Raw genomic sequence first — 54,784 nt, forward strand, 5'->3', positions numbered from 1 at the left:
CGCCCCAGAAGCAAGCGCGCGCGGCCACATGGCGTGGAGCTTCCCTTCCTCTTGGAGTCCCGCTTGCAAACAGGGACACGCCGTGCCCGAGTTCGACCAGTTCGTCCACCAGCCAGGCGATCACGCGCTCGGTGCCGGCCGTAAAGCTTTTGAGGTCCGCTCTCGATCCAACGGCGCAAGCTGGGCAATCCGCATTGGTTAGGCCCCGAACACGAACCGCAGGACTGTCACGACAGCCGCGGAAATGAGGAATGAAACCGCCAGCAGCGTCCAGGCCGGTCTTATGCTTTCGCGAGCCACTCGCGCCGCAAGCATTTTCAGGGCCGTCAACATTCGTCTCGCGGAAGCCGTTGCAAGTAGGCTATCCCGAAGCCAGCGAGTTCTTCGGTGTCGCTCTCGCGCGCCTCCGACCTGCTGTGGAGGTGGCGCTCCAGCAGGCACCGCCGGCTGTCGTGCGCATCGACCTCCGGGTGCCGCGCCCGATACACCGTCCAGGCGGTCTCCGTGGCGTTCTTCAAGACGACTTCGTCGACCATACTCACTCTCTCCGCAGACCAAATCCAGTCGCTGCCAACTCAAGGCGTTCTGGAAAGTTTCCGGTTTTTCCCGATAGTAGGTCTTCAAGCGACATGGGCGCGGGCACCGGTTTCGAAATGCAAAACCTGCTCGTCGCCGGGTGCAGCTGCAACCATTGCCGGATTTTCCCGTTGTCCGTGGGGCGCGAGCAATGTGAAAGGAATCTCGATGAAGAAGATCGCGATGTCGGCGCTGCTGGTCGGCGCTCTTGGTCTGTCCTCGGTGGCCGCCACGTCTCCTGCCGAAGCTCACTGGCGAGGTGGCTGGGGTCCCGGCATCGCCGGCGGACTGCTGGCCGGCGCCGTAATCGGCGGGCTTGCCTCGTCGGCGTATGGATGGGGGCCTGGTTACGGCTACTACGGTGGCCCCCGCTATTATGGAGCGGGCTATTACGGCGGACCCTACGCCTACGACTACGGCTACGACGAGCCCTATCGCTGGGGTGGTGGTTACGCCACCACGACCTACTACACGGCGCCGGTGTCCTATGGCTACCGGTACCGTCGAGCCGTGCGGCCCGCTTACGCCTATTACCGCGGATCGTATCCCCTCGTGCGGCACCGCTGGCACCGTCACCACTGGTGAGACGTCCAATAGCAGAAAAGCCGCGCTCACCGAAGGCGCGGCTTTTTCCCCCGGTCGAGCCACTCACCACAAGCGCCTGAAAAGGGGCGGTGTCGATCGAAGGCCAGCCCCAGCCGTCGCTCGGGCGCGCTCCTCAACGGCCACTATTCTCGCCAAGCAGGCGGCTGAGCCCAAAGCAACGGATGAGGCCCTGATCCTGCGGCCAACAGGCTGCTCTGCCGATCGTGGAACGAGCGTGGGCCGCCGGCAAGCCGATTGACCCCTCCCCCAGGATTACTCGGCTCAAGATCGAGTGCTTGCGGCGGCGTGGCGACCATCGGGAGATCAGGCCGTCAATTCAGTCGCGGTAACGACAAAATTCGTCGCCGTTTTCATATTCAAAGCAGATCTTGACACGTCGGCGCGGCCGATCCTCATCGCGGTATCGCGAGCGACGATCCATATCTTCATCATCGCGCTGCATCCGCCAATTGCCGCCTGTGGTGCGATGATCCATATCTTCCATCATGCGCCTCATATGCTCCGGACGCATTCGGTCCATACCCGCGCGATCCTCATCGCGCTGTGCTGTCCAGTCTCGCTTCACACGAGTGTCTTCAGCACTCTTACGCTCCCTCTCGCGTGCCTGATCGGACTGCTGCGGCGTACGGTCTGGCTGAACAGGAGTGGTTTGAACTTCGTTCGATCCGGGCCCAGTCTGTGGTTCTTGAGCAAAGGCGAAGCCGGAGACGAGAAAAGAGGAGAGGAACAGAACGGTCGCTGATGCTGACTTATGCATGGCATATCCTCCTGGCCAATTCTCTACAAGCGTGGGGGCCGAGGGATTGTTTCTGGTGAGACCGCACCTTTTTTAAGGTGCGCTGAAGGCGAAGAAAAAATTCTACTCACTCTCGGGGCGACAGGGGCCAGAAAACACAATCCGGCCCTTTCGACTTGGAAAAATCGCGTTCACGGCGGGTCGGATACTGCCGCCACCGCGGCCTTATAGATCGGGCATTCCTTACCCCGACGGATAAGGGTCTCTTGAACGTCCTCGGACGCCGACAGCGGCGAGAATCGATTTCCGAGGCAATCACCTCAGAGCTTTCCGAGCGACGGTTACACTCAACTCGAGCAGCGGGTGCTTCTCGTTCCTCACTGTAATGAGGACCTGCGCCCCCTTTGCCGACGCGACGTCTCTGGCAATCGAGGTCGCCATTGCGATCGCCTCTCGTTCGGCGGCTTCGGGGCCGGGCAAATCCACCCCATCCTCGTCAACCGCAGCGAAAAAGTCGTCCTTGATATCGAAGTAGAACTTCATGGCTCAGAGCGACGGATTGAGATGAAGGTAAAGCACGTCGAAATCTGCTATTTCGCGCAGCCTCGCTTCATCAAGGATCGATATTCTTCCCCGCTCCAGGTCCAACACGCGCTGAGCACGCAGCTGCTGAACGACGCGATTCATGTGAACCACGCTGGTGCCGACGGCGTCGGCGAGGAGTGCCTGAGAGGCCGGAAAATCGAAGGACAGGCCGTCCGCTCGGCCGATCGCCTTTAATCTGGTGTAAAGCTCAAGCACGAGATGCGCCACGCGGCTTGTGGCTTCGCGTTGACCAACATTGCAAATCCACTCCCGGAAGATCGCGGCGTCGGTCAGTGTATCGCGCCAAAGCGCTTCGGCCACGTTGGGCCGCTTTCTTATCAGTGAGCGCACCGCTGCATGCGGAATGAAGCCGAGAACGCTATCGCCAAGCGTGCTGACGTCATGGTCCATCACATGCAGAAAGAGGCCCTGCAGATCGGGAATGTCGCCGGGTTGGTGAAAGGCCATGATTTGGCGGTGGCCATTGCCGACGATCTTCGATCGCAGGATAAAGCCATCAACAACAAGGCAGCATGCCGAAGGTCGATCTCCGAGAGAAACGACCGGCTGACCGCCAGCCATCCGTTTCGCCGTGATCGGCAGATCACGGATAGCGGCCTCGTCCTCTTCATCAATTTCGGTACTGACCCGCAACCGCTTCAAGAAAGGTTCAAAGATTTCCGCGTTATTCATCGTTAGCTCCGGTCGGCAAACGAGTTTTTGTCACGTTCGTTCCAATCCGGACCGCCAGCTATTGTCTCACCCGCAGCAGAGGGACTGCCGCAAATTCCAACCTCTCGGCGGAACCACACGGGAGCGGCGTGAATTCATTTCGCCGCGAAGCCTTGACACGAAATTTCGCGCGCAACTCTCACTTCGAATGCTTCGGCGCGCTGCTTTGCTGGAAGTGCTCGGCGCCTGATATTTCCACCCAGGCATGCTTCGACTGTTCGAAAACCGAGCGGATGGGCGCCGGGTAGTCCGGAACCGCGATCGCGCCCACGGCAACGCCGATCATCGCAGGCAGATTGTCCGCCTTCCAATAGACCGTCGAACCGCACTCGCGGCAAAAATAGCTGCGGACCTTGCCGCCGCTCGCGGCTGTCCGGACGTACTCCTTCGACGTCCCTGAGATCGTGACGCCCTCCGCCGGATAGAACGCGCCGACGCCGAACGGCGCGCCCGTTCGACGCTGGCAATCAATGCAATGACAGGCGACGACGAGGCTGGACGGTCCCGGAAGCGACAGCGCCAGAGCGCCGCAACGACATCTCGCGCCGATCATCGAAACTCCTTCCTCCTCAGTTGGCTGATAGGTTCTGTCGCTCGGCTGGAGCACGGGCAATCCAGGACGGTGCCTCACTCCTTCGCAACCTCGAACGCCAGCAGTGCGTTGCCGGCGACGCCGCCCCACTGGCCGTAGCCGGAATTGGTGTAGAGCATTCCGCCGGCGATGATCGGCCCGGGGCCGTCGATCGCGCCGCCATGAGCAGGGGCGCCGTTCACCGTCGTATAGTCTCGCGCAGTGTCGTATTCCCACAACAGCTTTCCGTCGGCTGTCGCGTAGGCGCGCAGAAAGCCGCTGACGCCGCCGGAAAACACGACGCCTGGGATCACGCTCACGGCAGCCGATAGCGCAGGGGCTGCATTGGAGGCGATCGCCACAGGCGACAGGAGATACTTCCATCGCAATTTTCCCACTGGCGAGGTCGAGGCCGAACAGACCGCCGCCTTGGGTGGAATCGAGCCGCCGCGTACCATCGCGCAGGAACCGCACGTCGGAGTTCGCGACATAGATGCGATCCTGGTCGGCGGCCGAGCCCCACTCGCTGCCGCCGAGCGCACCGCCCTTCCCGATCCGCGTCTGCCACAGGATCTTGCCGCCATCATCAGGATCGAGCGCGTGCACGACGCCGGACTTCTGCGCGATGGCAAGAACGCGCCTGCCGTCACGCAAGGTCACGAGGATCGGCGACTGGCCAAAATCGTGGTCGGGCCCGTGATCTTCAGGACAATTGGTCTTGTCCGCGCCGAAGCACGCGACGATGAAGGCGTCGCTCGGGGTCGCCTGCTGCTTCCAGAGCAGCTTACCGGTCGCAAGCTCGAAAGCGAGGACCGCATCGGCGGTTGCGGCCGGTGGATTCGAATAGGAATTGCTGGTCGCGACGTAGACGGCATTGCGTTTCGGATCAATCGTCGGTGCCGACCACACCGCCGCGCCGGACGGGCCGAACAGCTGCGTGCCTCTTGCATTCTTGCCGGTCGGATGCGGCACCTCGGGGATCGTGTAGGCCTGCCACACCGGCTTGCCGGTCACGGCCTCGAGCGCGACCACGCTGCCGCGGAAAGTACAGCATCCATAACTGGCCTGCGAACCGGAGGCCTCCTCGAGGGAGGAGACCGGGACGTAGAGCACGCCGGAATGCAGCGTCGGCGCTCCGGTGATGCGCGCTGCCGGATGCTCCTCGATCTTCGTCTTCCAGATCAGCGCGCCCGTCAGTGCGTTCACCGCATAGACATTTGCGCGCAGGTCACCGAAGAAGATCGCGAACTGATCGGTGCCTGGAAGCGGCCCGAAGCTGATCGCCGCGCGCACGGCGGCATCGGTCGGCAGCGTCCACAGCGTGCAGCCGCTTCGCGCGTCGAGCGCGTGCACCTTGCGGTCAGTGCCGCCGATAAACAGCAGACCGCCCACGATGGTCGGCGGCGCAAACGACACCGATGCGCCGGGAAAGGCATAAGCCCATTTCAGCCGCAGGCGCGGCACCTCTTCCGCGGTCAGGCCGGCCATGTCGGCCGGCTGGAAGCGGCTGTTGCCAGTGTCGACGCCCCACCCATTCCAGCGCGGACCATCGAGCGGTTGCGGAAAGAAATTGACCTGCTGCGTGCAGCGTCCCTCCGCATCGACTGCATTATCGCCCACCGCGGCCTTGCCGGTGACGAAGGCGGCAATCGCGCGCCGTTCCGAGTCGCTGCGGTCCTTCGCCATCGCCGCCATGCTTCCAGAATTCAGCGTTCCCAGCACATGATCGAACGACATCGCCTGCATGGCACCGCGGCCTGGCACACGGCTCTGACCATCACCGCCATCGTGACATTGCGCGCAGTGGCTTGCGTAGAGCACAGCACCGTCCTGCTGCGCCAGCGCGGGCGCGCAGCACCAGACCAGCATGGCGACGGCGACGACACTCGGTCTCATGGCGTGCTCCAACATCGTCACCGCAATGCGAGACGGCATCATGCAACCCAAAGTATAGCGCGACGGCAATCACTGACGCAACGGACGTTCCGCCCGCGTCCGTCATATCCTCCGGGCCGTGAGGACACGATCGGGCAGTTCATCCATCGCCCACAGCCCGAGGCTCTTGTCGCGCCAGCCGCCACCGCCCTCTTCGCAACGCTCGTTGATCAGCGCGCGCGGCGCCGGCCAGTCGAACGGCGCCTTCTCCATGTTCAGCGCCCGCCAGTCGCCGTCCTCGCAATCGCGATTGTCGTCCCATTCAGGGAACGTCGTGACCAGCAGAAAATGCGCGCCGCTGGCGCGAAAGTTCGCGACGGCGCGGACGATGTTTTGGAAACTCAGATGCACCAGACAGTCCCGGCACAGAACGACATCCGTGCGCGGCAGCGCATCGCGCGTGATATCGGCAACGAGAAACTGGCCGGACAACTCGCCGGCCGCGACGCGCTGGCGATTGGCTTCGATCAACGACGGCACGATGTCGATGCCGGTGTAGTCGAGATCCAGCTTGATGCGGCCGATCCAGCCCGCGTCCCCACAGGGCGCATCGAGCAGCGAGTGCGCGCCGAGCCGTTGCAGCAGGGGAGAAAGCACCTCCCGGATCGCGGCGGTCGCGGGGTCCTCCGAGCCGAGGCCGGACACCGAACTGGCCGCACCCCACAGGTTCGTCTTTTCGATGTGCTCGAACCGCGCGGCCAGGTCGAGGCCAGCAAAATTCGCGCGGTCGGCGACGAAGCGTTCGTGAGCGAGCACGGGTGGACGTTTGACGATCACCGGGCAGACCTCAGACCATGATTCCGTCGTCAACACGCTAGCAGGTAGAACTTTGCGTCCAAAGACCGTCTCAAGCCGGTTTCTGCCACTCCATGACGTGGAAGAAGGGCACCCGTCGATGACGCGCATTCCTGTCGGGGTCGCCGCCCGTGGGCTGCGGCTCGACGAACAGGCGCAACTGGAGCCCACGATCGAGCAACAGCGTCATGTAGGTCGAGAGCGGACGATGCCAGTTCTGGACGCGAATGCCGCGCCATGTCACCCAGGTCGGCCGCTCTTCCATGTAATGATCGATGACGAAGCGCAAGACGCCCTCGCCGTCACGCGTCCAGCCCTCGGGCGGACCGGCGGTGTTGAAGCTGGTCAGGTTGGCAATCAAGAGCGTACCGCTCGGCCGCAGCGCCGCCACAATCCTCGCGATAGATCCAGCGAGATCGGGCATGTCTATCAAACTGAGATAGCTGACGACCAGATCGAACTCCGCGCCGAAATCCATTGTCTCGGCTCGGCCGAGCCGATAGTCGCCCCGCGGGTCCAACTCAATGGCACGCGCGAGCAGCGCTTCGGTTGGATCGACACCAGTGGTGCGGATACCGGCGCGCTGCATGATGCGACAGAAGCGCCCCTCCCCGCAGCCGACGTCGAGCGCATTGCGGAAGCCTCGCCCTTCGATCCGCGCCCGCATCGGCGCGTCCAGCACGAAGCGGCGGCCATAGTCGCCGTCCTCGCCCTGCTCGACGATCCAGGCCATCGCGGATGCGGCCCAGCCATCGCTGACATCGTCGCTCATGGTCGACCTTCGGCAACACATCTTGGCCGCGCGCGTCGCGGGCGCGGCTACTGATCACAGATTGGATCAGAGTTCAACATGAGGTAGATTGCAGCCCCCATGCGCCCCACCACAGCCAAAGAGAAGGCCAGGATCGCCGCCGGCGCGGCGGCGGCCGTCGTCATGACAGCCGTGCTGTTCGCGATCGCAATGGGATTTCTGCTGGCGCGATGAGTGCGCAGCGCGGCGGATGGATGCCGCCGCGCAGACCTACGCGGCGCGCACCGTCTGCAAGAACTTCCCGACTTCGTCCTTCAGCCGGTTGCTGTCGGTCGCCAGCGTCTTGGCGGTCGAAAGCACCTGCGAGGAGGCCGAGCCGGTCTCGGCCGCACCGCGCTGCACGTCGGCGATGTTAGTGGAGACCTGCTGGGTGCCGTGGGCGGCCTGCTGCACGTTGCGCGAGATCTCCTGGGTCGCGGCGCCCTGCTCCTCGACGGCCGCGGCAATGGTCGACGACACTTCCGAGAGCCGCTCGATGGTCGTGGAGATGTCGCGGATCGCGTTGACGGATTCCTGGGTCGCGGTCTGGATGCCGGAAATCTGCTGGCTGATCTCGCCGGTTGCCTTGGCCGTCTGCTCGGCCAGCGTCTTCACCTCGGCGGCGACCACCGCGAAGCCGCGGCCGGCCTCGCCGGCACGTGCCGCCTCGATCGTGGCGTTGAGCGCCAGGAGGTTGGTCTGGCCGGCAATGGTGTTGATCAGCTCGACGACGTCGCCAATGCGCGTCGCCGCAACGGAGAGCTCGCTGACGCGCACCGTCGTGGTGCGCGCCTGGGTGACGGCCTCGCCAGCCATCCGTGCGGATTCCTGCACCTGGCGGCTGATCTCGTTGACCGAGGAGGACAGCTCCTCCGTGGCCGTCGCAACCGACTGCACGTTGCTGGTGGCTTCACCCGAGGCGACCGCGACGACCGAGGTGAGCTCCTGCGCACGCTGCGCGGTGGTGGCCAGCGTCGAGGACGACGCTTCGAGCTCGGTGGACGCCGAGCCTACCGTCTCGATGATCTCGCCGACCGCGCGCTCGAAGCCGTCGGCAAGGTTGATCATGTCGCGCTTACGCTGATCGGCGGCCTGCTTCTCCACTTCGGCCTGCGAAGCCTTGAGGCGCTCGACCTCGATCCCGTTGGTCTTGAAGATTTCGACCGTCTTCGCCATGTCGCCGATCTCGTCGCGGCGGTCCTTCTCGGGCACCTCGGTCGTGAGATCGTTGCGGGCAAGGCCCTCCATGGCGAGCTTGAGGCGGGCAATCGGCCGTGACATCGCATTGAGGCCGATGAACAGCGCGATCGCGATACCTAGGATCAGGCCGCCGGCGCTGACGCCGATCACGGTCCAGGTCGCGGATCTGGCATCGCGGTTGATGGCGTCCTTGCGCTTGGCGACCGCCTGTGCGGTCTCGCCGACGAACTGGGCAATGCGCCCCAAGGCCGCATCCATCACCGGGTCGCACTCCTTGTGCGCGCGTTCGGATGCCTTGGCGTTCTCTTCCGGGCTGCTTGCGAGCGAGCCTGCCTTCAGCACCGGATCGCAGCCGGCGAACACGGCTTTCAACTGGTCGCCGATGCTCTTGATCTGGCTCGCGCGCGCTGGATCGTCCTGCTCGGCTGCCTCGAGGTATTGGCGGATCTCGTCGCGGTTCTGGGTCGCGGTCTTGAGACGGTTGGCGTTGCCGGCCTCCGTCGCCTCGGTGAAGACCGCATAGAGCGCGGCATGATAGGTCTCTGCGCGGCGCTGGGCCCGCGTCAGGTTGAGCGCTGAGGATTGTGCTGCGGAAAGCTCGGCGAAGCCGTCGACCGTTGCCGAGAGCTCGCGCGTGCCGAAGCCCGCGACGGCGACCATGGCAAAGCCCATCACGGCGACGATGAGCGCGACCTTCCACACGATTTTCAGATTGTTCAAAACGCTCATTGCAGCCGCCCCCGTAATTTTCTGCCGATGCATATTCCCAGCACCGTGCATTGGAACCGGCTGATGTTAAGATTTGATGCCAAATGTTCCGGGTAGTCTTACGAAAAACTAACTATTTGGGCTTCCGCCGTAAGCTTCGCGTAAGCTTCAGTCTATTCCGGGGTATGAGCCGGGCTTGGAAAACCGGAACCGGTCGCCGACGTCGTCCGTTGTCGGCCCATGCGGATCAGGGAAGAAAACCGAAACATGTTTCTGCTGGCGGCGGTAACGCTGTGCTGTAGCGCCTTGGCCGCGGCAATTGCGCTCCTCGAACCGGCTCCGGCAAAGCGGCAGGCTCAAACGGCAGTGATCGACCTGACCGCTCCGACGCCGGTTCGGGTAGTCGGAGCTCCGTTCGAGCCCAACCTCAATCCGCGGGAGCGCTAGCCCTCACCCCGGCGAGACGTCGGCGCCCTCCTCGGGACCGCGTTTGGCGCGGGCCAACTCCTCAACGAACACGATCACCTCCGCCCGTTTGTCGGGCGGCAGCGACAGGAACGCGCGGACGAGCCTCAAGCCCTCGGCTTCGGCTGAATGGTCTGCTTTGGCATCCATTCCCCACTGTCGGGCGGCCGGGAAAAATATGCAATCCCCCACCTAACACCTTCTTGATTCGGCCGGCCAGCTTTGCTGGAATGACCCCGACAGGGGTGCACCATGAAGTGGATCAAGGAACGCGACGCGCTGATCGCGCAGACAATGGCCTTCGTCCAATCGGTAACCGGCAAAAAGGATGACTTGCATCCACCGGAGATCCCGATGGCGACAGTGGCCGCGTCGGTGCAGATCGTCCCCGTCAACACCGTCGTCGAGAGCAAGCCGCTTCCGCCCCAACCCTTGCCTCTCCCGCCGCAGCGCGCGGCGAGCCACGACGTGCGCACCGAGATGCAGGCCCGCATCGCCAATTTCCGCAAGCATCAGGAGCGGTTCGAGCGCGAGCGCGAGGAGTATTGCGCGGCCACCCTGACCAAACTGCGCGCCGCCATTCGCGACGCCTCCCCCCGGCCACCGGCTGAAACGTAAAGCCGGGGCCTCCCGTCGCGGGCTACAGCCAGGACCACACTAGCCAGAGATTGGCCGCGCAGGCGCCGAACAGGGCCAGCGTGAGGGGCAGCAACATGTGCCCGCAAGAGGTTTTAAGGTCCGTCGTCATGGCCGAAAACATCCCCTGATTCCGCCAAATGAGTCCCGCGGATTCTTTTTTTCGGGATTCAGGACTCGTTAAGGACTCAGGCCCCGGCGACCCCGATCACGGCCGCGTGATCGACCGGCAATCGGAACCCCTCCCCCGCAAAGTCGTTAACGCGCTTTCCGGGAGCGGGAAGAATGCCCTACGCCCTGTTCTGCAACGACGCCCAGATCAGCAAGGCCTATCCTGATGAGTCCGACGTCTGGAGGCTCGCGCAGCGCAGCGGCCTCGTCGTGGACGTATCCGCGGATGACAACCGCCCCGGGCCACGCCGGGTGCTCGACAACGATTACGAGATCAAGCCCTGCCGGCCCGCACAGGGCGAGGACCCGGCCCGAAACAAGGCCGAGGCCGATCGCCAGGCCAGGATGGAGCTTGAGCTGAATTCCTGAAGACGGATCAAAGGTGGGAAGCCAGAGTTCAGGAAAAGTTCAGGGCGTCGCGGCCGCGAGCGAGGCCTGCTCGCCCGCCAGAGCCACGCAGGCCTTCCGGCGATGCAGCCCACGGATTGCGCCGGTGACCTTCAGCACCTTGCCGGAGGAGCACGAGGCGTCCTTGACGAAGGCCACCTCATAGGGCGCCAGCATCAGAGGCTCGGATTTGAGGATTGTTTGGGCAGCGCACGGCAAACTGACGAAGCACGAGAGCACCACAGCCGACACCAAGATACGCATGTCCGTCGTCCCACCAGCCCGGTAATTCTCATATAACGCGTTCCGGCGCGCGAGTTCCCTAAGCTGCAAAAATTATTTTTGCTTTACCCGAGCTCCATGACGCGCGTGAGAAGGCGCGCGCCAAAACGTTTGCTTGCAAATGACGCGCCAGATGGTTGACGCAATGCAAACAAAAGGCCGGCAAACCAGAGCCGACAAACGAAAGGCCGGCGGAAGCCGGCCTTTGTCAGATCGTGGTCGTTGGTAGCGCGTCAGTAGCGCGAGGCTGCCGGACCGCCCCAGCCGAAGCGGTAGTTCACGCCGACCTTGACGGTATGCTCGTCCTCCCGGCCGCGGACGCCGACGACGTCAGCCGGACCGGAGGTGATCGTCGTGCTGCCGAAATTATAGTACTGGTACTCGGCCTTGGCCGACCAGTTCGGTGCGAACATGTATTCCAGGCCAGCGCCAACGGTATAGCCGTCCTTGCTGTTGCCGGTCGCGGTGAAGGGCTGCGGGACGCCGGCGATATTGACGCCAAGGCCGCCATTACGCCAGGCATAACCGCCCTTGGCGTAAAGCAGCGCCGGACCCCAGGTGTAGCCGATGCGACCGGTCACCGAGCCGAGCTGATCGGTATTGGAGGTCACCTGCGTGCCCAGCGGGAACGTGGCACCGCCGTTGTTGTTGGTCGGCAGCCAGGAATACTGCGCCTCGACACCCATGACCCAATTGGGCGCGAACTGGTAGTCGAAGCCGCCCTGGACACCGCCGAGGAAGCGCGCATCGCTCGACTGGAAGCTGCTGTCGCCGGCAAAGGCGCCGCCGACATGGCCGCCGATGTAGAAGCCGGTCCAGTTGTAGATCACCTGCGGCGGCGTGTAGGCCGGAGCCTTGGTGTAGGTCCGCGCCTGCATGTCGGCTGCGGCAGCGGGCGCGGCCAGCGCAAGCAGGGCAACCGCACCCAGCAAAATCGTTCTCATGATCATCCCCGTTCTTTCAAATTCGACACTCAGGAAACAACGTGGCGTGAATTGGGTTGCTTCGCGGCGATGCCGGAACGTTGATCGTTCGTTACTGTGACGGAGCGGCAACAGCGCGATTTTGTTCCGTCCCGCAGGCTCGTGCCGACGGTTTTTTTTCGCCGGAGACAGAACCTGCCGTAACGATTAGTCGCAACGCAAAACCACTCGTTCAAAGCTCCCCGAAATGTGATCCGGCAGCTCCGGCGGGCTCTGTCCTATCACCAAGCCATGAAGGTGGGCTTTGCGCTACCGCGTCATCTTTTCAAGTTCCGGAAAGGGTACGTAAACCGCGCCCGCGCACAGCTCGCTGGCGCGATCGACGACGCGGTCCGCCCGGCCGTTGACGAAAATCACGGCGCGTTCCCTCATGGCCTTGTAGGTGCCGTCGGTCTCGCGTGGGGTGAAGTGCAGGCAGCTGACGTAGAACTGCCGACCGCCGACTTCGCGCTGCACCGGCTCGGCCATGCTGGCGTCACGCACGCCGACGGGGTTGTTCAGATAGCTGCGCATCAAGGCCAGCGTGTCGCCGCGGAAATTATCCGGGAACGGCTGTGGACCTCCGGCCTGGGTCCCGTCCATCAGGGTCGGACGGTCGCCGTCGCTGCCGAAGCATCCCGTGAGCACCAGCGGCAGTGCCAGCATCAACGCCAAGCTCACTGCGCGTTTCGCTCGTCGCCGCACCGCTTACGCTCTCCGCTCGATCAGTCTCGGAGACGTTCCAGCCCCAAGGTTGCAATGATGCATGTCTACAGGTGTTTTGCCCGACGAGTCAAACGGCTTCGTAAAATCCGCAGATGAGCCACCCGTCAAACCATTGATTTATCTACGACCCGCTACTGTGCATGGGGTTGTTTTCGAGGTTTTGTTTGCGGCCGTCAAACCTGGGACGTTGCTCGCGGGCTTCAGCATGGTAGTACCGGCCCGCCGCCAGCACCTCGAGCTTTCGCGCAAGGCGTGACGAACGGGCCGGGCCTGAATTCCTCACGCGGCGGCAGGGGCAATGCTAGGACGCCGCCGCGCAGGATCAGTGGTTAGCTGCGCTTCTCCATCGTCGCCGGCTTGGTCACGTCCGGCTGCGTCGTCAGCGACTTCTTCGCGGACAGATGCTTGTGGTGGTGGCGATGCGTGCGCACGGTCTTGTGCGCGTCCGGTGTGACCGCGGCGTTGGCGTTCATCGCCTTCGACTTGGCATCCACCTTGGCGTCGGCCTTGAGGCCGGCGTCGGGTTTCGCGGCGGTGGTGGACACCTTGGTCTGGGCCTGGTCCGCCTTGATCACCGGCGTGGTCGTGGTGGTCTTGCCGACCTCGGCTGCGAAGGCCGGGGCTGCGATCACGGAAGCTGCAAGCAAGGCTGCGGAAATGAGCTTCAACATGGTTGGTCTCCTCTTGGAAGGATCTTGAGGCGGGCGCCCTCTCGCCAACCCTTTGATCGGAGGTTGGAGCCTAGGGGGCACGCACTGAACCCAATCTGAAGCCCGCAGCAGGCTCCCGTTCATCTGGATGACAAGTTTGTCATCTGCCCGCAGGGCGAATAGGCCGGGATGCCGGGAATGTTTTCGCCTGATGGGTGTTCCGGTCTTTGGGCAATCGTGTAGGATCGCCACGTTCCATACCGGAGAACTTAGATGCGAAAACTCTCAACGCTTCTTGTGCCGGGACTTGTCGCCATGACATTGGCGGCCGGGCCGGCTCTGACCAGCGCCTATGCCGCAGGTGGCGACACCCCCTCGTCGCCGCCGGCCTCGGACACCTCGACCAAGAAGGGCAAGAAGAAGAGCTCCTCCATCAACGATCCCAAATTCCTTGCTGCCTATCGCACCGCCTACACCACGATCTACGACAATCACGACTACAACGGTGCGATCGGCCAGCTGAAGTCGCTCAAGCGCGACGACGTCGCCGACGTCGCCAATCTGATCGGCTACTCCTATCGCAAGCTCGGCGACTACCAGTCGTCGAAAGTTTATTACGAGCTGGCGCTGAAGGACGATCCGAACCACGTCCGCACCTGGCAGTATTATGGCCTCTGGCAGCTCGAGCAGGGCAACCGCGAGCAGGCGCAGTATCACCTCAACAAGCTCGCCTCGCTCGCCGGCACCGACAGCTCCGAATATCGTTCGCTCGCCGCCGCGCTCGACAAGCCGACCGGAGCGACTCTCGTCTATTAAGAACATCGCATCTCCGAATGGGACGAACGGGCACAACCTCAGGGTTGTGCCCGTTCTGCGTTCTCGGTTAGCTTGCCCACCAATCCTCCCCTCGCAAATCGGTGCGCAATGGACAATTGGCTGCGATCCGCAATCGACTACATCGGCTCCTGGATCGAATTCCAGCACACCACAATCCAGCAGCCGGGCGTCGTCATCGCGTTCGCCCATCGCGGCGAAATCGTTGCCGAGCATGCGTTCGGCCTCGCCAATCTCGACACCGGCGAGAAGCTCACCCCGCGCCACCGCTTCCGCATCGCCTCGCACTCGAAGAGCTTTACCGCGGCCGGCATCATGAAGCTGCGCGAGCAGCGCAAGCTCCGGCTCGACGATCCCATTGGCCAATATGTCGCCGGCCTGCATCCGCGCGTCGCCGAAACGACGATCGCGCAAGTGCTGTCGCACAGCGCAGGACTGACGCGCGACGGCGCCGATTCCGGCCAGTTCATCGACAGCCGTCCCTATCTCGACGCGAGCGAGCTGCTCGCGGAATTGAAGCTGCCGACCGTAATCGAGCCGGGCACACGCTTCAAATATTCCAATCACGGTTTTGGCTTGCTCGGTCTCGTCATCGAGGCCGTGACCAAGGAGCCTTACCGCGCCTGGATGAAGCGCGAGATCATCGAACCCACGGGCCTGCGCGAGACCGAGCCGGACGCGCCGCTTCCCAAAGGTGCGCCGTTCGCGCGCGGCCACACACGAAGGGTGCCGTACGGGGAGCGATGCGTGATCCCCGGCGACAATCCCACCCACGCGATGGCCTCCGCCACGGGCTTCGCCGCCACCGCCGCCGACACGGCGCGCTTCTTCGCGCAGCTCGCGCCCAATGCGAAAAAGAGCGTGCTATCGGCCGCAAGTCGCCGCGAAATGACGCGGCATCATTGGCGCATCCCGCAGAGTTTCGAGGGCTATTACGGCTTGGGTATCAACGCCGGCAAGCTCGACGGTTGGGACTGGTTCGGCCATGGCGGCCACTTCCAGGGCTACATCTCCCGGACCTGCTCCATCCCCGCCTGCGAGCTCGCGATCAGCATCATCAGCAACTCCATCGACGGCGCGGCGCCGTTCTGGATGGACGGCGCGATGCAGATCCTGCGCGTCTTCCAGACCCGTGGAGCACCCGACCGCCGCGTGCGCGACTGGACCGGGCGCTGGTGGACGATCTGGGGCGCGACCGATCTGGTGCCCGCGGGCAACCGCGTGCTGGTCGCCAATCCCCAGTTGAACAACCCGTTCATGGATGCCGGCGAGATCGAGGTCACCGGCCGTGACACCGGCAAGCTCGCCTGGGCCGCCGGCCATTCCAGCCACGGCGAGCCGGTGCGCCGCGTCCGCAACAAGCGCGGCAAGGTCAGCGACGTCTGGATCGCGGGCGCCAATATCAAGCCTGCGGCCGTCGTGGCCCGCGAGATCGCGCGGAGATACAAGCCGCGCAAGCGACGGTCTACTCCCGAATGAGAGTCTCGACCTCGCTCCGAAGGGCCTGGCGCGAGCCGTCGCGCGAATAGAACATGTGGCCGCCGGGATAGACCACGAACTTGACCCGCTGTGTTGCGAAGGCTGGCAACTGGTCGAGCACCCGCTTCGATCCGAAATAGGGCGTGGCGAGATCGAACAGGCCGTGCGCGACCAGCACGTTCAGCTTCGCATCCGTGGCGAGGATCTGGCGCAGCTCGGAGACCGACTGCGGCGGGTTGATGCCGCGGCCGAAATCCCAGTGGCCTTCGATGGCGCCGTTCAACACCTCGTAGGAGCCGTCTGGCCGCCAGTTGAGCTTGTGTGTCAACAGGTCAACCGCAGCACTCGTCAGCGGCGCTTGCAGCGCATCGCCGGAGGGATCACCGAACCGCGAGCTGCTCGAATCCGGATAGGGATCGAAGCCGCGTACCGAGCCATCGTAGCGCCCCGTCACCTTGCCGTTCTTGCGGTCGAATTCGCGGCGGAATTCGCCGACGTCGAAGCGGCCGGCAAGCCGGCGGCTCACCGCCTGGTCGATGCCGGTGAGCTCGGCGACCTTGTCGGCAAGACGATTGGTGGCCTCCTTGTCCGCCTCGCCCTTGACGAGATCGGCCAGGAATTCGCCGCGCGCGTAAGCCTCGACGTCGGCGAGATCGGCGCGCTTGACCGGGCCTTTCGCCTCACGCGCCGCCGCGACATAGCTCGGCAGCGTCGCGACATATTGCAGGAGGCTGGTGCCGGTGAACTCGCGAAAGTCGAGGAGCGGCGACACCAGGATCAATCCCCTGACGCCGACGCCGTGCTGGAGCTGCAACTGGCGCACCACCTTCGGCCCGCGAATGCCGCCATAGCTTTCGCCGGCGACGTATTTTGGCGAGGTCAGCCGGTCGTGCTTCTCGAGCCAGCGGCGGATCACCAACGCGATCGAATTGACGTCGCCGTCGACGGAGTAGAACGATTTGCGCGCGTCATCGCCGGTCGCGACGAAGCGGCTGTAGCCGGTGCTGACGGGATCGATGAAGACGAGATCGGTGAAATCGAGCCAGGTCTCCGCATTCGGCTTCACCTCAGGCGAGGCGGACGGCGACAGCGCTTCGCCATCGAGCGGCAGCCGCCACGGCCCGGCCGCGCCGAACTGAAGCCATGCCGAGGACGCACCGGGCCCGCCATTGAACAAGAACGTCACGGGGCGCGTCGCCCGGTCGGCGCCATCGAGCTCATAGGATGTATAGGCGATGTCGGCCACCGGCTCGCCCTTGCCGTCGAACACGCGGATCGATCCGGCGGTCGCTGCGAAATTGAGGGTGCGGCCGGGAAGATCGAGCGTCTGCTTCGTGGTCGAATCCGACGGAAGACGGTGCGGCTCGGCGGCTGACGATGAATTCTGCGACGCGCTTTGTGCGCCGCCGCGACCGCCCTTCTGTCCGGCTGCTGCCACCGCCTCGGCGCGTGGCTGCGGCGGATCGTCGGCGCGCGCCAATCCTGCGAGCGCGAATGCCGACACCGCCAGCACCAGGGTCGCGCGGCGGAGCGCCGGCATATTCGTGGCCATGATTGTTCTCCCTGCCCGGCGACGACCGCCGGTGCGGACCGCAAGGCTAGCGCGGAATTGCGACGGTTTGGGGGATCATGGCTCCAGCGGCGCCTGAAGAGCCCGGTTGGGCACAAATCAAGCCGGTTTCGTGCTCAAATCGGAATGGGCAGTTGCCGGTCTGCTGTGAAGGGCGGTCATCCTCGACAATCGGGGTCGAGATCGTTAGACGAGCCCGGCGGAACTTTCTCCAGCCAGCGGCCCTGCCCGGAAGCCATGACCAAGCCAGCGCGATACGACCGGATCGCCTTCGTCGCCAGCCCGAGCAGCGAGGCGCAAGCCGCCTTTGGCCAGCTCACCAGGGACTTCGGCAATTGCGATCCGAAGGACGCCGACATCGTGGTCGCGCTCGGCGGCGACGGGCTCATGCTCCAGACGCTGCATCAGCACATGCATACGGGCAAGCCGATCTACGGCATGCACCGAGGCACCGTCGGCTTCCTGATGAACGAGTACTCGACGGTCGATCTTCGGGCCCGTCTCGAGGCCGCGCAGGAATCCGAGATCCACCCGCTCCTGATGCGCGCGACCGACGCCAACGACCGCGTCCACCTGCATCACGCCATCAACGAGGTCGCCCTGTTCCGGCAGACCTACCAGGCCGCGCGCCTGCGGATCCTGATCGACGAGCGCGAGCGCATGTCCGAGCTGATCGCCGACGGCATCATGGTGGCAACGCCGGCCGGCTCGACCGCCTACAATCTGTCCGCCCAGGGGCCGATCCTGCCGATCAACGCCGCGCTCCTCGCGCTGACGCCGATCAGCGCCTTCCGCCCACGACGCTGGCGCGGCGCGCTGCTACCGAACACGGCTTATGTCGTGATCGAGGTGCTGGAGGGCGACAAGCGTCCCGTGGCGGCGGTCGCCGACCATGACGAGGTGCGCGACGTCCGCCGCGTCGAGGTGCTGTCCGACAGGACCATCTCGATGCGCATGCTGTTCGATCCCGGTCACAGCCTGGAAGAGCGCATTCTGCGCGAGCAGTTCGGCTCCTGAGCCGCCTCGCCGGACTGCCGATCGCAACCCTTCATTAACCCCCGGCGAGATATGGTTAACGAAAGTTGACCGCTCCGGCCCGGGCTCCATGTTCCGCATCGATTTCAACAAGCTGCGTTTCCTCGTCTGCGACGACAATCCGCACATGCGCCGCATCCTGCGAACGCTGCTGCATTCCTTTGGCGCGCGTGAAGTCTACGAGGCCGAGGACGGCGCCACGGCGCTGGAAATGTACAGCCATTACGTGCCCGACATCGTCATCACCGACTGGGCGATGCCGATCTTCGATGGGCTCGAGCTGGCGCAGATGATCCGCCAGCCGGAATCCAAGGGCAATCCTTACGCGCCGATCATCATGCTGACCGGCCATTCCGAGAAGCGCCGCGTCACGGTGGCGCGCGACGCCGGCGTCACCGAATTCCTGGCCAAGCCGATCTCGGCCAAAGGGCTCTACCAGCGCATCCTCAACGTGGTCGCCAGTCCCCGCCCCTTCATCAAGACCAAGACCTATTTCGGCCCGGACCGGCGCCGCAACATCAACTCCGCCTATATGGGCCCCGAGCGTCGCGTCGGCGAAAAGCACGAGGTGCTGCAACAGCCCTCGCTGCTCGACAAGGCCCGCTCCTCCATCTAGCGCAACGTCTCTCACGATCGAGGCCGATATCATGGCGAAGAACAGCGCAAGAGACATCGAGATCACGGCCTTCGCCACGCATCAAATCATCACGCAGCCCAACCCACTGCGGTCGGTCCTACGCCGCGTCGAAGACAAGGACATGGACGATCCGGTCGGCCGCGCCGAACAGGCGCTCGCGGGCCTCGCCGGCGAGTTCAAGGACTGGATGGCGACCGAGATCAACCGGCTGTCGGCCGCCTACGTCGCCATCCGGCACGACGGCTTCACCAAGGACAGGCGCGACGAGTTGTTTCGAGCCGCGCACGACATCAAGGGTGATGCTGCAACCTTCGGCTATCCGGCGGCAGCGGGCGTAGCGGAGAGCCTGTGCCGCGTCATCGAGCACGCGCCCGATCTCGAGAAGGTTCCGGCCGAGCTGTTCACGCACCACATCAATGCCATCCTCGCCATCGTGCACGAGAACACCAAACTCGACAGCATCAGCGTCTCCGCCGAGTTGAGCCGACGCCTGCGCAAGGTCGCCGACGACTATCTTGCCGACGCCAACCGCGACCGCCCCGAGCATCTCGAGGTCATCCTGGCGCCGAGCATCGCGCCGGCGGGGTAGCTCTTTCCTTTCGTCATTGCGAGCGCAGCGAAGCAATCCAGACCGTCCCCGCGGAGGGATTCTGGATTGCTTCGCTACGCTCGCAATGACGGAGTTTGCGGTTTCGACCTGCTCTATCTCGGATATCGAATTAGGCCGCGATCAGATCGTCATAGACCGGATAAACCGCCTCCTCCGCGACCAGCTCGTCGCAGAACAGCCTTGCCTCTTCGCGCGCGGATTCGGTGGCGAAGCGGCGCAGCAGGACCATCAGCGGCTCGGTCGCGCCGCGGTCGGTCTCGCAATGGGTGAGCACGCGCTCGACCATGCGGCGGCGCAGCCGCGCCGCATTGTCGTCGCTGTCGACGAAGCCTTGCTCGTGGCAAGCATCGAGGGCGACCTGGAAGGCCGCAAACGTCGCCTCGGGAAGCCCGGCGCGGCGGAGCAGCGCCTGCAGGCTGTTGCCGCCGCGATCGTGCAGCAGCGCGGATACGCGCGTCCGCGGCAGCTCGGCGAGTTCGGCCAGCGCCGCATCGAACAGGTCCAGATTGCTCGACAACAGCGCGCGCAGAATGAGACCCGCGGTGAGCTGGCCGGTGATGCGCAGGTGCCGAACAAGCCCTTCCATGTCTTCGCCGCGCGAGCGCGCCGCGATGTTCATGGTGGAGCGGTCGCGCGCCTCGGTCGCGATGCGCTCGGCGCGATCAGCAGTCAGCCAGTTCCGGGCGACGACGAATTGAGCCAGCGTCTCCGAGAGTTTTGCCACCAGCGCGGCGCGCGTTGCGGACGGCAGATCCTCCAGCACCAGCATCGCCTCGCGGATCGCGGCGAGATGGCCGTGACGCTCGACGATGCGATCCCAGGAGAATGGCGCAAGCTCGGCATGAGAATTTTCGATCAGCTCGAGCGCTGCGGCCGCACAGCCGACTTCGGCAATGGCGGCGCAGACCGATACCGGCAGCGCGATGCGGCGGGCGACCGCGCACTGCACCTCGTCGTTGCCGGTCGCGACGATGTCGACCAGATCGGCGTCGATCAGCAGCGGAGAATGTTCGAGCACGGGCAACGCGACGGTCGGCTGGTCCGCCGACAGCGCCCGCACGATCGACGCCGGCGCCTCGGAACTGCGCGCAAACGCCTCGGCCATCGCCTGCCGCACCAGCGGCGAGGGATCGTCGAGCAGCATCAGAAGCGCGCCTTCAGCGGCAATACGGTCGTCATGGGAAAGGTCTGAGATCAGCCAGGCCCGGGCCAGCGCCCGCGTCGCCTCGGCCCGCTCGCCAGCGGGCGCCGTCCTGATCCAATTGATGAACTGCCGAACAATCATGGTGCTTCCGGCTTACGCAACGAAGACGAAGCGGTGACGGCTTGTCACCTGCAACACAAAATAAACCACGACGCTTAACAAAGCGTTCACCATAACTGGCTGGTTTTATTGACGTTTTGTTAAGGGAACAAAGGCGGCCCGTTCACGCGCCGGGACCTGCGCGCAGCGTTCACGCTGCGACGTTTCCGAGACACGGGAGTGCGTATTAGCTTGAGAACGTGCCGCTGCGATCGCTGAAAAGATCAAGCGGCCGGGGCGGCCGGTCATCGGGCGTCGCCGATGCGGCCGAGGTCGCGGGTGCGACCGTGGTCACGGGTGCGACCGTGGTCGCGGGTGCGACCGAGGTGAGCGAGGCATTGTTGCCCCACAATTTCTGCACGGTCGTCGAGACCGGCTGGGTGGTGTCGCCGGGCTGATAGATCGAGCGAAACACCGGCGTGCTCGGTGCATTGTCCGCGACCGTCATTGGCGCTGTCGCGCCGACCGGCGTCACCGCGCGCGTGTTCGGAAAGGTCTGGAGATACGCGGCATTGTCGATCAGCGGCGCGGCAGGCTGTACGCCGTTGGCGCTCGCGACCTGCGTGGTCGACGGCGTGCCGCCGTACATCGCCATCGCGCTGCGGGTGGTTTTCGAATTTGCCGCACTGGCGTAGCGTGCATCCAGCACCGAATAGACCTCGGAGACGCTGCGCGCGCGGCCGTCCTTGGCATAGAAGATCGAGCGATTGGCGGACGCCGCGTTGGGAAACAACCGCGCGCCGACCGCTTGCGGATTGTCCTCGGCATTGGCGATCAGTTTCGCGGCCCCGCCGACGCCCATGAAATGCGCCATATAGAGTTCGCTGTCGGATGGCCTGCGGCCGAGCAGGCCGGTGAGCTTGAAGCTGTTCGATTGCGTCAGCGCAGCCGCCATGCTGGAGGCGGCCTCCGGATCGTCACGCAGCTTCATGATCGAGCGCTTTATCGCGGGATCATCGACAGTGTAGGTGCCCGAAGACGTTCTGGTGATGGCGTCGGAATAGTTGCCATAACCGAGCTGGGTGCCCGCTTCCTTCACCGTGCCGAGCCAGGTCTGGTCGATGAACTGGTAGAGCCCATGCGCTGACGATGTGGTGGCACCGGCCGTGGGATCGAAATCCGATTCCATCTTGGCGGTGGTCAGCATGTACTGGAAGCTGACGCCGGTCCGGTTCGAGACCTGATTGATTGCGCCGGCGACGCGCGCCCGCGACGGATCGAGAACCGCCGTCTGTGGGGCACTGGAATTGTCGACCGACATGATGAAGTGCCCGCCCCGCACGGCGTTGAGTGGCGCCGGCAATTCGGCGCCCTGTCGTCTCACCGTGGGACAGGCATGGTTAATGCGGGGTTAATTCGGGCCAGCACCTCCGCAGGACGGAAGGACTATTTCTTGTACACCGCGTCCGGATCGAACAGCCTGTCCGCATCGGCGAAGACAAGCCTGGCGCCGCCGTCTTCGGCTTCGACCTTGCGGTAGAAGCAGGATCGGCGGCCGGTGTGACACGCTGCGCCGATCTGCTCGACCCGGATCCAGACCGCGTCCTGATCGCAATCGGTGCGGATCTCGACCACACGCTGGCTCTGACCTGAGGTCTCACCTTTTCGCCACAAGGCATTGCGCGAGCGGCTGAAGTACCAAGCCTCGCCGGTCGCGATGGTCTTGCGCAGCGCCTCGTCATTCATGTGCGCGACCATCAGCACGTCGCCGGTGACAATGTCGGTGGCGACGACCGTCACGAGCCCGGCCGCGTCGAATCTGGGAAGGAAGGCGAGACCTTCCTCGGTTTCATGGGAGTGAGCAAACACAGTGCCCTCGCCGGTCTATTCGCGAGGTCAGCGCTGCAGGCCTCGCACCAGGGACAGAAAACGAGCCTGCTCCGCCGGATTGTCGCGGAACATGCCGGTGAAGCGGCTGGTGAAGGTGGAGGCGCCATGCTTGGCGACGCCGCGCACCGACATGCAGGTATGCTCGGCCTCGATCAGCACGGCAACACCGCGCGGCTTGAGGATCTCGTCGATCGCCGCCGCGATCTGCGCGGTCATGTGCTCCTGGGTCTGCAGCCGGCGGGCGAAGATGTCGGTGAGGCGCGCAAGCTTCGACAATCCGACCACGCGTTCGACCGGCGTGTAGGCGATGTGCGCCTTGCCGTAGAACGGCATCATGTGATGCTCGCATTGCGAGGTGAACTCGATGTCGCGAACAAGCACGAAATCATCATAGCCGGCGGTCTCGCCGAAGGTGCGATCGAGCACCTCGGCCGGGCACTGGTGGTAGCCCTGATAGAGTTCGTCGAAAGCCTCGACCACGCGGCGCGGCGTGTCGAGCAAGCCCTCGCGGTTGGTGTTCTCGCCGATATAGGCGAGCAGCGTCTTCACCGCCTGCTCGGCCTCGGCGCGCGCGGGGCGCGGCTGGTCGGCGCGGACGGCAGCCGCAAGGAATTCGGAAGGATCAAGCTCCGCCGGACGGCCCTCGGGCTGCCGGTCGGAGGGCTTGTTGGGGCGGATGGATTTGATGGTAGCGTCCATGTCTACTCCGTTCGACGGCCTTGCGGCCGGAGTGTCACCGGCAGACGGGGCGGCGAACCGCCGGACGCCTGAGAGAACAGTTTCGGCGAAAAGGTCTTCAAATTAACGCCGGCAGCACGGTTCTGGATCACACCATCGCTGCAGCGCTGGACTGTTTTTCCGCCAGTTCCGACCCTATATAAGGCCGTGGACGGCGCACGCCAAGGCCGATCCTGCTGGACTCCATCACATGCTGAACGACATTTATAACAAGCGGATCATCGAACTGGCCGGGAATATTCCGCGGCTCGGACGGCTGTCGAATCCCGATGCCACCGCCACCGCCCACTCCAAGCTGTGCGGCTCGACCGTCAAGATCGACCTCAAGATGGAGGGCGACAAGGTCACCGACTTCGCCCATGACGTGAAGGCCTGCGCGCTGGGACAGGCTTCTTCATCCATCATGGCAAGTCAGATCGTCGGATCGACTGCGAGCGAACTCCGTGAGTTACGCGAAACTGTTCGCAAGATGCTGAAGGAGAACGGCGCGCCTCCTGAAGGCAAATGGGCAGAGATCAAGTTCCTCGAGCCGGTCCGCGACTACAAGGCGCGCCACGCCTCGACGCTCCTGACCTTCGATGCCGTGGTCGATGCCATTGGCCAGATTGAGGCGAAGGCGAAGCAGCCGGCTGCGGCGCAAGGCTGAGTCCGGAAGCCGATCCGGGCTCGTCGGTGGGCCCGGGAAATGAAACAGAAATTCGAGGCTACTTCTGCGCCGCCGCAACCGGCGTGGCGACGCCGCCCGTCGGCACCAGAGCTTCCGCCGTCTTGGTCGACTTGGCGGGCTGCTCCGGTTCCGCACCGAACCTTGCCTGGGTCTTCGGTGCAAGCTCCGCCATTGCCGGCGCGGAGATGTCGACATGCGGCAGCACGTCGGCCACGAGATCCGTCGTCACAAGATTGGTGAGCTTGAGCTCGCCTGCATCGAGTTCGTGCAAATCTTCCCAGGGCGGGACGCTGAGCGCGAGCGACAGCAGGTCGCCGGCACCGCCCATGTCGAACGTGTATTTGGCGAGCCGGCCGATGTCGCGCTCCACGATCATCAGGTCCTGCGCGCTGTAGCTCGCGGCCTTGGCATCGTCGGCGCGATCGCCCATCCAGATCTGGTGAACCCGGACATGGGCCGCTTCCGGCACGTAGCGCTTCTTTCCGGCCAGCAACAGGAACACGCACATGGATTCGCAATAGGCCTCCGGAGCGACCGCCGGACGGACCGACTGCCCGCCGCGGTTCTGAAGGCTGATGCCGACCGTGGTCAGAAGTCCGAGATTGCGGAAGCGCCGGCCGAGCGTGATCGCGTCGTTGACCGAACCGCCGCTGGAATCGAGCACCACGGTCGCGCCGCCGAGCTGGCGTCCACGGGAAAATTCCTCGAAATCCCTGGGCGTATCGGCGGTGATGATGCCGACCGCACTGACCCACCCGCGGCAATTCGGCTCGCAGGCGACCCAGCCGAACTTCATCGGCAGCTTGCGCTCTTCAAGGGCAACACCGGCCCGGGCCGACGACCCGAGCGTCGCGACGGCGCCAGCCAGCACGACTCCACAAGCAGCGGTTCCCACCAGCAACCAGCCGCGAAGTTTGAGCGCCTTCAGAAGTTTCAAACTGGTCCCTTCCCCAAGTCCCAAGCTTTAGCCCGAGCCTTACGGCGAGCCGACTCAGCCAAGCCCCGTTCCGACGTTCCAATGAGTCTCACATGAACGTCACAAAAATGGTATCCGGGGGAATACAGCTCGTCCATAGGCACTTGCTGCACTGCTCCCAAAAAGCACGCAAAATATGACGTACAAACAACAGCTTACAGTTCCCTGCGCCGGAACCGCGCAGAACCTCGCCCACGATCTCAGCAAAGCGCCCATGAAGCAATCAGCCTGCGAGCACTGCTCCAACCCCGTCGCGGGCGCGCGCCGGCTTCCACGCAGATTCGGCCGCGCGCTGATCTGGCTCTACCGCCACACGCTCTCGCCGCTGGTTGGCTACAATTGCCGGCACCTGCCGACCTGCTCGGTCTATGGCGACGAGGCGATCGAAAGATTCGGGCTGTGGGCCGGCGGCTGGATGACGCTCGCGCGCCTGCTCCGCTGCAACCCGTTCGGCACCTCGGGGATCGACAACGTGCCCCTCACCACACCGCAAGCTTCGCGCTGGTATCTGCCTTGGCGCTACGGCCGTTGGCGCGGCGTCAACGCATCCTGAGAATGATGCGGCGCCTCACCCGTCGCTACCTTGAGTGGAACCGAAACTCTCCCCTCGCGTTGATGTGATGCTCCCGCGGGAGGAAACAACAATGCGCTGGAAAATCAGCCCCCATTTTCATTTCAGGTCTGGACCGGATTCCCGGGGTGGTTCGAGAGGCCACGATCCCAGAACCCTCGACATGCTCGCCATCATCGCCCTGCTGGTACTCGTGGTCGGCTCCGGCTGGTATTTGGCGACGAGTCTTGCCACGCCGCCTAGCACGACGGCGTTCATCGTGCCGAGCCAGAGCGTGCACTGGTAATCAGCGGGACCAGAAAAAGCGTCCGGGTGGCGGCGGGACCGGCTCGGGCGGACGTGGCCGCTTCGGACGCGGCGGTTTGGGCGGCGGCTCGGCGGACGAGGTGGTCTCCGCGCCCGGCGCCGGCTCGCTTCCCGGCACCTTCACCGCCAGCAGCAAGTTCGACTCGTGCATCCGCCAACGGTAACCGACGCCGAAGTCGATCGGCTGGGCGCGCGTGAACAGCGTGGCGTAGCGTTCCTGGTAGCGGCCGGGAAATTCGCCGATCGGTCCGAGATAGCGGCCGAACGGGAAGAACCGCCATTGCCGCGAATTGTAGCTCGAAAGCGGAATGCCGGAATCGTCCTGGACGATGGTCGCGCTGTTAGCCAGCAACCAATCGCGCGCGACGGTGAAGTTGCCGGAGTGCAGCAGATAGGACGCACTCTTGATCAGGCTGTTGCCGGGGCCGAGCGTCTCGCAGAATTTCAGGAACCCTGCCGCACGTGCACCCGAATTGGAGAGATCGGTCGCGAAATAGTACAGCGTGCGCGCCTCGCCGTCGGGACCTGCAAAGGTGATGCGGGCGCCGCGCGTCGCATTCGGTCCTGGATTGTCGTTGCCGACATGCATCCCGCCCTTGTCGTCGAGTGCGACCATCTCAACATTGCGGATGGTCTTGCCGGAGCGGACGAGAAAGACATAGAGGATCGGCAATGTGCCGTTGACCTGGTTGGTGTGCAGGTCGACCTTCATTTGCTTGGTGATGAAGAAGGAAAAACTCAGGATCGAGCCGAGCGAGCGCTCGACATTGTAGAGCGCGGCGCCGACCGAGCCGCGCGGCAAGCGCGTCAGGTCAGCCACCGCACCGACCGGCTCCAGCGCGCCGAGCACGTACGTGCTGGCCTTGGGATAGAAGGCGTTGGCATAGAGGAAGTCGGGACCGCTGAACAAATAAAACATGGTCGGCCTGGGCGCCGCCAGATTGACGTCGGCCCAGTTGCGGATCTTCGAGAGCTGCCGCTGCTCGAGCTGAGCGAAGGCGCCGTCGAAGAACTTTGCGTGGCGCTGCCAAGCCGGGTCCTTTGTGAGCGGCACCAGCGGCGAATCCGCCGAAGGCTGCATGCCCGCGAGGAAGCGCGCGGTGTCGTCGAAGGTTGCCTCGGCGGCACGTGCGAACGAGACGGCCGCAGCCAGCAAGGCGAGAGCGACGGCCGCAATTCTCATGGGTCGAGACATGTCTATTCGCAATGTCATGAAGTGCCAGCGGCGACCGGCCGCCTGCGGAAAACAGCGTAAATCAACAGGCCCGAGAGCATGACGAACATCCCCGACAGCGATTGCACGGGCCGCTCGGTCAACAAATAGTACATCATGAAGGCGGTCACGAGCAGGAAAACGAGCGGCGTGAACGGGTATCCCCAGGCACGATAGGGCCGCGGCAAATCGGGATCCGTGATGCGCAGCTTGATGACGCCGGCGACCGTGAAGAACGAGCAGAACAGCAGCGCGAACTGGATGAAGTCGAGCACGGCCTCGAAGCTGCGCGTGAACAGCAGCAGATTGGCGACGGCGAGCTGAAACAGGATGGCATAGGCGGGCGCGCCGCGGACCGATCTCCGCGAGAACACGCGCAGCGCCGGAATATCCTCCCCCATCGTCATCATCACGCGCGGGCCGATCCACATCATCGCGCTGATCGAGGAGATCAGGCCGAAACAGATCATCGCGCCGACGATCCGCCCGCCGAGATTGCCGAAGATCGCGCTGCCGGCGACGCTGGCGACGTCGAGCTGACCCGCAAGCGCGCCGACCGGCGTCGAATGGAGAAACACCGCATTCAGCGCGACGTACAGCACGAGTACGATCAGCGTGCCCGCGAGCAGCGCGCGCGGCAGGTCCCGCTGCGGCATGTTCATCTCGCCGATGATGTAGGTCGCGGCATTCCAGCCCGAGAACGAATACATCACGAAGACGAGCCCGATCGCGAAAGGCGCGCTGACGATATGCGCGAGATCGCCCGCCTGCGGCGTGAAGGCGATCGGCTGCGGCACGCCGACGATGAAGCCGGCAACCAGGAAGGCAACGATCAGCACGACCTTCAGGATGGTCGAGATCAACTGGAAGGTCGAGGAGTGCCTGACGCCGGTCAATTGCACGAGCGAGACCAGCCACACCACGGCGATGGCAAGCGGGATCGGCGGCACACCGGGGATGACCGATTTGGCGTATTCGCCGAAGGCCATCGCGGCGAGCGCGACGGGTGCTGCAAATCCAACCGTTGCCGACACCCAGCCGGCGAGAAAGCCGAAGGCGGGGTGATAGGCACGGCCGAGAAAATTGTATTCGCCGCTCGAGCGCGGAAACATCGCGCCGAGCTCGCTGTAGGAGAATACCCCGCATAGCGCGACGATGCCGCCGACGGTCCACAGCAGGAGGATCGAGAAGCCCGAGGGGATGTCCTTGACCTGGAAGCCGAGGCTGGTGAAGACGCCGACCCCGATCATGTCGGCCACGACGATGGCGGTTGCGACCAGAACGGAGACCCCCGACCCGCTTCCGGTCAGCCGGCCGGTCCAGGGTGCAGTACCCGCATCTGATGCCGTCATGGCCGTCCTCAACCTCAGGCGTCACGCCTCGTGGGAAGCATCGTGCAGCTCGGTCCAGTCAATTCAAGCAGGGTTAACAAGGGTTAAATGAGGCGGGGCCACTTCGGTACTCTGCACCATTAATCCATGATCCGGGCAATAAAGCTTCGTAAACACCGGGACATCCCGCTCCCGTCCCCCACAATCAGGACACGATTGCGTGGTCCCTTTGAGCGTTCCGGATGTGGGGAAGTTTCTCCGGACACTTAACGTCGCCTAAACGCCCATCGGCTCAATTGCCTTAATGATTGCCGATGGACTTGTGGTCATGACTTGGGGTCATGGGTGAATGGTCGGGGCCGTTCCGAAACCGAGAGCTTACATCCGCGCCGACCGGACCACGTCCGGCGCGCGCGGTCGTGCGCTTCGGACCGCTCTGATCTCAGTCTTGGTGCCGTTGCCGCTGACCCTGGTTCAATGCGGCAAGGCGCCCAATCCGGCAGCGCTCGCGGCGAACTCGCAGGCCAACGTCCAAGGCAACGCCCAACCCAACGTCCAGGTCGTTGCGAAAACAAACCAGCTAGCAAGCAGCGACACGTTCGAGGATCGCTTCCCGGCTCCCCAGTTCAGGGAGCGCTTCCCATCCGCGAGCGAGGGTTTTCTGCAACGGCAGATGTCGGACTTCTCGCCCAAGCACGCGGTGCAGCAGCAGCCGGAGCAGGCGCCCTACAAGGTCGCTTCGCTCGCGCCGCAGGCCCCCTACCAGCGTCCGCCGCGCGAGGATCTGACGACGCTCGTCAGCATGAAGTCGTCAGCCTTCCCTTATTTCGGCAACAACCCCGCCTCCGACGCGCCGTTCCTCAACATCTCCAAGGGCGACCGCCGCGGCCACCGCAGCTATTCCGGGCGCGTCTTCTGGCAGGACGAGACTTACAACGATAATCGCGTCCTGATGCACGTGCCCGAACATTTCGACGTGCGGAAGCCAGGCGTGATCGTGGTGTTCTTCCACGGCAATGGCGCGACACTCGAGCGCGATGTGCGCGACCGCCAGCTGGTACCGCAACAGATCACCGATTCCGGCGCCAATGCCATCCTGCTCGCACCGCAGATGGCGGTCGATGCCGCCGATTCCAGCGCAGGAAAATTCTGGCAGGCCGGCGGCCTCAAGCGCTTCATCGACGAGTCGGCGAACCATCTCGCTCGCCTCACCGGCGATCCCAACAGCGCCCGCGCCTTCGCCAACATGCCGATCGTGATCGTCGGCTACAGCGGCGGCTTCCTGCCGACGGCCTGGAGTCTCGAGGTCGGCGGCATCAGCGACCGCGTCCGCGGCGTCGTGCTGCTCGACGCCGTCTATGGCGAGATGGACAAGTTCGCCTCATGGATCGAGAGCCACCGCTCCGGCTTCTTCGTCAGCTCCTACACCCACTACACCGCGCGGCGCGACCGCGAACTGATGAGCACGCTGCGGCAGAAGGGCATCACCGTCACCGAAGACATGGACGGCCCCTTACGTCCGGGCAGCGTGGTGTTCGTCGAAACCGGGGACGGCATCAGCCATCGTGACTATGTGACGAGAGCGTGGACGCGGGACCCGCTCAAGGACGTCCTGGTGAAGATGTCGGCGACGCCGGCACTGGCGCTGACGCGCGTCGCAGCTACCGCGTCATCCGCATCGAGTCGCTGATTGGACGTGACTCGCTGAGCGTACGTCTGTCGCTCAGCTCTTTGGCAGCTTCGGAATGCTCTCGGCAAAGCCGTTGAAGCAGGCCAGCCGCTCGTCCTCTTCCTTGAAGAAACGGCAATCGGCGTACCCCTTGGCCTTCGGCGCCTTCGGCTTCGGGGCCGGGGGAATCACGGCGTCGTAGCAATTGAGCCGGTCCTTGGTGCCGTCGTCTAGATCGAGGCAGGCCTGGAGCCGCGCTGCGATGGATTGCGGCTTGCCCTTCGGCGCCGCAGCCGGCTTGGCCGCAGCCTCCTTGGTCCCTGCCTTGGTGCCCGCCTTGGTCCCTTTGGGCTTGACCTGCACCAACGGCTTGTCCCCGATCATTGGTGGCTTGTCGGCTTGCGCGAAAGCGGAAGCTGAATAGAGCACCGCGGCAACCGCCAGAATCATCCTCATCTCAGTCAACCCTCTTTGGTCCCCATGACCGGCCTTCTAGCCTCCCGGCGCGCGGTTTGCCAAGCACCTTGCGCACACGGACACGCTTCCGCTCAGGCCGGGGCGGCAGTTGCCGGCCGGGGCCGGGTCAGGACCACCAGGATCAGCGCCAGCACGACGAAGCCGACCGCGACGAAGCCGAGCGTATGCAGGAGCTCGCGGGCGAACAGCAGTCCGCCGACGGCAGAGCCGACGGCCTGGCCGATATAGAGGACGGAGGTGTTGAGTGCGACCGTCGCCGATGCCAGCGACGGTGCGGCCGAGACCAGCCGCACCTGCTGCATCGAATTGGTCGAGGCAAAGCCGAGGCCCCAGATCGCGACCGCACCCGCCATCAACGCGAGCGTGCCGGCGCCGAGCGCCCAGCCGGTGATTCCCGCAAGCAGCAGCCAGGTGAACAGCAGCGAGGTGCGATAGGGTCCCGAGGTGTCGACGATGCGGGTCGCGATGACAACGCCGAGGAAGCCGCAAACGCCATAGAGAGCAAACACCATGCCGATCGCATCGGGCCCTGCGCCGGTCAGCTTGTTGAGCAACGGCCCCATGAAGGTGAACACTACGAACTGCCCGGACATCTGCAACATCGTGATCGCAAGCAGCAGCAGGATCGTTCTGTTGCGACCGACCGCGCTCCAGGTCTTCAGGTCCACCGGCGTCCCCTTCAGGCCCGCCGGCAGTCGCATCAGCAACAGCAGGAAGCTGACGCAGCCGAGTGCGCCGATCCCGCCATAGGCCGCGCGCCAGCCATAGCGGCTGGCGATAAACGTGATCAGCGGCAGGCCGACGGCGGCAGCGAGCGACCAGCCGAGAAAGATGTAGGCAATCGTACTGCCGCGACGCTCCACCGGCACGATCAACGCCGCCGTACCGGCGGCCTGCGGCGTGTAGAGCGCGCCGACCGCGAGCATCACCAGGCGGATGACGAGGAGGCTTGCATAGTCGGGCGCAAAGGCCGAGGCCAGATTGCCAAAAGCGAGCACCGCCAGCGTCGTGGCGAGCAGCATCCGGCGCTCGATCCGGCTGGTGAGCCAGGCCGTCAGCGGCGAGCCGATGCACAGGATGATGGCGCCGAAGGTGATCAGGAGCCCGGCTGCGCGGATGCTGACGTCGAGCCCCGTGGCCAATTCCGGCAGCATGCCGGCCGGTGCCAAGACCGAGCAGCCGGTGACGAGATTGCCGAGCATCAGGGCGGTTGGCGCGAAACGGCCGGCGCGTGCATTTTCCATGCAAACGCATGTAGAGCCGCCTTGCGACCAGTTAAAGAGCGTTGCCCGGAATAGTTCGTGCCGCGCCCCCGCTTTGGCGCGCCGGTTTCTTGGAAATGCCGGATTGCGCAGGCCGAATCGCCTGATATATCGCTCGTTCCCGCTTACCTGCGCTCGTTCGCAGGAGTGAGCCTCAGGAGACACGCCATGACCGACCAGCCCAACGACCAATCCAAGGACCAGTCCAAGGACCAATCCAAGTCCGAACAGCCCAAATCCGAATCCGGCTTCCAGTACAGCCTCAGCAATTTGAGACCCGTGACCCCACCGGAAAAAATCACCCTCACCTTCCCGGACGGCGCCCGGCGCGAATACGCCAAGAGCATCACCGGCCTCGAACTCGCCAAAGGCATTTCGCCGTCACTGGCCAAGCGCACGGTCGCGATGGCGCTCGACGGCGTGGTCACCGATCTCAACGATCCCATCGAAGCGGATGCGAAGATCAAGCTGGTCACCCGCGACGAGCCGGAAGCGCTGGAATTGATCCGTCACGATTGCGCCCACGTGCTCGCCGAAGCCGTGCAAACGCTGTGGCCGGGCACGCAGGTCACCATTGGCCCCGTGATCGAGAACGGCTTCTATTACGATTTCTTCCGCAACGAGCCGTTCACGCCGGAAGACTTCGCCGCGATCGAGAAAAAGATGCGCGAGCTCATCGCGCGCGACAAGCCTTTCACGAAGGAGGTTTGGGATCGCGAAAAGACAAAACAGGTGTTCCGCGACAAGGGCGAGGCGTTCAAGGTCGAACTGGTCGACACCATTCCCGGCAACGAGCCGATCAAGATCTATTACCAGGGCGACTGGTTCGATCTCTGCCGCGGCCCGCACATGACCTCGACCGGCAAGGTCGGCAACGCCTTCAAGCTGATGAAGGTGGCCGGCGCCTATTGGCGCGGCGACAGCAACAACCCGATGCTGACCCGCATCTACGGCACGGCATTCGCCAAGCAGGAGGACCTCGACGCTTATCTGAAGCAGATCGAGGAAGCGGAAAAGCGCGACCATCGCAAGCTCGGGCGCGAGCTCGACCTCTTCCACTTCCAGGAGGAAGGTCCGGGCGTCGTGTTCTGGCACGCCAAGGGCTGGACCATCTTCCAGCAGCTGATCGCTTATATGCGCCGGCGCCTGGCCGGTGACTACAGCGAGGTCAACGCCCCGCAGATCCTCGACAAGTCGCTGTGGGAGACCTCCGGCCATTGGGGTTGGTATCGCGAGAACATGTTCGCGGCGCAGTCGGCCGGCGAGGAGGCCGAGGACAAGCGCTGGTTCGCGCTGAAGCCGATGAACTGCCCGGGCCACGTGCAGATCTTCAAGCATGGCCTGAAGAGCTACCGCGACCTACCGCTGCGGCTTGCCGAGTTCGGCGTGGTGCACCGCTACGAACCATCAGGCGCGATGCATGGATTGATGCGCGTGCGCGGCTTCACCCAGGACGACGCGCACATCTTCTGCATGGAGGATCAGCTCGCCGACGAGTGCCTGAAGATCAACGAGCTGATCCTGTCGACCTACGCCGATTTCGGCTTCACCGGCGATCTCACCGTGAAGCTGTCGACCCGGCCGGAGAAACGCGTCGGCACCGACGCGATGTGGGATCACGCCGAGCGGGTGATGGCGACGGTGCTGCGCGAGATCCAGTCGCAGAACAATCACATCAAGACCGAGATCAATCCGGGCGAAGGCGCCTTCTATGGGCCGAAGTTCGAATATGTGCTGCGCGACGCCATTGGCCGCGACTGGCAGTGCGGCACCACGCAGGTCGACTTCAACCTCCCGGAACGGTTCGGTGCGTTCTACATCGACCACGACAGCGGCAAGAAGCCGCCGGTCATGGTGCACCGGGCGATCTGCGGTTCGATGGAGCGCTTCATCGGCATTCTGATCGAGCACTATGCCGGCAACTTCCCGCTGTGGCTGTCGCCGGTGCAGGTGGTGGTCACCACCATCACGTCGGAAGCCGACGAGTATGCCAAGCAGGTGCTGGAGCAGGTCCGGCGTGCGGGACTTCGAGCCGAGATCGACCTGCGCAACGAAAAGATCAACTACAAGGTCCGCGAACATTCGTTGGCCAAGATTCCGGCTCTGCTCGTGGTCGGCAAGAAAGAGGCCGAGACGCAGTCGGTCTCGATCCGCCGGCTCGGCAGCGACGGTCAGCAAGTGACGACGACGGTGGAGGCCATAGCCGCCCTCGTCGACGAGGCGACCCCGCCAGATGTGAAGCGGGCGCGTGACGCGGCCTGACGGCGTTCAGGCGGCTCGGTCTTGACGGATTTTGATGAGGGACTCGGCGGGAATGCCGAGGCCCTCATGCAGCCGTCTGATCATGCTGAGCGTCAATTCGCGCCGGCCGTTGAGCACTTCGTGGACCCGGTTCCGGCTGCCGATAAATGGAATCAAGTCCTTCGGCTGCAAGCCACTCTGCTCCATGTGATACTTGATCGCCTCCACGGGGTCCGGAAGGTCCAGGCGATAGTGCCTCCGCTCCCACGCCTCCACCAGCGTCACGAGTACATCGAGTCGATCGCCTTCGGGCGAGTTGCGCCGTGCGCTCATCAATGTCTCGATCTCCTTGAGAACGCGGCGATAGTCCCGGTTGGATTTGATTGGCGCGATTTCCATCATCGACCTTCTAAACGGTTTGCGCATCGATCACGTCGTATTGCCGATGCGTCCCGACAAAGCGGATATAGACCACACGGTATGGATAATTGATCCAGACCACGACGCGATATTTATTGCCGGCGACATTAAAGACAGCCCGGCCCTCCCGGAGGATGCTGGCACTGCGAACGTCTCTTTTGACATCTGCGGGCTTTGCCCAGTCAGCCTGCTTCACCTGCCGGAACCAGGCCATCAGCGGCTCGCGGGCATCGGAAACATCGCCGCTCCGGCTGAGAAACGTCTTGACCGTGCTCAGCGCTATGATCCTCATTCAACCCATCTTAGCATAGTCCCAAGCTGGGACCACAACAACTTTCCGACGCGCGCAGGACCTGTCCTCACAATCCCTCTAAAATGCCTTCCAATCGTCCTCGGCCGGGCCTATCTCCGACAGGAACAGTAGCCACAAGGAATTCCCCGTGCCCGACGCCATCGAACTCCTGAAGACCCGCCGCTCGGTCAAGCCGCGCGAGATGTCCGGACCCGGCCCCTCCCCCGCCGAGCTCGAGACCATCCTCACCATCGGCGCGCGCGTGCCCGATCATGGCAAGCTCGCGCCCTGGCGCTTCATCATTTTCGAGGGCGATGCGCGCGAGCGCGCCGGCGAGGTGATCGCGAAGGTGTTTGCCCGGAAGAATCCCGGCGCGCCGGCGGCCGATGTCGAGACCGAGCGCAAACGCCTCATGGATGCGCCGCTGGTGATCGGCATCGTCAGCTTCACCAAGCCGCATCCGAAGGTGCCGGCCTTCGAGCAGGAATTGTCGGCCGGGGCCAGCGTCATGAACATCGTCACGGCCGCGACCGCGCTCGGCTACGGCGCCTGCTGGCTGACCGGCTGGTTCTCGTTCGATCGCGACGTGCTGGATGGCCTCGGCCTCAAGCCAGACGAGAAGCTCGCCGGCTTCGTCCATATCGGCAAGCCGACCAAGCCGAGCGAGGACCGTCCGCGACCGGTCCTTTCTGAAATCGTGACGCGATTTTAATCGAAGGCGTGTTGACGCCTTCGACGTCTTGCGGCTTTGATCCCGGCAAGGGAGGAAGCCCGGATGAAGCGTCGTGAATTTCTGGTCGGAGCCGCGCTGCTGGCCGGCACGATGGCGCGAAGCCGCGCCGCCGACATCCCCGCGCCGTCGCCCGACGGGCTCGACCGTATCACCGCGTATTTCGACAACGAGGTGACGAGCGGCCGGCTGCCGGGCGTAGTGGTGCTGGTCCAGCAGCACGGCAAGCCGGTCTATCTGAAGACTTTTGGCGTGCGCGACACCAGGACGGGCCTCGCGATGACGTCCGATACGATCTTCGCCATCCACTCGATGACCAAGCCGATCACGTGCCTTGGCGCGATGATGCTGATCGAGGAGGGCAAGCTTGCACTCACCGACCCCGTGTCGAAATACATTCCCCTCTTTGCCGACACCAAGGTGGGCCTCGAGGTCACCAATCCCGACGGCACGCTGAAGGTGGATCTCGTGGCCCCGGTCCGTCCCGTCAACATCGAGGATCTGCTGCGGCACACTTCGGGTATCAGCTACGACTATATCGGCGGCAAATGGGTCGAGCAGGCCTACAAGGCCGCCAACATCTTCGAAGGTCAATTCGACAACAGGGAGTTCGCCCAACGCATCGCGAGGCTGCCGCTGGCACGGCAGCCGGGAACGCTGTGGCGCTACGGTCATTCCACCGATGTGCTCGGCAGCGTCATCGAGATCATCTCGGGCCAGACGCTGTACGCATTTCTCAAGCAACGCATCTTCGATCCGCTTGGCATGAGCAGCACCAAGTTCGCGCTGGCGACCGAGGACGAGCTCGCGCGGATGGCGCGGCCGCTGCCGAACGACAACATCCTGCTCGCCGCCGAGCGCGAGCGCCTCGACCATCCCGAATGGCAGTCCGGCGGCGGCGGGCTGCTTTCGACCATCACCGACTATCAGCGCTTCGCGCAGATGCTGCTCAATGGCGGCGAGCTCGACGGCAAGCGCTATCTGAGCCCCGCCGCCTTCAAGGCCATGACGACCGATCACGTCGGGCCGGGCTCGGGCGTCGGACGCGATTACTTCTATTTTCCCGGCGACGGCTTCGGCTATGGCTATGGCCTTGCGGTGCGGACCGATCCCGGCAACGCCAAACCGCCGCCGCCGGGCTCGCTCGGCGAGTTGAAATGGGACAGTGGCAGCGGCACCTATTTCGGCGTCGATCCCAAGCTCGACATGGTCTACCTGCTGATGCAGCAGACCCAGAACGAGCGCAGCCGCATCACGCCCGCCTTCAAGGCGCTGGTCTATGACTGTTATCCGTCCGAGTTACGCCGCCCGTAAAGCACGCTCGGCGAAATTGGCGAGCAGTTTTGCGATCTCGGCGGCGGGCACTTCCATGATCCTCGTCATTGCGAGCGCAGCGAAGCAATCCAGAATCTTTCCGCGGCGGCAGACTGGATTGCTTCGCTGCGCTCGCAATGACGGAGTCTATGGGTGGAAGCGTCGCACTTCCATTCGCATTCCGGATCGCACACGCACCTTCGCATCCTCGCGGCTTATTCGCCCGAGCTTTGCTTGGTCGTCTCACCCTCAAAACGAAAGAGGGCGCAGGGAAGACCGGGTGCCGGCTGGCACCCGCGGTCCACTGTGCGAAAGGCAGTAGCGAAATCTGCACAGCGGCATACAGGTGAAGCCCAACATCCGGCCTTCCCTGCGCAGTGGCTTTACGGCTTATGTCGCGCTCTCCCCGGGGAGCGATGCACTATTGCCCCCGTCGCCTTGCGGATGGCTGATGCGCGGGCCCGGTTGGGCCACCACATCACCGCAACGCTTGGCGCACAGACCCCGGGCGCCAGGACCACACGATTTTGCCGTACGCCGATCACACCGGTCGTGTGCGCAACGCTTTCGCTCACGGTTGCCCGCCCTGCGAAGCCGTTCGCGCCGATGTGACTAACGTCCACCGCCGTCCGGCCCGCGTTCGTGACGATCGCGATACGCCCCTCTTTCTTGGGCCGGGTTGCCGCGACACATACGCCGTTTCCGAACTTCGGTAAAGTGGAATTTTTTTGGTGCCGCGTGTTGACCGACCCTTGGGGTGTTTTGCCCGTCGGGCAACGCAAGGTTCTTGCAGCCCGGATGAGCGAAGCGATATCCGGGATTCCTACCACGGGCTGTCCCGGATATCGCTGCGCACACCCTGGCCACGGCAGCGTATCAAGAGCAATCACCCCGCCAATCGCTCGATCACGAGATCGAGCAGCGCGCGCAGGCGGGCGAGGCGCCTGAGATCGCGGTGATAGCCGACATAGGTGTCGCGGCCGGGCGGCGTCGCGCCGATTTCGAGCGCGGCCAGCCGGCGGTCGCGATCGCCGAGTGGACGCGGCAGCACCGCGAGCCCGCCGCCGTTCGCGCAAAGCTCCGCCTGCGCCTGCCTGTTGTTGCTGCGCGAGGCGATTTCCATATTCGGCAGCGTGCGCTTTAGCCACAGGGCATCGGGCATGTCGGCGAATTCGGCATTCATAGTCACGACGCGGACACCGCTTCCGTCGCCGGCGCGTGGCGGCTTGCTGCCTTTCTTGCCGTAGAGTGCGTAGGGAATGTGGAGCAGCTTCCGGGAGATCACTTCAGGCTCGTCGAACGGTTTGATGCGGAAGACGAGATCAGCCTCGCGGCGCGGCAGACTGTAGAGGCGCGCATCGGTCAGAAGCTCGACAGTCAGCTTGGGATGGCGCTTGCCGAACGCGGCAATCAGCGGCGAGAGTATCACCGTTCCGAACCAGTCCGACGACGACAGACGCAGCAAGCCATCGAACTGCGTCTCGGCGCCGGATGCACGCCGCTCCAAGGCGAGCGCCTCCTCTTCAATCCGCTCGGCATGGCGCAGCACAGCTGTGCCCTCGTCGGTCAGCACGAAGCCATCCGCCGTGCGCTGGAACAGCGTTTGCCCGAGCGACTGTTCGAGCGCGCGAAGTCGCCGTCCCATCGTCGGCTGGGTCTGGCCGATCCTGCGCGCGGCCGCACCGAGAGTGCCTTCGCGCGCAATCGCCAGGAAGATGCGCAGATCGCTCCAGTCCACCGGAAGCCTCCTCATACAAAAACGCACGACAATCGTACATTCTCATTCCTTCCCATGCAAAAAATCATGGGCATATTGGAGGCCGACAAAGGAGCAAGACGATCATGACGAGACAATCGACGATGCACGCGGCCGTCCTGCAGACCCACAACGCGCCGCTGCGCCCCTCAACCGTCTCCACGCCCGAGATCGGTCCGCGGGAGGTGCTGGTGCGTATCCGCGCGAGCGGGATCAATCCGCTCGACACCAAGATCCATGCGGGCGCGGCGGCGCATGCGCGCCATCCGCTACCTGCGATTCTCGGGCTGGATCTCGCCGGTGTGATCGAACAGACCGGGCATGACGTCTCGCGGTTCAAGCGGGGCGACGAGGTCTATGGCATGACGGGAGGCGTCGGCGGTGTGCAGGGATCACTGGCCGAATTCGCCGCTGTCGACGCCGACCTGCTGGCGTTGAAGCCTGCCAATCTCAGCATGCGGGAGGCAGCCGCCCTGCCCCTCATCTTCATCACGGCCTGGGAAGGACTGATTGACCGCGCGGCGCTCAAGGCCGGCCAGAAGGTGTTGATCCATGGCGGCGCAGGCGGCGTCGGCCACATCGCGATCCAGATCGCGCGCGCGTTCGGGGCAGAAATGTTCGCGACCGGCTCGGCATCGCAGCGCGCCACCATCGAAGGTTTTGGCGCGACCTTCATCGATCGCGATACCGCCATCGCGACTTATGTTGCAGAGCATACGGGCGGCCGCGGCTTTGACGTCGTCTACGACACCGTTGGCGGCCAGGTACTCGACGCCTCCTTCGAAGCCGTGCGCCGCTTCGGCCATGTCGTGAGCGCGCTCGGATGGGGTTCGCATGCGCTTGCGCCGCTCTCGTTCCGCGCCGCCACCTATTCCGGCGTGTTCACGCTGCTGCCGCTGCTCTCAGGGGAAGGCCGCGCGCATCACGGAGAGATCATGGCAGAGGCCACGCGCCTGGTTGAGGCCGGCAAGCTCTTGCCGATGCTCGATGCCCGGCACTTCACACTGGAGAACGTCGATGACGCCTATGCGCTGATCCGCGATCACGCGACGCAGGGCAAGCTCGTCGTCGAAATCTGACGGGGCTCGCTGAAAGTCTTCGTCGCGGATGGAACGAGACGCAAGCGGGGCTACGGAGACCCGCACGAGGTGAACGCCGCTAATCCTCGCTGGACGTCGCCAAGCGGTTGCGCAGATGGGCCTGCGACAACAGAAAGAACAATGCGCGCTCGCCATGATATTTGGCGGACGGCCGGGTGCGCTCGAAGCCATCGGCAAATTTCTTGCCGGATTGGTCGCACACCTGCCACCGCCAGCCGAACCGCTTACGCCTGGTGAGGATCACTTCGAACATGCCGACGAGCTTGGTCCCCTGCTCCTTGCCGGTCTCGCAGACGCACGAGCCTGCTCCGGCCTCCCCCGTTGGAGTGATGTCCGACATATAACGCAGCAGGATGGAAAGCGAATAAAATTGATATCGGAAATAGGTATCTTGCACCGGCTGTGAGGAAATCGCGGCGCCGCTGGAATAAGCCGGCGGTGCCGGTGTTTGTCGGTCCTGCTTGGTAGCGCTGACAATTCAAATCGCAACACGAAACGGAGCAGCGGAGAGCATCCGCTTTCGCACACGAGACTGGCGGTAATAAGATATGGGAAATTAGTGCGCTGAATGAGAAGTGTTCACTAGGCACGAAGACCAGCGTCGGGCCGCATGCGGCATCACCGCTCAAGCACTACCGCGCGACGACTTCCACTTCGCCGTCGACGCCGTTGACGACGTTGAACCCGCGCTCGTAGACCTTGCCCTCGTTCTTGGCGATGGCGCGGTATTCGCCCTCGGAGAGCACGACGCGTGGGAAGGCGCCGATCGATTCCTTGATGACGTCGCCGCCGGGGGTCAGCACCGACCAGGCGGTGTTGGCGAGCGCCTCGCCGCCCCTGTCGCTGACGAGCTTGAGCGTGATGACGGCGGCGCGGTGGGTGATGGTGACGTCGGTGAGCTTGCTGGCCTGGACGCGGATGTCCGAGCGCACCACCGAATTGGCATCGCCGTAGTTCGAGATGATGTAGTAGGTGCCTTCCGGCAGCAGCACGACGTCACCGGCGGCGACGTTCGGCACCAAGGAGGCGCGCTCGCCGGATTCGAACTGGCTGCCCTTGTAGATCGCGAACGAAATCTGGTTTTGCGGAATGCGGCTGGTGCCGACGCGGCCCTCGATGCGCAAGCCTCCGGCGGGCAGCACGAAGGACTCACGATCGGTCTCGGCTTTCAGGCTGACGGTGCGCACCGCGCTGACGAGGCCAAAAGCGACATGCACGACGTAATTGCCGGGCGGCAGCACGATGTTTGGCGTGGCATTGCGGTCCTCGCGGATCAGCTTGAAGGTGCCGTTCTCGTCGGGACGATCGGCAAACACGCGCCAGACCAGGCCGCTGGTGATCGGGGGGGTGTCCTTGCCGTATTTCGCCGTCAGCGACAGCACGCCCTGTCCGGGCACGGCCGCGTTGAGCGGCGCGGCGGACGGCACGGTCGTGACCGCGGGCGGCGGCATGCTGGGCGTGGTCGGCTGCAACAGGGTCGGCGGCAGGCTCGGCGGTCCGGCACCCGGGCCGGAGGGCGGCGCCAGACTGACCGCGCCGCCGGGATCGGGCACCGAAGCGGGCGGCACCGGCGGTGGACGATCGGAGAAAAGCTGCGCCTGCGCAGCATTTTGGCCAAGGGTATAGAGGCAGGCAGCAAGGACCAGCGCCGGCAGCAGCGATGCGCTGCGCCGCCATCCGATGATGCCGTCACCCCCGAGAGTCATGCCACCTGCTTTTCACCGAAAACGCGGCAAATTCAAGCCTCTGTCCCCCTGAGAAATACGGCCCGACAGGTTTTGGAACCCGGTTGACGCCTGCGTGATTACTCGAGAGGCAGCCGGGCCTCGCCATACTCCTGCCCCGCGCGCTTCCCAAACCGGCATAAACCATGCTTCGGCCCGGTTCTGGCGGAGCGCGAGTGCGGTGCCTAGTCTGATGGCGGGTCCCGGCGTAGGAGAGTTTCGGTGCTGGACATATTGAAGGGTCGGGGTTCAAACAGCGATAAGGTCGCCGAGAAAGTCGGCCTGGGCAGCATCCGCCGGCCGGTCATCGGCCTTGCGCTTGGCGGCGGCGCAGCGCGCGGCTTCGCTCATATCGGCATTATCCGGACCCTGCTCGCCAACGGTATCGTGCCTGACGTCGTGGTCGGCACCTCGATCGGCGCGGTGGTCGGCGGCCTCTATGCGGCCGGCCGGCTCGATACGCTGGAAGAGTGGGGCCGCAGCCTGCAAGGCATGCGCAACATCCTCGGCTATCTCGACATCCGGCTCAACGGCTCCGGCCTGATCGGCGGCGAGAAGCTGGCGACCCGGCTCGAGGCCGCCTGCGGCCAGAGCCAGATCGAGGATCTCCCGATCAAGTTCGCCGCCGTCGCGACCGAGGTCCGCACCGGCCACGAGATCTGGCTGACGCGCGGCCGCGTGGTCGACGCGATGCGCGCCTCCTATGCGCTGCCGGGCATCTTCTCTCCGGTCCTGATCGGCGATCGCTGGCTGGTCGACGGCGCATTGGTGAACCCGGTGCCGGTCTCGGCCGCGCGCGCGCTCGGGGCGGAAATCGTCATCGCCGCAAATCTTTCCAGCGACATCTTCACCTATTCGACGACGGTCTATTCGCACGGCGCGATACCTGAACCGGTGATCCCCGCGACCGAAGAGCCGGCGTCAAAGCGGCGCTTCCCGAGATTCTTCTCGCCTGAGAAGACGGTGAAGCGCGAGTTCTTCGGCGGCGGCAGCGCCCGGCCCGGCCTCTCTTCGGTGATGGTCGACGCCTTCAACATCATGCAGGACCGCATCACCCGCGCGCGCCTCGCCGGCGATCCGCCCGATATGCTGATCACACCGCGGATCGGCCAATTCGGCTGGTTCGATTTCCACCGCTCCGAGGACCTCATCGCCCTGGGCACCCGCGCGGCCGAGCGTGCGCTGGAGTCCATCAAGGAGGCCATCCACGAGCTGGCGCCCGCGCCCGAGGGCACCGCGCCCAAAGCCGACCAGCAGCAGGACTGATCGGCCCGTCTTATTGGTCAGGCGGTCTTGATGTAGTCGCGCAGGGCTTCCTGCTCGGACTCGTATTCCTGCACCCGGCGCTTGACGATGTCGCCGATCGAGATCAGGCCGACCACCTTGCCGTTGTCGACCACGGGCAGATGGCGGAACTTGCCGGTGGTCATCATCTCCATGAGCTCGGCGACCGTGTCGGTCTCCTTGCAGGTGACGACCTTGCGGGTCATGACCTGCGAGACCGGCTCCTCCAGTGCGCCGGCGCCGCGCTCGCCGATCACCCGCACGATGTCGCGCTCCGACAGGATGCCTTCCAGCCGGCTCTGGTTCATCACCAGCACCGCGCCGATCTTCTTCTCACCGAGCAGTTTGACCGCGACCGCCAGCTTCGCGTCCGGCTCGACGCTCATGATCTGGTGGCCCTTGGTGTTGAGAATCGAACGTACCGTCATTGTCGCCTCCCTGAATCGAAACCGTCCGCTGTTCGCGGTCCGGACTTGTTCTTCGAGTCTTCAACTAACAGTTTCAGCGCCGGTTTCACGCTCGGGCGCTTTGCGAAGCATCGCCGCTAGCGGGCTGTCGCTTCGGAACATTCTTCTCGGGAATGATGGATGAATTCGGGCGGCGCCGCAAGCGCCGCTTCAAATACGGTCTGAAATGTCCTGTGATGACGCATCCGCAGCATCGCGTCGCGCGCGCGGCACGGGATCGAACAGCGTGAACAGCAACAGGCCGGCAAGGAAGCCGCCGATATGGGCCTGCCAGGCAACGCTCGTGGTCTCGCTATCGACGCCGATCGCGCCGACGCCGAAGACGATGTTGACCCCGAACCACACCGCGAGAAAACCGAGCACCCGCCCGTCGCGCAGCGCGCGCGACAGCGGCAGCGCCGGAACTCTTGCGGCGGTATCGGCATCCGATCGGCTGAACGACAGGAAGCTGCCGCGAACGAAGGCGAAGCGGATCGCCGCCGCCATCGCGCCGGACACCGAGGCCGAGGCGCCGATCATCGGCGCCACCGCGTGCTCATGGGTGACGAGATGGGCGAGCGCGCCGGCCGCCGCCGTCACCGCGAGGAACAGGAAGAACCTGATGGCGCCAAAGCGCCGCGCCAGCGCGCTGCCGAACGGCAACAGCCAGAGCACGTTGAAGCCGAGATGGGTGAGATTGGCGTGCAGCAGCGAATAAGTGACGAAGGTCCAGACCTTGGCGCCGGCACCTCCGGGAATCTCCAGATTGAGCAGCGAGGAATCGTAGCGCTTGGGGATGAAGCCGAAGACGTCGATGGTCCAGTTCTCGAGCTCCGGCGGCAGCAGCACCCGCAGATGGATCACCGCGAGCAAGAGGATATAGGCCGTCAGCGCCAACGGCAGCGTCAGGATCGGCTCGCGCGGCGCCGCCTCAACGACGGCCGGCCCCCCTAGCGAAGCATCTTGCGAGGAGGGATCTTGCGGCGGAGAATTTGGCGGGGAATCCAAGGCGGCTTCGCTTTCAGGCGCGTCGGAGCAACAGGCGTAACGACAGGCCTTGGAGATAGTCGCCTTTGCCCGCCCTGCGCAAGTGCACAAAAGGAAAAGGCAGGGCCCTGGGAAAGCCCTGCCTATCCGTGTCGGACTTCCGGTACCCAGAGAGACGGGAGTATCCCCACCCCTCCCCGCGGCCGGTGACCAAACTGTTTGACGCCTGTGTACAGGCCTCGCCGAGAACCTGGAGAAAAGCGGCGAGGCTTGCGACCGCGGTCACCATAGCAGCGGGGCGGCGCATGGAAAGCGCATAGTTAATTTAACGTTAACGACGCAAAGGCAGCGCCGGGAGCGCCGAAAACGCCGCCGCGGCATGGACGCTGCAAAGCCCCTCCTGCACAACAACACAGGGATCGCGGCTGCACTGAAGCGGGACAGGTTTGTCCCGCAAGGTTGCGCCCCGGGGTAAGCGTTCAGTCATGAAACATCCGTCGAGCCGCGAGTTCTTCGCATATTGGAACGAGAAGCGCGGCACTGCGCGAGCCCCTGACCGGGCCGATATCGATCCGGCCGCCGTGCGCGGCCTCCTCGGTGACATCTTCGTGCTGTCCTGCGAGCCCAATCTCGGCTTCCCGTTCCGCGTTGCCGGCACGCGCGTCTGCGCGCTCGCAGGGTACGACCTCAAGGACTCGAGCTTTGCGGCGCTGTTTGACGAAGCCAGCCGCCGCGAGATCGAGGAGATCACGACCATCGTCGCCGACGAGAGCCTCGGCGCAATCGCCGGCGTCACCGCCGCGCGCGAGGACGGCAGCAAGGCGCATCTCGAACTGCTGCTGCTGCCGTTCAACGCCCGCCCGCATACGCCGGTGAGCGTGACAGGCGTGCTCGCGCCGTTCGACGACGAATGCGGCGCGCTCGGCCCGTTCGCCCTCACCTCCTGGCGCTATCTGCACCAGCCGGAAAAACTGCTGCCGCGCGCGATCCGCAAGCTGCAGATCGCACGCGGGCTGATGGTCTATGAGGGGCTGCGCTAGCAGTGCACCCTGCTCACGGCATCGCCAGATGCCAGGCGCCGTTCAGAAAGCCGTCGCCGGTGACGTCGCCGGGCTTGGTATCCTTGGCGAAGGTGTAGAGCGGCTTGCCCTTGTAGGCCCATTGCTTGGAGCCGTCGTCGCGGGTGATGACGGTGTAGCTGTCGGCGGCGGCATCGCTCGCCTCGGCCTTCAGCACCGGCCAGTTGGTCGCACACGGACCATTGCAGGCCGACTTGCCGTCCGCGTCCTTGTCGAAAGTATAGAGCGACATGCCCTTGGCATCGGTAAGCACGTTGCCCTTGTCGGTCTTGCCGGTCTTGGTCGGCGGTGCCGCGAAAGCAGCGGGAACCAGCGCCAGCGATATTGCGAGCGTGAGCGCGAGGCGGATCGAGGATGTCGTCATGGTCTCTCCTGTCATGCAATGGGCTTGCATGGGTAGGACGCCGCGCGAGACGTCATATTCCTGAGATGGTGGCAAGGATATTTTTCGCTGCACGCTCCGTCGCATCGGAATAAACTGGGATGATGGAGACGCAACGACGACGGATCGACATGAGCAAGCCGCATTGGCGTCCCGCGAACGCCTCCGATCTGCCGGCGATCAGCATGATCGCAGCGCGGATCCATTCTGATCTGCCTGAGCGGCTTGAGGTGTTCGCGGAAAAGATGAGGCTCTATCCCGAGGGCTGCCGCGTGCTCGCCGCGGACGACGGGATCGTCGGCTACGGTCTCGCGCATCCCTGGATGCAGCACCGGATTCCGCCGCTCGACGGCCTCCTCGCGCAATTGCCCGGCGATGCGGATTGCCTCTATTTGCATGACGTCGCGGTGCTGCCAGACTTTCGCGGCGGCGTCGCGCGCGACTATGTCGTCGCGATCGAACAGCTCGCGCGCGCGTCAGGGATCGCGACGCTCGCATTGGTGTCGGTCTACGCCACGCGGCCACTGTGGGAACGTCTGGGCTTTCGGCCGGTCACGGCGGATGCGGAACTCCGCGCAAAGCTCGCATCTTACGGTAACAGCGCGACGTACATGCTGCGCCACCTGATTGCGACTTAACGACCCTGCCCCGCCGGCGCAGCTCACGCTGGCGTGAAGCTATTCCCTCGAACCGGGTTCGATCAGCTCTCGTCGAAGAACTGTGCGGACCGTTCTGGTCTCGCCGAATCGAGGCTGGAGAATTTCCATGAAACTCACATTGTCGAAACTTGCTTTGCTTGCATTAACGGCGACGGCCGCGTTCAGCGCAACCAGCGCCAACGCGGCTCAATTCCGGACCTATGGCTGCGATTCCGCTTTCTTCGAGGGCTGCGGCATCGTGATCGGGCAGCCAACCCCGGGCGGCAGAAGCCGCGTCAGCGTCACTCACGACACCTCGCCCACCTACATGAAGCAGACCGATCCCCGCTACAGCTCGTCCATGCGCGATGCCGGCGGCGGTGGCGGCGGAGGTGGTGGCGGCGGCGGAGGCCGCTGAGCCCATCTGACTTTTCAGATGATGTCGCCGGTGTAATCCGGCGGCATCATTGCTGTCCCTGCTGAACGGGGCCCGTTCAGCCGCGATGCTTTTTCTTCTTCGGCTTCTTGCTCGGAGCACCCTTTTCAGACCACGGCGTGACCGAAGGTTCGGAATGGCCCGGCTTGATCTTATGCTTCTTTTTTTTCGCGAACCCCGAAGCGTCGTCGAATTTCGCCGGGTGATCGCCGTGCGGCTTGCCACGTGGCTTGAATTCGCTCTTGTCGCGCGCGCGTTCGCCCTGGCGTTCACGATGGTCGCTGTCGCCGCTTTCACGCCGCGGCGCGTGGGTCCGCTCTTCCGAAGCCGCTTGCCGCTGCGGCGCATCCGCCAGCGGCTCGAGGCGGATATTGTCTTCCTTGTCCGGACGCTTGATCTTCACGGCGAAGGATTCCGCGACCCGCTCGGAAATTTCGAACTCGGTCGTGGTGTCCATGATCTTGATCGCGCCGATATCGTTCTTGTCGATGCCGCCACGGCGGCAGATCATCGGTAACAACCAGCGTGCTTCCGCGTTCTTTTTTCGTCCGATGTTGGCCCGGAACCAGACGCTGCCATCCGCCATGCCATGTTTCGACGACGATTTTCCCGATTTGGGCCGAGCCCTTTCGGGCCGATCATCGCCACGCGATGCGCGGATATCGTCGCGCGGCGTACGAAAATCGTCGCGCGGCGTGCGCGTATCGTTGCGACCGCGATCCTCGCGCGGCCGGCTGCTCCGTTCGCCGGGATCCATGATGTCTTCGGGCGACGGCAGCCGCGCGCGATAGAGCCGTGCGAGTGACGCGGCGATCTCCTCGGCCGACCGCTCGGCCAACAGTGCCTGCGCCAGCGCCAGATCGTCGGCGGTGGTCTCCTCCGTGAACAGCACGTCCTTCATGCGCTCGTGATCGAGCTTGCGGATCTCATCCGGCTGCGGCGCCGTCCCCCAGACCGCGTCGATCCCCGAAACATTCAGCAGCATTTCCGCACGCCGCCGCCGCACGGGCGGCACCAGCATGACGCTCGTCCCCTTGCGGCCCGCGCGGCCGGTGCGGCCGGAGCGATGCTGCATGACCTCGGCGTCGTTGGGCAGGTCCGCATGAATGACGAGATCGAGGCTCGGCAGATCGATGCCGCGGGCGGCGACGTCGGTTGCCACGCAGACGCGCGAGCGTCCGTCCCGCAGCGACTGCAGCGCCGTGGTTCGTTCGTTCTGCGTCAATTCGCCTGACAAGGCGACCACGGAGAAGCCGCGCTCCAGCAGCGCCGCCTGCAAATGCCGAACGCCATCGCGCGTGCTGCAGAATACCAGGGCGCTCGGCGCCTCGTAGAAGCGCAACACGTTGACGACGGCGTGCTCGGCATCCCCGGGCGCGATCCGGATCGCACGGTACTCGATATCGGCGTGACCGCCTTCGTCGCCCGCGACCTCGATCCGGAACGCCCGCTGCTGATACTGCTTGGCCAACGCGACGATGCCGCGCGGGAAAGTCGCCGAGAACATCAGGGTGCGGCGCGTGTCCGGCGTGGTCTTGAGGATGAACTCCATGTCCTCGCGAAAGCCGAGATTGAGCATCTCGTCGGCCTCGTCGAGCACGACCACCTTCAATTCCGAGATGTCGAGGCGGCCGCGGCGCAAATGATCGCACAACCGGCCGGGCGTGCCGACGACGATGTGGGCGCCGGCCGCAAGCTCGCGCTGCTCGCGCCTGGGGTCCATGCCGCCGACGCAGGAGACGACGCGCCCGCTCGCATGCTCGTACAACCACGCCAGCTCGCGATGGACCTGCAAGGCAAGCTCGCGGGTCGGCGCCACGATCAGGGCAAGCGGTGCACCCGCCCGCTCGAACCGCTCGGCGTCGCCCAACAGGTCCTTGGCCATGGCCAGCCCATAGGCCAGGGTCTTGCCGGAGCCGGTCTGGGCCGAAACCAAGAGGTCGCGGTCAGCGGCCTCGTCCGTGAGCACGGCGAGCTGAACGGGGGTCGGACGGTCGTAGTTGCGCTCGGCCAAAGCTCGGGCGAGCGGCGCACTCATGGTCGGAAAAGACACGGGATAAACCTTGGTTGGTCCAGGCGCGGAACGTCGAGCCGCGCGACCTGAAGCTGCGTAGGCGGCAAATGGTCCGGCCGCACGCGTGGTGATTTGATTTGGACGCTCTTTACGCCAAGTGCGGGCAAATCACCATGCTTATGACGCATGGCTTTGGTGATGCCGAGAATAAGCTTACCGGTCAGCTCGACCCACTACATCCAGCGTTTTCGAGCCGTTTTGCTGCATATAGCGGGATTTTGCGCTGACGCGGAGGATTTCCACGGCCGCCCGGCTCAATTTCACGCCATTGGGCGTGCCGGGATGTGCACATGACCTCTCTCAGTCGAACGGCTTGGGGGGCGACTGCACGCTTTGCGACGAGACCATAGCCTTCGAAACCCAAGTCTTGTCGCCCCAGCGCGTCGCCCCCAAATCGTGCCTCACGGGGAGGCAAAGAAGGGTGACACATGGCCGACGGCATATCGCTTGCCGACAAACTCGCGAGCTTTGGGGATTTCTGGTCTCCGCGCACGATCACGACCTTCAATGATTGCGACGTGATGGTGGTGAAGGTGAAGGGAGAGTTCACCTGGCACAAGCACGACGACACCGACGATTTCTTTCTCGTCCTGAAAGGCAGTCTGGACATCGAATTGCGGGATCGCACGGTGACGCTTAGTCCGGGCGAACTCTATGTCGTGCCCAAAGGTGTTGAGCATCGCCCGGTGGCGCGCGAGGAGGTCCATCTCCTGCTCATCGAGCCGACCGGCACGCCGAACACCGGCGACAAGGCCACCGCCGCATCGCGCAAGCTCGCATAGAGAGGGACGCGCGCGCCCTAATCCCTGGAGGTCACCAGCCTGCCGAAGCCGCCGGCTAGCCTGGCTCTGGCCCGCGCAACGATGTCCCTCGCCGCGCGGCCCAAGGCGCGGACCGCGCGCCACGCTTCGGTTGCCTGCAGCCATGCCCTTACCTCGGCGAACTTCCCATAGGCCCAGGCAAAAGCCGGAATCCGCATCAGCTTGTCACGCGTGAGATGGAACAGGCGCTCGACCAGCACCAGCTTGAGCAGCTCGCCGACAATGAAAGTCACGGCCCCGCTTACGACCTGACCGGTCGCCGCGAGATAGGCCGCCACGGGCTTGACCGGCTCCAGGATAATGACGGGCACGGAAAACAAGGCGAGCGAGCAATAAGGCGAAAGCGATCTGATCCAGCCGCGCAATCGCTTCAACTGGAGATGCCGCCCGATCCAGCGCGAGATTGGCCTCGCCACGGCCATGAAGACCGCATCCACCAGGAAGTAGATGGCGGCCAGGATGTAAGTGACGGGTTTCAGGATTCGCTTCACGATGAACTCTCCCGTGAACTGAAAGCCGAAACCCGGGCCTAAGTTTCACCCCGGCGGGAATAACTCGCGGATTTTCGATGGAACTTTTCGTGCACAGCGCACCGCTCCCGCGGTTCAGATCTCCGCATAGACCTCCAAGAGATTGCCGTCAGGGTCGCGGAAGAACAGCGTCCGATGCCCGAACGACTGGTTGGTCGGCGGCGACAGCAGCGCCACGCCGTGGCGTGCGAGTTCGTCGGCACACGCATCGACTTCGGCCGCGGACACCTTGAAGGCCAGTTGCAGCGAGGCACTGCCCTCCGGCATCGGCGCGTCAGCCGCGGTCCGACTCGGCCTTGCAAGAGCCAGCGTGTTGGGGCCCAAGCCGTACTCGATCCAGTTCGACGACAACTCCCGCAGCAGCGGAAACGCGAGAACCTCCTCGTAGAAGCGCCGCATCGCCACCATGTCGCGCACGAAGATGACGGTGTAGTCGATCGCGCGGATGGCGCGGAAGGGAGAGCTGGGCTCGTTTGACTGCGGCTCCATGGGTGGTCTCCTACTTCACCACGCGGTCGGCGACGAAGATGCCGTTCGGCTGGTGAAAGACGATCTGGTCAATCCGATCGTCTTCTCCGTGAAATTCGACGGCAAAACCGTCCAGCTCGACGATGCCAAACCGGCGGCCCTGCTGCGGCTCAAGACGATAAGCCGGCTGGAAATCGGACTTCAGGATCAGCCGGCCTTCCGCGTCGAGACTCACGTTGTGGTTCACGCCACCGTTCTTGAAATGCCCGGCGCATCGCTCGCAAAACGCAGGATCCATACAATCGCCGGCGGCGCGGCCCGCGAATACGATGTCCTTCACCATCGGCTCCAGGGGCGCCGACAGGTGCACGATATTGCCGTCGCGGTCGGTTTGGAAGGTGATGGGCAGATTGTCCGGGTGGAGTTGGTCGATGATCTCCGGCGTGACGAACGTCTCGAAATGCCAGTGTGAGAGCGGCGCGCCCATGCCGCGCCACGACCAGTGCAGCGCGCCGTCCCGCTCGCGGATAGATATGACGCCATAGGCCGGATGCGCATAGTCCGCCGCATAAGTGGACAAAGCATGCGCCGGCCTTGTGTCCCTGTGACGCGCTTTCTCGCGCACCTCCTTGTTGGCAGGAATGTGAGCGATGAAGTCGTCGCGCATCTTGCGGAAGCGTGAGAGCCAGTCGACCGGCTCCCGGCCGCGCAGCCGGTCGATGATGTACCACGTCAGGATCGATGTGACCTCGTTTCGACTGCGGTTCGTCAGCACGGCCACGCCGATGCCGGCGTCCGGCACCAGCGTCATCAGCGAGCCCCAGCCGTTCCAGCCGCCGCTGTGCAATACTACGCGCTCGCCCTGATACGTGTTGGACTGAAGCCCCAATCCATAGTGCCAGTGGCCGAACTCGGAAAATTCCGACTTGCCAACAGGCGCGAGCGGCGCGTGCAGCTGGTCCACCAGCGATGCCGGCAGCAGGCGTTCGCCCTCGAATTCGCCCCTGCCGAGATGCAGCCGCATCCAGTTGGCAAGATCGGCCACCGACGTGTTGATGGCGCCTGCGGCCGTGGTGCGGATCGGCAGCCGCAGCGCCGGCGACCGCGTGTCGACCTCGATCTTGTAGGGCCGCGCCGGCTCCTGTGCAGCTTCGAGTTCATCGAGCGAGAAACTGACCGTCATGCCGAGCCGGTTTGTCAGGCGCTCGCGGACGAAAGCCTCATAGCTCTGGCCGGTTACGCGCTCGATGAGGAGACCGGCGGCGTTGTAGCAGAGGTTGCAGTATTGCCAGGCGGCGCGGATGTCCCGGCTCAGTTCGAGATGCCGCATCAGCGGCAGCATCTCGGCCGGCGCGAGGTCTCCGGGCAGGTGAAGCCAGTCGTGTCGCGGTAACCCCGACTGATGGCTGAGCAGGTCGCGAACGGTGACGCGTTCGGTCGCGACCGCATCCGAGAGGCGAAACTCCGGCAGATAGTCGCGGACCGGCTTGGTCCAGTCGAGCAGCCCCTCGTTATGCAGCAATGCAATCGCGGTCGCGGTGAAGGATTTCGTGATCGAGCAGATCACGAATTGTGTACGCGGCGTGACCGGCAGATCGGCCTCGACGTCACGCTGGCCATAGGCGCGCGTGAGCACCACCTTGCCGTCCTGCACGATGGCGAGCGCTGCGCCCGGCACCTTCCAGACCGCCATCGCGTCAGCGGCAAGTCGGTCGATGTCGGGGATAAGGGATGCGAGGGAAACGTCGGGAAGTTCGGATGAAATGTTCATGACACCTGCCGGCCTTGCGAGGTGCGCAGGCTAGCTAGTTCAACGTCAAATGGAAGTCGCGGATACGATTTTTTCGCGATAGCGTGCTCTTCATTCCACCAGTTCCGGCCACGGCACGATGGTCGACTTCACCGTCTTCATCGCCATCGCGTCCCTGACCGCCTGCGCGACGCCTTCTTCCGTGAACGGATAGATCGTCTGCATCTTCAGCCAGGGATATTTGCCTGCCGTGCGATGGAGCATGTCGACGCCAAGCGGCAGATCGTTGGCGGTAAAACCCCAGGACCCCAGCACGTTGATATCCTTGGTGCAGATGCGGTGCCAGGAGGTCTCGATCGAGCCGGCGTCGGTGAACTGGCCCATCTCGACATAGGTGCCGCCGTCACGCAGCATCTCGATGCCTTCGGGACCGGCTGAGGGGTGGCCCGAGCAATCCATCACCAGATCGGCGCCGAAACCACCGACGATGTCGCGCACGCGCGCGATGCGTGCCTCGGGCGATTTGATCTCCTCGATGTTCACTGTCGCCTCGGCGCCGAACTCACGCGCAAGCTTGAGCCGCGGCTCCTCCGGCGCACCGACGCAGATCACGCGCCCGGCCCCCATCTCCTGCGCGGCGGCGACCGCGAGAATGCCGATCGGGCCCGAGCCCTGGATCACCACCGTGTCGCCCCAGGAAAAACCGCCGGCGCGGCTCGCGCGATTGAAGGCGCGGATGCAGGAGGTCAGCGGCTCCGACAGCGCACCCAGCCGCAGCGACATGTCGTCGGGCAATTTGTAGATCTTGGTGCCCGGAAGCATGTCGAGATCGACATAGACATGTTCGGCCCAGCCGCCCCACATGTGAGGCGCCTTGTCGAAGCCGAGATAGCGGCCGTAATAGACCGGCGTCAGGCATTTGTTGGCGGTCGCCGGATAATGGATGCAGTAATAGCAGCGGCCGCACGGCATCAGCGGCGGGATCATCACTTTCGAGCCGACCTTCAGCGGCTTGCTCATGAAGTCCTCGGTGAATTCGTCGCCGCATTCGACGATGATGCCGCCGAGCTCATGGCCGAGCGTGAACGGCCACGGCAGCGGCTTCGGCCAATGCCCCTTCAGAATGTGCAAATCGGTGCCGCACACGCCGCAGGCGCCAACCTTGATCAGCGCGGCCTTTTTGCCGACCTTCGGCCACGGCACGCTGCGGATGACGGGCTCGCTGCCCGGCCCTGCGTGGGTGCAGACGCGGATCTGGTCCATGGCGTGTCCTCGATGCCCGTCTGTTATGATTGATTGATGCGGGCTGAGGCGAAGCGTATGTGAGATGCGCGCTGGTGCCAAGCCGCGGTCTCGTAGCCCGCATGAGCGAAGTGACATGCGGGACCAGCGTTCCCGGATATCGCTTTCGCTCATCCGGGCTTCTGGACCGTGGTCCACACACCCCCAAGTGTCTTGAGCGCCCGGCGGCGAACGTGTAGAGCCGCCCCATATTCCACCCAGGTGCCCGCTTGAACCCCCTCCCCCAAAATCCCGTGGTCGCGTCCGGCTCGTTCGCGGCGATGAAATCGGTGCCCTACCGGCTCCAGTTCATCGCTTACGTGCTGGCGATGATGGCCGACAATATCGAGCATGTGATCAGCTATTGGGTGGTGTTCCAGAAATTCCATTCGCCGGCGCTGGCGGGCTTCGCCGTACTGTCGCACTGGCTGCCGTTCCTGCTGTTCTCGGTCGCGGTTGGAGGGCTGGCCGACCGGGTCGATCCGCGCCGCATCATTCAATGCGGCATGCTGCTGTTCATCGTGGCCTCGGCGGGATGGGGTTTCTTCTTCATCACTGACGCTATCGAGATGTGGCACGCCATGCTGCTGTTGGTGATCCATGGCTGCGCCGGCGTGTTGTGGCAGACGCCGAACCAGCTCCTGCTCTACGACCTCGTCGGCCCCGCTGATCTTCCGAGCGCGGTGCGGCTGAACGCGATGGCACGTTATCTCGGCATTTTGGTCGGACCTGCCGTCGGGGGCATTATCATGCTCACGCTCGGCACCTCGCATGGCATTATCTTCAACACCCTGTTCTATCTGCCGATGCTGCTGTGGCTGTTCTGGGCGCCGGTACGCGACAACAGCGTGGCGGTGCGGCGCTTCGCGGTGCGCGGCTTCGCCGACATCATGCTCACCATCCGCGCCATCGGCACGCAGCCGGTGCTGACGGCGATGACATGGCTCGCCGGCCTTACCTCGTTCATGATCGGCAACGCCTATCACGCGCAGATGCCGGGCTTTGCCGGC

The 54,784-nt window shown here is 64.2% G+C and carries 58 protein-coding genes and 1 pseudogene (1 of these 59 cut by a window edge); 22 read left to right on the plus strand and 37 right to left on the minus strand.

The features are described from left to right. Positions 1-326: 326 nt before the first annotated feature. Positions 327-536 (minus strand): hypothetical protein, encoded by a 210-nt coding sequence (locus BRA1417_RS0128230; protein ID WP_027518656.1) that lies wholly within the window; start codon positions 534-536, stop codon positions 327-329. Between the two features lie 208 nt (positions 537-744). Between BRA1417_RS0128230 and BRA1417_RS40945 the strand changes: the two genes are divergently transcribed. Further along, positions 745-1,161 (plus strand): hypothetical protein, encoded by a 417-nt coding sequence (locus tag BRA1417_RS40945; protein ID WP_035968838.1) that lies wholly within the window; start codon positions 745-747, stop codon positions 1,159-1,161. Between the two features lie 337 nt (positions 1,162-1,498). Here BRA1417_RS40945 and BRA1417_RS44340 read toward each other — a convergent pair whose 3' ends face one another. The 9 genes and pseudogenes from BRA1417_RS44340 to BRA1417_RS45000 form a co-directional block, all read right to left on the minus strand. Then, a complete protein-coding gene (locus BRA1417_RS44340; RefSeq protein ID WP_156948953.1) occupies positions 1,499-1,939 on the minus strand; it encodes a hypothetical protein in 441 nt (146 codons plus the stop codon). Between the two features lie 294 nt (positions 1,940-2,233). Next, complete coding sequence (locus tag BRA1417_RS0128250) at positions 2,234-2,461, minus strand: hypothetical protein (RefSeq protein ID WP_027518659.1); 228 nt, start codon at positions 2,459-2,461, stop codon at positions 2,234-2,236. A gap of 3 nt (positions 2,462-2,464) precedes the next feature. Further along, the gene (locus tag BRA1417_RS0128255; RefSeq protein WP_027518660.1) at positions 2,465-3,196 is read right to left on the minus strand and encodes a Crp/Fnr family transcriptional regulator; all 732 of its coding nucleotides are present in this window, start codon (positions 3,194-3,196) and stop codon (positions 2,465-2,467) included. Between the two features lie 178 nt (positions 3,197-3,374). Next, positions 3,375-3,788 carry a GFA family protein gene (locus BRA1417_RS0128260; protein WP_027518661.1) on the minus strand — a complete coding sequence of 138 codons (414 nt, stop codon included), beginning with the start codon at positions 3,786-3,788 and terminating at the stop codon, positions 3,375-3,377. A 465-nt stretch (positions 3,789-4,253) separates the two neighbouring features. Further along, positions 4,254-5,744 (minus strand): annotated as a pseudogene (locus BRA1417_RS45725) (PQQ-binding-like beta-propeller repeat protein); the annotation flags it as partial. A gap of 60 nt (positions 5,745-5,804) precedes the next feature. Then, entirely contained in the window at positions 5,805-6,518 is a 714-nt protein-coding gene (locus BRA1417_RS0128270) for a class I SAM-dependent methyltransferase (protein WP_035968839.1), read from the minus strand. A gap of 70 nt (positions 6,519-6,588) precedes the next feature. After that, positions 6,589-7,308, minus strand: a complete 720-nt coding sequence (locus BRA1417_RS0128275; RefSeq protein WP_027518663.1) for a bifunctional 2-polyprenyl-6-hydroxyphenol methylase/3-demethylubiquinol 3-O-methyltransferase UbiG — start codon at positions 7,306-7,308, stop codon at positions 6,589-6,591. 249 nt (positions 7,309-7,557) lie between these two features. Then, positions 7,558-9,255: a methyl-accepting chemotaxis protein gene (locus BRA1417_RS0128285; RefSeq protein ID WP_027518664.1), complete on the minus strand. Its 1,698-nt coding sequence runs from the start codon at positions 9,253-9,255 to the stop codon at positions 7,558-7,560. A gap of 429 nt (positions 9,256-9,684) precedes the next feature. Next, entirely contained in the window at positions 9,685-9,849 is a 165-nt protein-coding gene (locus BRA1417_RS45000) for a hypothetical protein (RefSeq protein WP_198034863.1), read from the minus strand. A 102-nt stretch (positions 9,850-9,951) separates the two neighbouring features. On the opposite strand from BRA1417_RS45000, the gene BRA1417_RS0128295 reads away from it, so the two are divergent. Both BRA1417_RS0128295 and BRA1417_RS0128305 read left to right on the plus strand, forming a co-directional pair. Then, positions 9,952-10,317: a hypothetical protein gene (locus tag BRA1417_RS0128295; RefSeq protein WP_027518665.1), complete on the plus strand. Its 366-nt coding sequence runs from the start codon at positions 9,952-9,954 to the stop codon at positions 10,315-10,317. Between the two features lie 303 nt (positions 10,318-10,620). Next, entirely contained in the window at positions 10,621-10,875 is a 255-nt protein-coding gene (locus BRA1417_RS0128305) for a hypothetical protein (protein WP_027518666.1), read from the plus strand. A gap of 39 nt (positions 10,876-10,914) precedes the next feature. Here BRA1417_RS0128305 and BRA1417_RS0128310 read toward each other — a convergent pair whose 3' ends face one another. The 4 genes from BRA1417_RS0128310 to BRA1417_RS45005 form a co-directional block, all read right to left on the minus strand. Further along, a complete protein-coding gene (locus BRA1417_RS0128310; RefSeq protein WP_027518667.1) occupies positions 10,915-11,157 on the minus strand; it encodes a hypothetical protein in 243 nt (80 codons plus the stop codon). A 251-nt stretch (positions 11,158-11,408) separates the two neighbouring features. Further along, complete coding sequence (locus BRA1417_RS0128315) at positions 11,409-12,119, minus strand: outer membrane protein (protein ID WP_027518668.1); 711 nt, start codon at positions 12,117-12,119, stop codon at positions 11,409-11,411. A 288-nt stretch (positions 12,120-12,407) separates the two neighbouring features. Then, positions 12,408-12,803, minus strand: coding sequence for a hypothetical protein (locus BRA1417_RS0128320; RefSeq protein ID WP_027518669.1), 396 nt, complete (start codon positions 12,801-12,803; stop codon positions 12,408-12,410). A 389-nt stretch (positions 12,804-13,192) separates the two neighbouring features. Next, positions 13,193-13,534: a His-rich protein BRANT gene (locus BRA1417_RS45005; RefSeq protein WP_027518670.1), complete on the minus strand. Its 342-nt coding sequence runs from the start codon at positions 13,532-13,534 to the stop codon at positions 13,193-13,195. Positions 13,535-13,786: 252 nt separating this feature from the next. On the opposite strand from BRA1417_RS45005, the gene BRA1417_RS0128330 reads away from it, so the two are divergent. After that, entirely contained in the window at positions 13,787-14,329 is a 543-nt protein-coding gene (locus tag BRA1417_RS0128330) for a lipopolysaccharide assembly protein LapB (RefSeq protein WP_027518671.1), read from the plus strand. Positions 14,330-14,437: 108 nt separating this feature from the next. After that, positions 14,438-15,826, plus strand: coding sequence for a serine hydrolase (locus BRA1417_RS0128335; RefSeq protein ID WP_027518672.1), 1,389 nt, complete (start codon positions 14,438-14,440; stop codon positions 15,824-15,826). Here the strand turns inward: BRA1417_RS0128335 and BRA1417_RS0128340 are convergent. After that, on the minus strand, positions 15,813-17,378 hold the full coding sequence (locus tag BRA1417_RS0128340) for a S10 family peptidase (protein WP_027518673.1): 1,566 nt from the start codon (positions 17,376-17,378) through the stop codon (positions 15,813-15,815). The genes BRA1417_RS0128335 and BRA1417_RS0128340 overlap by 14 nt on opposite strands. A 255-nt stretch (positions 17,379-17,633) precedes the next feature. Between BRA1417_RS0128340 and BRA1417_RS0128345 the strand changes: the two genes are divergently transcribed. From BRA1417_RS0128345 to BRA1417_RS0128355, 3 genes are all read left to right on the plus strand, one after another. Beyond that, positions 17,634-18,413, plus strand: coding sequence for an NAD kinase (locus BRA1417_RS0128345; RefSeq protein WP_007602648.1), 780 nt, complete (start codon positions 17,634-17,636; stop codon positions 18,411-18,413). 88 nt (positions 18,414-18,501) lie between these two features. After that, entirely contained in the window at positions 18,502-19,047 is a 546-nt protein-coding gene (locus tag BRA1417_RS0128350; RefSeq protein ID WP_007611745.1) for a response regulator, read from the plus strand. Positions 19,048-19,078: 31 nt separating this feature from the next. Then, entirely contained in the window at positions 19,079-19,657 is a 579-nt protein-coding gene (locus tag BRA1417_RS0128355; protein WP_027518674.1) for an Hpt domain-containing protein, read from the plus strand. 130 nt (positions 19,658-19,787) lie between these two features. Here the strand turns inward: BRA1417_RS0128355 and BRA1417_RS0128360 are convergent, their stop codons facing one another. The 4 genes from BRA1417_RS0128360 to folE all read right to left on the minus strand — a co-directional run bounded on the left by BRA1417_RS0128360 (position 19,788) and on the right by folE (position 23,510). Then, positions 19,788-20,963, minus strand: a complete 1,176-nt coding sequence (locus BRA1417_RS0128360) for a DUF2336 domain-containing protein (protein WP_027518675.1) — start codon at positions 20,961-20,963, stop codon at positions 19,788-19,790. A 205-nt stretch (positions 20,964-21,168) separates the two neighbouring features. Beyond that, positions 21,169-22,284 carry a transglycosylase gene (locus tag BRA1417_RS0128365; protein ID WP_027518676.1) on the minus strand — a complete coding sequence of 372 codons (1,116 nt, stop codon included), beginning with the start codon at positions 22,282-22,284 and terminating at the stop codon, positions 21,169-21,171. Positions 22,285-22,367: 83 nt separating this feature from the next. Next, entirely contained in the window at positions 22,368-22,790 is a 423-nt protein-coding gene (hisI, locus tag BRA1417_RS0128370) for a phosphoribosyl-AMP cyclohydrolase (RefSeq protein WP_027518677.1), read from the minus strand. A gap of 27 nt (positions 22,791-22,817) precedes the next feature. Further along, entirely contained in the window at positions 22,818-23,510 is a 693-nt protein-coding gene (gene folE, locus BRA1417_RS0128375) for a GTP cyclohydrolase I FolE (protein WP_027518678.1), read from the minus strand. 229 nt (positions 23,511-23,739) lie between these two features. Here folE and BRA1417_RS0128380 point away from each other — a divergent pair, with 229 nt between their 5' ends. Next, positions 23,740-24,195, plus strand: coding sequence for an iron-sulfur cluster assembly scaffold protein (locus BRA1417_RS0128380; protein WP_027518679.1), 456 nt, complete (start codon positions 23,740-23,742; stop codon positions 24,193-24,195). A gap of 58 nt (positions 24,196-24,253) precedes the next feature. Here the strand turns inward: BRA1417_RS0128380 and BRA1417_RS0128385 are convergent, their stop codons facing one another. After that, positions 24,254-25,153: a hypothetical protein gene (locus BRA1417_RS0128385; RefSeq protein ID WP_027518680.1), complete on the minus strand. Its 900-nt coding sequence runs from the start codon at positions 25,151-25,153 to the stop codon at positions 24,254-24,256. Between the two features lie 253 nt (positions 25,154-25,406). Between BRA1417_RS0128385 and yidD the strand changes: the two genes are divergently transcribed. Both yidD and BRA1417_RS0128395 read left to right on the plus strand, forming a co-directional pair. Next, complete coding sequence (gene yidD, locus BRA1417_RS0128390) at positions 25,407-25,745, plus strand: membrane protein insertion efficiency factor YidD (RefSeq protein ID WP_027518681.1); 339 nt, start codon at positions 25,407-25,409, stop codon at positions 25,743-25,745. A gap of 91 nt (positions 25,746-25,836) precedes the next feature. Then, positions 25,837-26,049, plus strand: coding sequence for a hypothetical protein (locus BRA1417_RS0128395; protein ID WP_027518682.1), 213 nt, complete (start codon positions 25,837-25,839; stop codon positions 26,047-26,049). Here BRA1417_RS0128395 and BRA1417_RS0128400 read toward each other — a convergent pair whose 3' ends face one another. Both BRA1417_RS0128400 and BRA1417_RS0128405 read right to left on the minus strand, forming a co-directional pair. Beyond that, positions 26,050-27,264 (minus strand): hypothetical protein, encoded by a 1,215-nt coding sequence (locus BRA1417_RS0128400; RefSeq protein ID WP_027518683.1) that lies wholly within the window; start codon positions 27,262-27,264, stop codon positions 26,050-26,052. 14 nt (positions 27,265-27,278) lie between these two features. Further along, a complete protein-coding gene (locus BRA1417_RS0128405; RefSeq protein WP_027518684.1) occupies positions 27,279-28,634 on the minus strand; it encodes an APC family permease in 1,356 nt (451 codons plus the stop codon). A gap of 328 nt (positions 28,635-28,962) precedes the next feature. On the opposite strand from BRA1417_RS0128405, the gene BRA1417_RS0128410 reads away from it, so the two are divergent. After that, a complete protein-coding gene (locus tag BRA1417_RS0128410) occupies positions 28,963-30,303 on the plus strand; it encodes an alpha/beta hydrolase (protein WP_027518685.1) in 1,341 nt (446 codons plus the stop codon). Positions 30,304-30,336: 33 nt separating this feature from the next. Here BRA1417_RS0128410 and BRA1417_RS0128415 read toward each other — a convergent pair whose 3' ends face one another. Further along, the gene (locus BRA1417_RS0128415; protein WP_027518686.1) at positions 30,337-30,738 is read right to left on the minus strand and encodes a hypothetical protein; all 402 of its coding nucleotides are present in this window, start codon (positions 30,736-30,738) and stop codon (positions 30,337-30,339) included. A gap of 92 nt (positions 30,739-30,830) precedes the next feature. Next, positions 30,831-32,003 (minus strand): MFS transporter, encoded by a 1,173-nt coding sequence (locus tag BRA1417_RS0128420; RefSeq protein ID WP_027518687.1) that lies wholly within the window; start codon positions 32,001-32,003, stop codon positions 30,831-30,833. Positions 32,004-32,189: 186 nt separating this feature from the next. Between BRA1417_RS0128420 and thrS the strand changes: the two genes are divergently transcribed. Then, positions 32,190-34,283: a threonine--tRNA ligase gene (thrS, locus tag BRA1417_RS0128425; RefSeq protein ID WP_027518688.1), complete on the plus strand. Its 2,094-nt coding sequence runs from the start codon at positions 32,190-32,192 to the stop codon at positions 34,281-34,283. 6 nt (positions 34,284-34,289) lie between these two features. Here the strand turns inward: thrS and BRA1417_RS0128430 are convergent, their stop codons facing one another. Both BRA1417_RS0128430 and BRA1417_RS0128435 read right to left on the minus strand, forming a co-directional pair. Continuing rightward, positions 34,290-34,661 carry a type II toxin-antitoxin system HigA family antitoxin gene (locus tag BRA1417_RS0128430; RefSeq protein WP_027518689.1) on the minus strand — a complete coding sequence of 124 codons (372 nt, stop codon included), beginning with the start codon at positions 34,659-34,661 and terminating at the stop codon, positions 34,290-34,292. A 10-nt stretch (positions 34,662-34,671) separates the two neighbouring features. Further along, a complete protein-coding gene (locus BRA1417_RS0128435; RefSeq protein WP_027518690.1) occupies positions 34,672-34,974 on the minus strand; it encodes a type II toxin-antitoxin system HigB family toxin in 303 nt (100 codons plus the stop codon). 148 nt (positions 34,975-35,122) lie between these two features. On the opposite strand from BRA1417_RS0128435, the gene BRA1417_RS0128440 reads away from it, so the two are divergent. Further along, a complete protein-coding gene (locus tag BRA1417_RS0128440) occupies positions 35,123-35,686 on the plus strand; it encodes a nitroreductase (protein WP_027518691.1) in 564 nt (187 codons plus the stop codon). Positions 35,687-35,749: 63 nt separating this feature from the next. Beyond that, positions 35,750-37,018, plus strand: coding sequence for a serine hydrolase (locus BRA1417_RS0128445; RefSeq protein WP_027518692.1), 1,269 nt, complete (start codon positions 35,750-35,752; stop codon positions 37,016-37,018). A gap of 886 nt (positions 37,019-37,904) precedes the next feature. Here BRA1417_RS0128445 and BRA1417_RS0128455 read toward each other — a convergent pair. Next, a complete protein-coding gene (locus BRA1417_RS0128455; protein ID WP_027518693.1) occupies positions 37,905-38,756 on the minus strand; it encodes a LysR family transcriptional regulator in 852 nt (283 codons plus the stop codon). Positions 38,757-38,860: 104 nt separating this feature from the next. Between BRA1417_RS0128455 and BRA1417_RS0128460 the strand changes: the two genes are divergently transcribed. Further along, entirely contained in the window at positions 38,861-39,853 is a 993-nt protein-coding gene (locus tag BRA1417_RS0128460; RefSeq protein WP_027518694.1) for a zinc-dependent alcohol dehydrogenase family protein, read from the plus strand. 79 nt (positions 39,854-39,932) lie between these two features. Here BRA1417_RS0128460 and BRA1417_RS45735 read toward each other — a convergent pair whose 3' ends face one another. Then, on the minus strand, positions 39,933-40,271 hold the full coding sequence (locus tag BRA1417_RS45735; protein ID WP_245286280.1) for a hypothetical protein: 339 nt from the start codon (positions 40,269-40,271) through the stop codon (positions 39,933-39,935). A 235-nt stretch (positions 40,272-40,506) separates the two neighbouring features. Continuing rightward, entirely contained in the window at positions 40,507-41,580 is a 1,074-nt protein-coding gene (locus tag BRA1417_RS0128470; RefSeq protein ID WP_027518695.1) for a hypothetical protein, read from the minus strand. 240 nt (positions 41,581-41,820) lie between these two features. On the opposite strand from BRA1417_RS0128470, the gene BRA1417_RS0128475 reads away from it, so the two are divergent. Continuing rightward, positions 41,821-42,864, plus strand: a complete 1,044-nt coding sequence (locus BRA1417_RS0128475) for a patatin-like phospholipase family protein (protein WP_027518696.1) — start codon at positions 41,821-41,823, stop codon at positions 42,862-42,864. A 17-nt stretch (positions 42,865-42,881) separates the two neighbouring features. On the opposite strand, the gene BRA1417_RS0128480 is transcribed toward BRA1417_RS0128475, so the two are convergent. Both BRA1417_RS0128480 and BRA1417_RS0128485 read right to left on the minus strand, forming a co-directional pair. After that, on the minus strand, positions 42,882-43,310 hold the full coding sequence (locus BRA1417_RS0128480; protein ID WP_007611784.1) for a CBS domain-containing protein: 429 nt from the start codon (positions 43,308-43,310) through the stop codon (positions 42,882-42,884). Between the two features lie 189 nt (positions 43,311-43,499). Then, complete coding sequence (locus BRA1417_RS0128485; protein WP_027518697.1) at positions 43,500-44,336, minus strand: rhomboid family intramembrane serine protease; 837 nt, start codon at positions 44,334-44,336, stop codon at positions 43,500-43,502. Between the two features lie 464 nt (positions 44,337-44,800). Between BRA1417_RS0128485 and BRA1417_RS0128495 the strand changes: the two genes are divergently transcribed. Next, on the plus strand, positions 44,801-45,355 hold the full coding sequence (locus BRA1417_RS0128495; RefSeq protein WP_027518699.1) for a PAS domain-containing protein: 555 nt from the start codon (positions 44,801-44,803) through the stop codon (positions 45,353-45,355). A 13-nt stretch (positions 45,356-45,368) separates the two neighbouring features. On the opposite strand, the gene BRA1417_RS0128500 is transcribed toward BRA1417_RS0128495, so the two are convergent. Then, entirely contained in the window at positions 45,369-45,758 is a 390-nt protein-coding gene (locus BRA1417_RS0128500; protein WP_027518700.1) for a hypothetical protein, read from the minus strand. 149 nt (positions 45,759-45,907) lie between these two features. Between BRA1417_RS0128500 and BRA1417_RS0128505 the strand changes: the two genes are divergently transcribed. Both BRA1417_RS0128505 and BRA1417_RS0128510 read left to right on the plus strand, forming a co-directional pair. Then, on the plus strand, positions 45,908-46,414 hold the full coding sequence (locus tag BRA1417_RS0128505) for a GNAT family N-acetyltransferase (RefSeq protein ID WP_027518701.1): 507 nt from the start codon (positions 45,908-45,910) through the stop codon (positions 46,412-46,414). A 127-nt stretch (positions 46,415-46,541) separates the two neighbouring features. After that, positions 46,542-46,832, plus strand: a complete 291-nt coding sequence (locus BRA1417_RS0128510) for a hypothetical protein (protein WP_027518702.1) — start codon at positions 46,542-46,544, stop codon at positions 46,830-46,832. Between the two features lie 76 nt (positions 46,833-46,908). Here BRA1417_RS0128510 and BRA1417_RS0128515 read toward each other — a convergent pair whose 3' ends face one another. Next, on the minus strand, positions 46,909-48,888 hold the full coding sequence (locus BRA1417_RS0128515; protein WP_035968850.1) for a DEAD/DEAH box helicase: 1,980 nt from the start codon (positions 48,886-48,888) through the stop codon (positions 46,909-46,911). A 464-nt stretch (positions 48,889-49,352) separates the two neighbouring features. On the opposite strand from BRA1417_RS0128515, the gene BRA1417_RS0128520 reads away from it, so the two are divergent. Then, complete coding sequence (locus tag BRA1417_RS0128520) at positions 49,353-49,706, plus strand: cupin domain-containing protein (protein WP_027518704.1); 354 nt, start codon at positions 49,353-49,355, stop codon at positions 49,704-49,706. A 17-nt stretch (positions 49,707-49,723) separates the two neighbouring features. Here BRA1417_RS0128520 and BRA1417_RS0128525 read toward each other — a convergent pair whose 3' ends face one another. From BRA1417_RS0128525 to BRA1417_RS0128540, 4 genes are all read right to left on the minus strand, one after another. Next, positions 49,724-50,236: a hypothetical protein gene (locus tag BRA1417_RS0128525; RefSeq protein ID WP_027518705.1), complete on the minus strand. Its 513-nt coding sequence runs from the start codon at positions 50,234-50,236 to the stop codon at positions 49,724-49,726. Between the two features lie 114 nt (positions 50,237-50,350). Continuing rightward, positions 50,351-50,764, minus strand: a complete 414-nt coding sequence (locus BRA1417_RS0128530) for a VOC family protein (RefSeq protein WP_027518706.1) — start codon at positions 50,762-50,764, stop codon at positions 50,351-50,353. A gap of 10 nt (positions 50,765-50,774) precedes the next feature. Beyond that, the gene (locus BRA1417_RS0128535; RefSeq protein ID WP_063628394.1) at positions 50,775-52,514 is read right to left on the minus strand and encodes a serine hydrolase; all 1,740 of its coding nucleotides are present in this window, start codon (positions 52,512-52,514) and stop codon (positions 50,775-50,777) included. 90 nt (positions 52,515-52,604) lie between these two features. After that, positions 52,605-53,756 (minus strand): zinc-binding dehydrogenase, encoded by a 1,152-nt coding sequence (locus BRA1417_RS0128540; RefSeq protein WP_027518708.1) that lies wholly within the window; start codon positions 53,754-53,756, stop codon positions 52,605-52,607. 248 nt (positions 53,757-54,004) lie between these two features. Here BRA1417_RS0128540 and BRA1417_RS0128545 point away from each other — a divergent pair, with 248 nt between their 5' ends. Continuing rightward, positions 54,005-54,784, plus strand: partial view of an MFS transporter gene (locus BRA1417_RS0128545; protein WP_027518709.1) — the 5' portion only. 462 nt of this gene lie beyond the right edge of the window; the window shows 780 of its 1,242 coding nt (coding positions 1-780); its start codon is at positions 54,005-54,007; its stop codon lies off the right edge, out of view.

The sequence above is a fragment of the Bradyrhizobium sp. WSM1417 genome (assembly GCF_000515415.1).
GTDB lineage: Bacteria > Pseudomonadota > Alphaproteobacteria > Rhizobiales > Xanthobacteraceae > Bradyrhizobium.

Coding starts and splice junctions, on each gene's coding strand:
- BRA1417_RS0128415 (WP_027518686.1), bottom strand. CDS start 30,738: ATGAGGATGATTCTGGCGGTTGCCGCGGTGCTCTATTCAGCTTCCGCT.
- BRA1417_RS45005 (WP_027518670.1), bottom strand. CDS start 13,534: ATGTTGAAGCTCATTTCCGCAGCCTTGCTTGCAGCTTCCGTGATCGCA.
- BRA1417_RS44340 (WP_156948953.1), bottom strand. CDS start 1,939: ATGCATAAGTCAGCATCAGCGACCGTTCTGTTCCTCTCCTCTTTTCTC.
- BRA1417_RS0128460 (WP_027518694.1), top strand. CDS start 38,861: ATGACGAGACAATCGACGATGCACGCGGCCGTCCTGCAGACCCACAAC.
- folE (WP_027518678.1), bottom strand. CDS start 23,510: ATGGACGCTACCATCAAATCCATCCGCCCCAACAAGCCCTCCGACCGG.
- BRA1417_RS0128520 (WP_027518704.1), top strand. CDS start 49,353: ATGGCCGACGGCATATCGCTTGCCGACAAACTCGCGAGCTTTGGGGAT.
- BRA1417_RS0128470 (WP_027518695.1), bottom strand. CDS start 41,580: ATGACTCTCGGGGGTGACGGCATCATCGGATGGCGGCGCAGCGCATCG.
- BRA1417_RS0128400 (WP_027518683.1), bottom strand. CDS start 27,264: ATGTCTCGACCCATGAGAATTGCGGCCGTCGCTCTCGCCTTGCTGGCT.
- BRA1417_RS0128315 (WP_027518668.1), bottom strand. CDS start 12,119: ATGAGAACGATTTTGCTGGGTGCGGTTGCCCTGCTTGCGCTGGCCGCG.
- BRA1417_RS0128510 (WP_027518702.1), top strand. CDS start 46,542: ATGAAACTCACATTGTCGAAACTTGCTTTGCTTGCATTAACGGCGACG.
- BRA1417_RS45000 (WP_198034863.1), bottom strand. CDS start 9,849: ATGGATGCCAAAGCAGACCATTCAGCCGAAGCCGAGGGCTTGAGGCTC.
- BRA1417_RS0128285 (WP_027518664.1), bottom strand. CDS start 9,255: ATGAGCGTTTTGAACAATCTGAAAATCGTGTGGAAGGTCGCGCTCATC.
- BRA1417_RS0128255 (WP_027518660.1), bottom strand. CDS start 3,196: ATGAATAACGCGGAAATCTTTGAACCTTTCTTGAAGCGGTTGCGGGTC.
- BRA1417_RS0128435 (WP_027518690.1), bottom strand. CDS start 34,974: ATGAGGATCATAGCGCTGAGCACGGTCAAGACGTTTCTCAGCCGGAGC.
- BRA1417_RS0128410 (WP_027518685.1), top strand. CDS start 28,963: ATGGTCGGGGCCGTTCCGAAACCGAGAGCTTACATCCGCGCCGACCGG.
- BRA1417_RS0128395 (WP_027518682.1), top strand. CDS start 25,837: ATGCGCTGGAAAATCAGCCCCCATTTTCATTTCAGGTCTGGACCGGAT.
- BRA1417_RS0128310 (WP_027518667.1), bottom strand. CDS start 11,157: ATGCGTATCTTGGTGTCGGCTGTGGTGCTCTCGTGCTTCGTCAGTTTG.
- BRA1417_RS0128430 (WP_027518689.1), bottom strand. CDS start 34,661: ATGGAAATCGCGCCAATCAAATCCAACCGGGACTATCGCCGCGTTCTC.
- BRA1417_RS0128495 (WP_027518699.1), top strand. CDS start 44,801: ATGAAACATCCGTCGAGCCGCGAGTTCTTCGCATATTGGAACGAGAAG.
- BRA1417_RS0128295 (WP_027518665.1), top strand. CDS start 9,952: ATGAAGTGGATCAAGGAACGCGACGCGCTGATCGCGCAGACAATGGCC.
- thrS (WP_027518688.1), top strand. CDS start 32,190: ATGACCGACCAGCCCAACGACCAATCCAAGGACCAGTCCAAGGACCAA.
- yidD (WP_027518681.1), top strand. CDS start 25,407: ATGAAGCAATCAGCCTGCGAGCACTGCTCCAACCCCGTCGCGGGCGCG.
- BRA1417_RS0128260 (WP_027518661.1), bottom strand. CDS start 3,788: ATGATCGGCGCGAGATGTCGTTGCGGCGCTCTGGCGCTGTCGCTTCCG.
- BRA1417_RS0128320 (WP_027518669.1), bottom strand. CDS start 12,803: ATGCTGGCACTGCCGCTGGTGCTCACGGGATGCTTCGGCAGCGACGGC.
- BRA1417_RS0128445 (WP_027518692.1), top strand. CDS start 35,750: ATGAAGCGTCGTGAATTTCTGGTCGGAGCCGCGCTGCTGGCCGGCACG.
- BRA1417_RS0128405 (WP_027518684.1), bottom strand. CDS start 28,634: ATGACGGCATCAGATGCGGGTACTGCACCCTGGACCGGCCGGCTGACC.
- BRA1417_RS0128420 (WP_027518687.1), bottom strand. CDS start 32,003: ATGGAAAATGCACGCGCCGGCCGTTTCGCGCCAACCGCCCTGATGCTC.
- BRA1417_RS0128360 (WP_027518675.1), bottom strand. CDS start 20,963: ATGATTGTTCGGCAGTTCATCAATTGGATCAGGACGGCGCCCGCTGGC.
- BRA1417_RS0128515 (WP_035968850.1), bottom strand. CDS start 48,888: ATGAGTGCGCCGCTCGCCCGAGCTTTGGCCGAGCGCAACTACGACCGT.
- BRA1417_RS0128345 (WP_007602648.1), top strand. CDS start 17,634: ATGACCAAGCCAGCGCGATACGACCGGATCGCCTTCGTCGCCAGCCCG.
- BRA1417_RS0128340 (WP_027518673.1), bottom strand. CDS start 17,378: ATGGCCACGAATATGCCGGCGCTCCGCCGCGCGACCCTGGTGCTGGCG.
- BRA1417_RS0128305 (WP_027518666.1), top strand. CDS start 10,621: ATGCCCTACGCCCTGTTCTGCAACGACGCCCAGATCAGCAAGGCCTAT.
- BRA1417_RS0128505 (WP_027518701.1), top strand. CDS start 45,908: ATGAGCAAGCCGCATTGGCGTCCCGCGAACGCCTCCGATCTGCCGGCG.
- BRA1417_RS0128380 (WP_027518679.1), top strand. CDS start 23,740: ATGCTGAACGACATTTATAACAAGCGGATCATCGAACTGGCCGGGAAT.
- BRA1417_RS0128250 (WP_027518659.1), bottom strand. CDS start 2,461: ATGAAGTTCTACTTCGATATCAAGGACGACTTTTTCGCTGCGGTTGAC.
- BRA1417_RS0128350 (WP_007611745.1), top strand. CDS start 18,502: ATGTTCCGCATCGATTTCAACAAGCTGCGTTTCCTCGTCTGCGACGAC.
- BRA1417_RS0128540 (WP_027518708.1), bottom strand. CDS start 53,756: ATGGACCAGATCCGCGTCTGCACCCACGCAGGGCCGGGCAGCGAGCCC.
- BRA1417_RS0128230 (WP_027518656.1), bottom strand. CDS start 536: ATGGTCGACGAAGTCGTCTTGAAGAACGCCACGGAGACCGCCTGGACG.
- BRA1417_RS40945 (WP_035968838.1), top strand. CDS start 745: ATGAAGAAGATCGCGATGTCGGCGCTGCTGGTCGGCGCTCTTGGTCTG.
- BRA1417_RS0128355 (WP_027518674.1), top strand. CDS start 19,079: ATGGCGAAGAACAGCGCAAGAGACATCGAGATCACGGCCTTCGCCACG.
- BRA1417_RS0128535 (WP_063628394.1), bottom strand. CDS start 52,514: ATGAACATTTCATCCGAACTTCCCGACGTTTCCCTCGCATCCCTTATC.
- BRA1417_RS0128335 (WP_027518672.1), top strand. CDS start 14,438: ATGGACAATTGGCTGCGATCCGCAATCGACTACATCGGCTCCTGGATC.
- BRA1417_RS0128500 (WP_027518700.1), bottom strand. CDS start 45,758: ATGACGACATCCTCGATCCGCCTCGCGCTCACGCTCGCAATATCGCTG.
- BRA1417_RS0128530 (WP_027518706.1), bottom strand. CDS start 50,764: ATGGAGCCGCAGTCAAACGAGCCCAGCTCTCCCTTCCGCGCCATCCGC.
- BRA1417_RS0128330 (WP_027518671.1), top strand. CDS start 13,787: ATGCGAAAACTCTCAACGCTTCTTGTGCCGGGACTTGTCGCCATGACA.
- BRA1417_RS0128275 (WP_027518663.1), bottom strand. CDS start 7,308: ATGAGCGACGATGTCAGCGATGGCTGGGCCGCATCCGCGATGGCCTGG.
- BRA1417_RS0128480 (WP_007611784.1), bottom strand. CDS start 43,310: ATGACGGTACGTTCGATTCTCAACACCAAGGGCCACCAGATCATGAGC.